This window comes from Klebsiella sp. 10-1 (assembly GCF_009758445.1).
Classification (GTDB): Bacteria; Pseudomonadota; Gammaproteobacteria; order Enterobacterales; family Enterobacteriaceae; genus Klebsiella; species Klebsiella scottii.
This window is the reverse complement of the sequence record NZ_WQRE01000013.1, coordinates 3,409-59,763: the sequence shown is the minus strand read 5'-3', so window position 1 is coordinate 59,763 and position 56,355 is coordinate 3,409. Positions and strand designations below refer to the sequence as shown.

The following is a 56,355-nucleotide window of genomic DNA, read 5'->3' as shown; positions in this document are numbered from 1 at the left end:
GACGGTGCTTCCGGTTGTGACGACATCATCCACAATGGCGATATGGTGACCCTGAACCGATAATTCAAGCTGAAACGCATTTTTCAGGTTCTGCTTGCGCAACCTCGCGGTGAGCTGGTGCTGGGTTGCAGTAGGGCGGTTGCGCCGCAGCGCGTCGCTGCGCCAGATAGCGCGCGTCCAGCGGGCCAGCGGACGGCACAGCAGGTCGCTCTGGTTAAAACCCCGCCGCCATTGCCGCCGCTGCCACAGCGGGACGCCGACAATCCGATCCGCACGAGGTAAGCCTTCGCTTTGGCGGATACGCAGCAGCAGCAGGCGAGCCAGCGCCGGGGCCAGCTCGGGGCGCCGGGTAAATTTCAGCTGATGGATCAGGCCGCTTAGCGGCGGAAGGTAGTCGCTGACGGCCACCAGCCGCTGCCACGGCGGAGGGTCCTGTATACAGCGCCCGCAGGGAACGGCGCTGACGCCGGCGGGTAGACCGCAGCGCGGACACCGCGGCAGCCGGGACGCCAGCGATGCGGCGCAGCGGGAGCAGAATCCCCAGCTGGCTATGGCCAGCGGCATTTGGCATAGCCAGCATAAGCCGTGTGCTGTTAGCATATTTCCCCCTCATATCTGGTGAAAAGAGAACAATAGCTGATGAACGACATCTGGTGGCAAACCTTGGGCAAAGGGAAGTGTCATCTTGTGCTGCTGCACGGATGGGGGCTGAATGCCGGGGTGTGGGATTGCATTACGCCGCAGCTGGCTTCGCACTTCACGCTGCATGTGGTTGACCTGCCGGGCTATGGTCGCAGCAGCGGCTTCGGCGCGCTGTCGCTGGAGGAGATGGCGCAGCAGGTGCTGGCAAAAGCCCCCGAGCAGGCCATCTGGCTGGGCTGGAGCCTGGGAGGCCTGGTAGCAAGCCAGATAGCCTTACAGCATCCGCAGCGCGTACTGGCGCTGGTTACCGTCGCTTCGTCCCCGAGCTTCAGCGCTCATGGCGATTGGCCGGGCATTAAACCGGAAGTGCTGAGCGGTTTTCAGCAGCAGCTCAGCGACGACTTTCAGCGTACCGTTGAGCGTTTTCTGGCCCTGCAAACGATGGGAACCGAAAGCGCGCGCCAGGATGCCCGAGCGCTGAAAAGCACCGTCCTGTCGCTACCGATGCCGTCGATAGCGGCGCTGAACGGCGGGCTGGAAATCCTGAAAACCGCCGATTTGCGCCAGCCGCTGGCCGCGCTGCCGATACCTTTTCTGCGGCTGTACGGTCGCCTGGACGGCCTGGTGCCGCGCAAAATCGTCCCTCTTCTCGATACGATGTGGGAAAAGAGTGAATCCATCGTCTTCGAAAAGGCGGCACATGCGCCGTTTATCTCGCATCCACACGACTTCTGCCAACCGCTGCTGGCGTTGAAAAACCGGTTGAGGAATTATTTTTAACCGCACGTGGTAAAAATCCGGGGCATAGCAATACTTAGGTTGTTGCGGCAGATGATTATTTCATTTCATCTCGGCGGCCTAAAAAAACAACCTAATGGAGAGTAGAGTCTATGAAATTTATTACGGCTATTTTGACATCTCTGGTGATTGGCAGTCTGTCGTTTGGCGCGTTCGCAGCGAAAGAAATTCAGAAAGATGAGGTCGCTACGCTGAAGCTGACCAAAGTCGGAAGCATCACCACCTCTAAAACGACCTCGCCGATGGATGCGAAGCGCGATCTGTCGAATAAGGCGGATGAGCTTGGTGGTAAATATTTCGTAGTCATTGCGGGTAACAAAAACGAAAGAACGGTTCACGCTAACGCAGACGTCTACAAATAATCCACTAAGCGGGTCCCTGGACCCGCTTCTCCCCGAAGGCGGCTTTACTCTTCACAACCCGTCAACGCAGCGACCACCACTCCTGTAAGCAGGCCTTTCCTTCCGGGCAGCTTTTGCAGCTGCCGGCCAGGCATTCTTCAGGGTCCTGGGCGATCCGCTGGACCTTGCCCATAGCCTCCAGGCGACTCAGCATCGCGTCAATCAGCGGCTGCGGCGCATGCAGGTGGGCGCTGAGCTGTGCGGCCGCCATACGCCCCTGCAGAGCCAGCATATCGCGTACTTCAATCAACGACGCCATCATCACTCCTTAGTGGCAATCACCGGCCGGGCTCTGGCAGCACGACGACGGCGTTTTGCGCGTGGCCAGCAGCGAGATGTCGACCCGACTGCGCGCGCGACGGAGCAGGCCAAAGAGCACGACGTTGAACAGCACGACGGCGAGGATGCACACCAGGCTGTAGCGCGGGTGCTGGCTAAAGCTCACGGTCTGATAGTAGAGGGTGGAGAGCGACCAGGCGATGTTCAGCCCCCACAGGATGGAGAACGACATCCAGCCGCGGCTCGATTCGCGGGCGACGGCACCCATCACCGAGATACACGGAATATAGAGCAGGACGAAAATCAGATAGCTGTACGCCGCGGCGGCACTGCCAAATTTGCTGCTCATCACGCCCATAGCGCCGGTGGCCATTTCGCCATCGCCCTTGCTGGCTTCAATCGGGTTCGCCAGCACGCTCAGGCTGAAGGTATCTTTCAGGCTCTGCCAGGTTTCATCCGCTGCCGCCAGCAGCTCGTCGCCGAGGCTAAAGGTCTGCGGATTAAACGCTTCGTTTTGAATGTCTTCCGCGGTATAGAGCGTATTTAGCGTGCCGACCACCACTTCTTTGGCCATTGCGCCGGTGAACAGCCCGACCGTCGCCTGCCAGTTGTCTTCATGAATGCCAATCGGCTTAAACAGCGGGGTGATGACCCGGCTGACCGACGCCAGCGCCGAGTCGTTAATGTTATCCACCAGCCTGCCGCTGAGCGAGAAGCTGTTCAGCGCGCTGAGGAAGATGCTGACGATCACAATGACTTTACCCGCCCGCAGCACGAAGCCTTTCAGGCGCTGCCAGGTCTGAATGACCAGGCTTTTGATATGCGGTACGTGATATACCGGCAGCTCCATCACGAACGGCGAGGCTTCGCCGCGCATAATGGTGTGTTTGAGCATCAGGCCGGTGAGGATCGCCATCACGATGCCCAGCAGGTACAGCGAGAAGACCGCCAGCGCGCCGTTTTGACCAAAGAAGGCCGCGGCGAAGACGGCGAAGATAGCCAGCCGCGCGCCGCAGGACATAAACGGCGCCATCATGATCGTCATCAGGCGCTCGCGCGGCGCATCCAGCGTACGCGCGCCCATCACCGACGGCACGTTGCAGCCGAAGCCGACAATCAGCGGCACGAAGGATTTCCCCGGCAGGCCCAGCGCCTGCATCAGGCGATCCATTACGAACGCCGCGCGTGCCATATAGCCGGAGTCTTCGAGGAAGGAGAGGAACAGGTACATCATGCCGATTTGCGGCACCAGCGGCAGCACGGTGTTGATACCGCCGCCGATCCCCTGGGCGAGGAACACGGTCAGCCAATCCGGGAGATGCAGGGTATAGCCCAGCCACTGAATGCCGTGGATAAAGATAGCCACCGATCCGGCGTCGAATATCGGCTGCAGCGCGCCGCCGATGTTGATGGCCAGTAAAAACATCAGATACATAACGAACAGAAAAATGGGCAGCCCAAGCACCCGGTTGAGGATGATTTTATCCATCGCGGTGGTGAAGCGGCTCGGCTCGGCGGTCAGCGTGTTGCTGACGGCGTCGCAGATGGCGGCAATGCTCTGGTAGCGGGCATCGGCAATATGCAGCGCCGGATCGTCAATCTCTTTGCTCAGGTTCGCAACGGCGGCGTCGAGCTTATCGGCGGCGTCGCCCGCGTAGGCACGGCTGTAGATATCGCCTTCCAGCATCTGCAGGCCGAGCCAGCAGCGCTGACGCTGCGAAATGTCGCGGGACATGGCCTGCGCCAGTTTTTCCGCCTCGCGCAGCAGCGGCTGCGGATAGTGCACCAGCTCAATCTCTTTATTTTTCTGGTGACGATCGATAGCCATCTTCAAGGCTTCGATACCGCGGCCGCGGGTCGACACCAGCGGGATAACCGGGCAGCCAAGGCGGGCGGAGAGGGCGTCGACGTCGATGCGAATTTTCTGCTTCTCGGCAATATCCAGCATGTTCAGGGCGACGACGCAGGGGATCCCCAGCTCCAGCAGCTGGAGCGTCAGGTAGAGGTTGCGCTCAAGGTTTGACGCATCCACGACGTTAATCAGCAGATCGGCGTCGCCGCTGAGAATATAGTGGCAGGCAATCTGCTCATCCAGCGAGGTTTGCGAGGAGATGGTGGTCAGCGAATAGGTGCCGGGCAGGTCAACCAGCGTGACCTGATTATCCGTCGTGGTAAAGGCTCCCTCTTTACGCTCGACGGTCACGCCAGCCCAATTCCCCACGCGCTGGCGCGCGCCGGTAAGCTGATTAAATAACGTGGTCTTGCCGGAGTTAGGATTACCAATTAAACCAATGGTTAATTTTTTCATATTTCAGACTCTTATTGCCGGGCCGGACGTTATTGTGCAACCGCTTCCAGTTCTATTAAATCGAGATCTTTTTTACGTAATACCAAGCTCACGCGCCGGGTTTCGATATGAACAGGATCGCCAAGCGGCGCCACGCGTACCACGTTAAAAGAAGAGCCAGGCAACATGCCAAGAGATAACAGTTTCTGCCGATAAGCCGGGCTTATTTCGCGAGAGAAACCGGTGATTTTCCACGCGCTATCAGGAGTGAATTGCATAGGGCCTACTTATATATCGCTAACTGAACGAGAGTTTACCGTGCGCAGCGGTCATGCGGCACCGGGGAGCATAGCCAATGAAGATAAATTCATACTGCAAATAATGATAATGAGAATAGTTTTTATCATCAATACATAACTGGCGTAATAATAGACTTTGTGCGGAAATTTACTGTTTTATTGATATGACTCAAGGTCTGTGCGATAGCAATAAATAAATTAAATATTACATTCTGAAATTAATGTTTAATTAAGGTTTCATTGGTTAATGAAATGAAACCTTAATAAATAGAATTCCCTTCGCGTTTATTAACAGGTTACTGGAATTTATTGTGAAGCGTTTGCGCAATATTGCTGAGTGATTAGCAGGAGTTTGCCCCCCGGAACGGGGGGCAAAGAGAGGCTAGCGTTTTTTACCCATTGCCGCCGCCAGCGCATCCATCATTGCGCTATTGCCGTTCGACTGCGTTTCACGGCCGCGCGGTTTTGCCGCTTTTGCCGGCGGACGATTGCCCTGCGGGCGCTCGCTGCCGCCGCGGCGCGCGTTGCTCTCGCCAGGCTGTTCATCCAGGCGCATCGTCAGGGCAATACGCTTACGCTGCAGGTCAACTTCCATCACCTTAACCTGGACGATATCACCCGCTTTGACCACGGTATGCGGGTCTTCAACGAACTTATTCGATAGCGATGATATGTGCACCAGGCCATCCTGGTGCACGCCGATATCGACAAACGCGCCAAAGTTGGTGACGTTGGTGACCGCCCCTTCCAGCACCATGCCCGGCAGCAGATCGTTCATGGTTTCTACGCCATCAGCGAACTTCGCGGTTTTGAATTCCGGACGCGGATCGCGGCCCGGTTTTTCCAGCTCTTTGATGATGTCGGTCACCGTCGGAACGCCAAATTTCTCATCGGTGAACTCGCTGGCCTTGAGGTTGCGCAGCTCGCTGCTGTTACCCATCAGCTCTTTGAGCGCCTGCTGAGTAGCGGCCAGAATCCGCTCTACGATCGGATAGGCTTCCGGGTGCACGGTGGAGGCATCCAGCGGGTTATCGCCGTGGTTGATGCGCAGGAACCCCGCGCACTGCTCAAAGGCTTTGGGACCGAGGCGGCTCACCTTCAGCAGCTGCTGGCGGTTCTGGAACTGACCGTTTTCATCGCGCCAGGCGACGATGTTTTGCGCCATCATGCGGGTCAGCCCGGCGACGCGGGTGAGCAGCGGCACGGAGGCGGTATTCAGGTCAACGCCGACGGCGTTTACGCAGTCCTCAACCACCGCATCCAGCCTGCGCGCCAGCTGGGACTGGCTGACATCGTGCTGATACTGGCCCACGCCGATAGACTTCGGATCGATCTTCACCAGCTCGGCCAGCGGATCCTGCAGGCGGCGCGCGATAGATACGGCGCCGCGCAGGGAAACGTCAAGGTCCGGGAACTCCAGCGCCGCCAGCTCGGAGGCCGAATAAACCGACGCCCCCGCTTCGCTGACGATCACCTTCTGCGCGGTGACCTTCGGGAACTGCTGCTGCACGTCGAGGAAGAAGCGTTCGGTTTCGCGCGATGCGGTGCCGTTACCGATAGCGACCAGCTCAACGTTGTGCTTTTGACAGAGCCCGGCGACCGCCACCGCGGCTTTAGCCGCCTGGCCGGTATGCGGATAGATGGTGTCGGTGGCGACCAGCTTGCCGGTGCCGTCAACGACCGCCACCTTCACGCCGGTACGCAGGCCCGGATCGAGACCCATCGTCGCGCGCAGCCCCGCGGGCGCCGCCATCAGCAGGTCGTGCAGGTTGCGCGCAAAGACGTTGATGGCTTCATCTTCCGCGCGTTCGCGTACGGTGCCCATCAGCTCGGTTTCGAGATGCATCAGGACCTTGATGCGCCATGTCCAGCTCACCACCCCTTTACGCCAGCTATCTGCCGGAGCGTTGTTCAGGCGCAGGCCGAGATGGCTGATAATGATCTGCTCGCAGTGGCTCTCTTTCGGCGGCTCGTCGAACTGCGGATCGGCGTTCAGGGCCAGCTGCAGGATGCCTTCGTTGCGGCCGCGGAACATCGCCAGCGCGCGGTGTGAAGGCACGGTTGAAATCGGTTCATGATGATCGAAGTAGTCGCGGAACTTCGCGCCTTCCTCTTCTTTCCCGCTGACCACGGTAGCGACCAGATGCGCGTTCTTCCACAGATAGTCGCGCACTTTTGCCAGCAGCCCGGCATCTTCAGCAAAGCGCTCCATCAGGATATAGCGCGCGCCGTCGAGGGCGGCCTTGGTATCCGCCACGCCGCTATCGGCATTGATAAATTTGGCGGCTTCGGCTTCCGGATCGTGGGACGGGTCGTTCCACAGCAGGTCCGCCAGCGGCTCCAGCCCGGCTTCGATAGCGATTTGCCCACGGGTGCGGCGCTTGGGTTTATACGGCAGGTAAAGGTCTTCGAGCTCGGTTTTGCTCAGGGTGGTGGTGATGGCTTTTTCCAGCGCATCGGTCAATTTACCCTGCTCCCCGATCGATTTGAGGATCGACTGACGGCGGTCTTCCAGCTCGCGAAGATAGCCGAGGCGGGTTTCCAGATTACGCAGCTGCGTGTCATCCAGACCGCCGGTGACTTCTTTACGATAACGTGCAATAAACGGCACGGTGTTCCCTTCATCAAGCAGGCGAACGGCAGCTTCTACCTGTTCAGACCTGGCCTGAAGTTCACCCGCAATAATGCGGCAGAGCGAATCATTCATCATGGCTTGGTTTCATCTACTGGATCAAAAAATCAGGGGATAGTTATACGGACTGACACCGCAAAATGCCAGTCGCGGCGGAGGTCTCTCGGAATCTTCCGGGCATAAACCCGGGAGCAAAGTGGCAAATAAAATAGCCCGAGGAGACGGGGGTCTATTTGACGTATTCAATTTCGTTAACGTACCAGCTGGCTTCGCCGGCGGGCGTCTGGACGGTAGCCAGGTCGCCGACCTCTTTTTTCAGCAGGGCGCGGGCCATGGGCGAGTCGATGGAGATATAGTCTTTGCGGCCGAAGATTTCGTCGTAACCGACGATGCGAAAGCGCTTGCTGTCGCCGCTATCGTTTTCAATCTCGACCCACGCGCCGAAGAACACTTTGCCCTCCTGCTGCGGGGAGTAATCAACGATCTTCAGATTCTCAAGACATTTGCTTAGATAACGCACCCGGCGGTCAATTTCGCGCAGGCGTTTTTTATTATACTGATAGTCGGCGTTTTCACTGCGGTCGCCAAGACTTGCCGCCCAGGTAACTTTTTTAGTGACTTCAGGGCGCTCTTCGCGCCATAGATAGTCCATCTCTTTTTTAAGTTTTTCATACCCTTCACGGGTAATCAGCGGCGTTTTCATTAATCGTTCTACCTTCTGATTGTCGGGTATTGCGCAGGGTTCTGTGCTGCTGCGCACGGTTCGTAGCGCGTAATAATACCGACAGGATAAATAATGTGTCGTATGATTAAATGTATACTTAAGCTGCTGTTAAATATGCTTTGTAACAATTTAGCCTGGAATATATACCAGATTTAGCTGGTGAGCGGCACGGGCTTTTTTGAGAATACGCACTGACAATTGCAGTGAACCTTTGGGAGTATAAACAATGCAAGAGAATTATAAGATTCTGGTTGTCGATGACGACATGCGCCTGCGCGCGCTGCTCGAGCGTTATCTGACCGAGCAGGGCTTCCAGGTTCGAAGCGTAGCCAACGCCGAACAGATGGATCGCCTGCTGACCCGCGAGTCCTTCCACCTGATGGTGCTGGATTTGATGCTGCCTGGCGAAGATGGCCTGTCCATCTGCCGTCGCCTGCGGAGCCAGAGCAACCCGATGCCGATCATTATGGTGACGGCGAAAGGGGAAGAAGTTGACCGTATCGTTGGCCTGGAGATCGGCGCTGACGACTACATTCCCAAACCCTTCAACCCGCGCGAGCTGCTGGCGCGTATCCGCGCCGTGCTGCGCCGTCAGGCGAATGAGCTGCCGGGCGCGCCATCGCAGGAAGAGGCGGTTATCGCTTTTGGTAAATTCAAGCTTAACCTCGGCACCCGCGAGATGTTCCGTGAAGATGAGCCTATGCCGCTGACCAGCGGTGAGTTTGCGGTGCTGAAGGCGCTGGTGAGCCACCCGCGCGAGCCGCTCTCCCGCGATAAGCTGATGAACCTTGCCCGCGGCCGCGAATACTCGGCAATGGAGCGCTCCATCGATGTGCAAATCTCCCGCCTGCGCCGCATGGTGGAAGAGGACCCGGCACATCCGCGCTATATCCAGACCGTGTGGGGCCTTGGCTACGTCTTCGTACCGGACGGCTCTAAGGCATGAAACGCGTGCGCTTTTCGCCGCGAAGTTCGTTTGCTCGCACCCTGTTGCTGATTGTCACCCTGCTGTTCGTCAGCCTGGTGACGACCTATCTGGTGGTGCTGAATTTCGCGATCCTGCCGAGTCTGCAGCAGTTTAATAAGGTTCTGGCCTACGAAGTCCGTATGCTGATGACCGATAAACTGCAGCTCGAGGATGGCACCCAGCTGGTGGTGCCTCCGGCTTTTCGTCGCGAGATTTATCGGGAGCTGGGCATTTCGCTCTATTCCAACGAAGCGGCGGAAGATGCGGGTTTGCGCTGGGCGCAGCATTACGAATTTTTAAGTCAGCAGATGGCGCACCAGCTCGGCGGGCCAACCGAAGTGCGGGTCGAGGTCAACAAAAGCTCGCCGGTGGTGTGGCTGAAAACCTGGCTCTCCCCCAATATCTGGGTGCGCGTCCCGCTGACGGAAATCCATCAGGGCGATTTCTCGCCGCTGTTCCGCTATACCCTGGCGATTATGCTGCTGGCGATTGGCGGAGCCTGGCTCTTTATCCGTATTCAGAACCGACCGCTGGTTGACCTTGAGCACGCGGCGCTGCAGGTTGGGCGGGGCATTATTCCGCCGCCGCTGCGGGAGTACGGGGCGTCAGAGGTCCGCTCGGTGACCCGCGCCTTCAACCATATGGCCGCGGGCGTTAAGCAGCTGGCTGACGATCGCACGCTGCTGATGGCCGGCGTTAGCCACGATCTGCGCACGCCGCTGACGCGTATTCGTCTGGCGACTGAGATGATGGCGGCAGAAGACGGTTACCTTGCCGAGTCGATTAATAAAGATATCGAAGAGTGCAACGCCATCATTGAGCAGTTTATTGACTATCTGCGTACCGGGCAGGAGATGCCGATGGAGCTGGCGGACCTTAACTCGGTGCTGGGTGAGGTTATCGCGGCGGAAAGCGGCTATGAACGCGAGATTGCCACCGACCTGCAGGCGGGAGAGATCCCGCTGCGCATCCATCCTCTGTCCATCAAGCGCGCGCTGGCCAATATGGTGGTGAACGCCGCGCGCTACGGCAACGGTTGGATTAAGGTCAGCAGCGGAAGTGAAGCAAGCAGCGCGTGGTTCCAGGTTGAGGACGATGGTCCTGGCATCAAGCCGGAGCAGCGCGAGCACCTGTTCCAGCCGTTTGTTCGCGGCGATAGCGCCCGCAGCACCAGCGGTACCGGTCTGGGGCTGGCCATCGTGCAGCGCATTATCGATAACCATAACGGTCGGCTGGAGATAGGTTCCAGCGAGCGGGGCGGGCTGTTGATTCGCGCATGGCTGCCGATCCCCGTCCATCGCGCTCTGGCGCCGGCGAGACCGGGCAAAGAGAGCTGATCGCGCTCTGCGCCGATCGTCATCGTCAGCCGGGGAAATGAGCAACGGGGCATAAAAAAGCCGGGCAGCGCCCGGCTTTTGCTTAACGCGGGTTCACGCTTAGCGTTTCGGCCCTGCGGCAACCAGCGCCGCGCCTGCCGGCGTATCGGTATACTTCTCGAAGTTTTCCACAAACAGCTTCGCCAGCTGCTCTGCCTTTTCCTGCCACTGTTCCGGAGAACCGTAGGTGTTGCGCGGATCGAGGATATGGGTATCCACGCCCGGCAGCTCGGTCGGGATCTGCAGGTCGAACATCGGCAGCGTGAAGGTTTCCGCATCATCCAGCGAACCGTTAAGGATCGCGTCGATGATCGCGCGGGTATCTTTAATCGAGATACGCTTGCCGGTGCCGTTCCAGCCGGTGTTCACCAGGTATGCCTGCGCCCCGGATGCCTGCATGCGCTTCACCAGCACCTCCGCGTACTGCGTCGGGTGTAGCGACAGGAAGGCGGCGCCGAAGCAGGCGGAGAAGGTCGGCGTCGGCTCAGTCACGCCGCGCTCGGTTCCCGCGAGCTTGGCGGTAAAGCCGGAGAGGAAGTGGTACTGCGTCTGATCGGCAGTCAGGCGCGATACCGGCGGCAGTACGCCAAACGCATCGGCCGTCAGGAAGATAACCTTGGTGGCATGACCCGCTTTAGATACCGGCTTAACAATATTCTCGATGTGATTGATCGGGTAGGAGACGCGGGTATTCTCTGTCTTTGAACCGTCATCAAAATCGACGGTACCGTCCGGGCGAACGACGACGTTTTCCAGCAGCGCGTCGCGGCGAATGGCGTGGTAGATATCAGGCTCAGCGGCTTCGGAAAGCTTAATGGTCTTCGCGTAGCAGCCGCCTTCGAAGTTAAACACGCCGTCGTCATCCCAGCCGTGTTCGTCATCGCCAATCAGGCGGCGCTTCGGATCGGTGGAAAGGGTGGTTTTACCGGTGCCGGAGAGGCCGAAGAAGACGGCGACATCGCCTTTTTCACCGACGTTGGCCGAGCAGTGCATTGACGCGATGCCCTGCAGCGGCAGCAGGTAGTTCATGATCGAGAACATCCCTTTTTTCATTTCGCCGCCGTACCAGGTCCCGCCAATCAGCTGGATACGCTCGGTCAGGTTAAAGGCGATGAAGTTCTCTGAGTTCAGCCCCTGCTCCTGCCACTGCGGGTTGGTGCATTTCGCGCCGTTCATGACGATGAAATCCGGCTCAAATACCGCCAGCTCTTCATCCGTAGGGCGGATAAACATGTTTTTGACGAAGTGCGCCTGCCAGGCCACTTCGGTAATAAAGCGTACGCTCAGGCGGGTGTCGGCATTAGCGCCGCAGAAGGCGTCAACGATGAACAGACGCTTGCCGGAGAGTTGATGGGTAACCAGCCCCTTCAGGTGCTGCCAGGTCTCCTGTGAGAGCGGCTTGTTGTCGTTCTTGCCCTTACCCTTATCGGACCACCAGACGGTGTCACGGGTCGTGTCGTCGCGAACGATATATTTATCTTTCGGCGAACGGCCGGTGAAAATACCGGTATCGACAGCGATAGCACCAAGATTGGTTAATACGCCACGCTCATACCCTTCCAGATTGGGGTCGAGCTCCTCCTGATACAATGTGTCGTAGTCGGGATTGTGGACGATATCCTGGACGTCGTTGATACCATAAGCCTTGAGATCCTGCGGGGTTAAACCATTATTAACGCGCATGTCACTGCTCCTTAGCCAATATATACTGCTTTAAATTGTAGGGGTTATTGAGGGGTATAGACCGCGACCAGGCTCATAGATTTACGTATCTCGACAAACGCCTTGCTGACGGAAAACACGGTGACTCCTGTCACGAAACGGGTGGATTATCTCAGGAAATTGGCTATTGGTGGGGATAGATGTTTATTAATGGTTAAAAAGTAATTAAAAAAACTGCTGAACTGTGAATGTAATCGCTTTCCTGAAAGAAAATTACGTAACCCTTTCAGTCAGAATCGATTCATCTCGCGCGAAAAAAACTTGACGCCAGGAACGGCGGGGGGAGCAAACCCCCGGCGAAGCTCCTGGCGGGTGGGGCTATTAGTGAAGCTGGGGATCGGCCGGAGAAGCGTTATTGCGGATTTCAGCAATATCCATAGCGTTGAAGAGATAGTGATTGCCGCAGTAATCGCAGTGCATATCAATTTCGCCCTCGTCGGCCAGAATGCTATCAATCTCTTCATCCGGCAGCGTCTTCAGCGCGCCCGCACAGCGTTCGCGGGAGCAGGTACATTTGAACTCCACGTTCTGCGGATCGTAAACCGTGACCTCTTCTTCATGGTACAGGCGCCACAGGACATCGTTGGCCGGCAGGGTGAACAGCTCCTCGGCCTTAATGGTCTCCGTCAGGGTAGCCAGGTGCTCGAAATCAGCGGCCTGGGCGTCCTGCGCCGGCATCACCTGCAGCAGCATGCCGCCGGCCATCGGTTTTCCGTCATGTTCGCCGGTACGAATGATCAGGCGGGTCGGCAGCTGCTCCGAGCGCTGGAAGTAATCTTCCAGGCACGCGGCCAGGGTTTCGCCTTCCAGACCGACGACGCCCTGATAGCGCTCGCCCTCATCCGGAGAGATGGTAATGACCAGATACCCGTTACCCACCAGCGTTTTCAGATCGGCATCTTCCGGGATCTCGCCCTGGATGCGCGCGACGCCGCGCAGCTGCTGCTGGTTAGTGCCGTTAATCACCGCCAGAGAGAGGGGGCCGTCACCCTGGAGCTGCACGGTAATATCGCCGGCAAACTTCAGCGTTGCGGTCAGCAGGCTGGTGGCCACCAGCAGCTCCGCCAGCACGGTTTTGACCGGCTGCGGGTAGCTATGGTTAGCCAGAATTTGTTCCAGAGTTTCTGAAACGGTAACCAGCTCGCCGCGCACGGCATAGTTTTCAAACAGGTAACGATGTAATTGATCGTGTTGAGTCATAATAGTCTCTCTTGCTGGCAACAGCGGTGCCTGGCGTTCAGGCCGTTATTCACTATCGCCGTGTTTAAATCTCATCAGGTCGCGGCGCTCTTTCTTGTCCGGACGTCTGTCGGGATGCGGCATGGTTAGCGCGTTCATCTTGCGCGCCAGCGCCATTTTTTCGCGTTTCTCGATGCTCTCTGCCGTCTCTTCGTACAACGCGACGGCTTCGCTGGCGGGCCGGCGCTGTTCAGTAATGCCTTTTACTATGACGGTGCGTTCGTCGTTGCCCTGGCGTAGCGTCAGGGTGGCGTCCAGCTCGACGATTTTCCCAGGCTTGCTGCGCTGTCCGTTATAGTGCACCTTGCCGCCTTCAATCATCTCGCGCGCCAGCGCACGGGTTTTATAAATGCGGGCTGCCCAAAGCCATTTGTCCAGCCGGATGGCTACGACGGGCTTCTCTTTCATGGCCTCTCCTTTGGCGTCAGCGAGGGGATCAGGCGCCGGTAATCATTCAGGCCAGGATGACGGACGTAGCTCTTTTCCGCCAGCCCGGAATCAGGATTGGTCACCCCGAGGCAATAGCGAATGCCGTACTGCGCTGCCGCATCGAGGATCGCCTCGTTGTCATCAACAAACAGCGTTTTGCGCGCATCGAAGCCGGTTTCCTCAGCCACCGCGCGCCACAGACGCTGATCTTCTTTCGGATAACCAAATGTGTGGGTGGAAAGCAATAAATCAAGGTGTGCATCAAGACCGGTGTGCTTGAGCTTGACCGCCAGATTGTGCGGATGGGCGTTGGTCAGCAGGATGCGCCGCTTGCCGCTGGCTTTGAGGGCAGCAAGGAACGGCACGGTATCTTCGCGCAGGGCGGCTTTCGGCCCCTGCTCGCTGGTCATCGCACGAATATCCAAATTCAGGCGCTCGCTCCAGTAGTCCAGACAGTACCAGTTTAGCGTATGCTGCACCGCGTGATACTCCTGATGCATCGCCTCTCTGGCCTCCTGCAGGTTAAGACCGCGGGCGGCTCCCCAGGTTTCCGGGACCAGCTTTTGCCAGAAATAGTTGTCGAAGGCGAGGTCGAGCAGGGTGCCATCCATATCCAGCAGAACGGTATCAACCTCCTGCCAGGCGATATCAAAGTGCATGGTGAGTCTCCAGCGAGGGGAAATGCGCGACAGGTTAACACACCCCGTCGCGCAAAGGATTACTCGTGATGTTCCGGCGAGGGGATAAGCACCGGGTTCAGGCAGCTTTCATAATACTTCTGAATTTCTTCCATCCGCTGGCGATGGCGCTGGTAGCGGCGAATCGCCAGGACGCCATGCCAGGACATGCAGCCGAGCATTACCAGCAGCAGGAGCGTCGTGCCGAGATAGCGCCACAGCCCTGAACGATCGGGAATGCTGTGCAGATTGATGTGCTGCGTGCCGTTGGCATCGGTATAGAGATTGGTGACAATGCCCTCGGCGTGGAAAGGCGTATGCATCAGCATTCCGGCCAGCCGCTGCAGCTCGCCCCACTGATCGTGGGCAGGGTAATCATACAGGCTGACGGTGGGCCACGGCTGGCTGACCAGATCGCTGCCTTCATCGCTGGCGATTAAGAAACCGCCGGGAGCCGGGCTGTTCAGCGCCTGCGCTGCCCGCGAGGTTTCGCGGATCACGAACGGCGCCGTGGAGGTCGTCACCAGGTTCTCCAGCGACTCCGCGCTGACCGGGCGTAAAAGCACGTTGATGCCGTCCAGCTTGCCGGCGCTGGCGCGTTTGGTCAGGGCATCCCAGCTGCGCGTATTGCCAAGGTTGACCAGCGCATTCTTCAGGCGCGTGCAGTCATCTTTTGCCGAGCACAGGCTATTGGTTTTGATAACGATATCGCCAAAATCATCCAGCAGCACCATTCCGGATTTCTGAATGGCCGAGCGCAGCGCCGGGCTAACGCGTGAATCGTCGTCCGGGTCCGGGTGCAGCTGGCGCTGGACGGACTGCATCAGCGCGGTGGCTTTGCCAACGATGTCAGACTCCGGCAGCGGCAGGGGAGGCGCATCGTTCCAGACGATTTGCGAGCAGTCAAACGGCATAAACGGCGAGTTCTCTTTTGCCGTCCAGGTATCCGGAGTGTGGATATTACACATCCCGATGCCCTTCAGCCGCAGGGTATCACCGATGCGGACCTGCGACTTTTCTAACTGCGCGACGGTCGTCGCTTCGATCGTTTGTGCGCCTTTGAGCCACGAAAGCGTGAATTTAAACGGCATGTTCAGCGGCACGCTGGCCCACAGCATCACCACCACCAGCAGGGCGCCGGCAGCGATAATGGCGCTGCGTAGCCAGTACTGGAGCGGGAAGTGCCTGACCTCATCGTGTAGCGACAGGAAGCGTCCCTGGCGCGCGACGTGGCGATTGAGATAGATATCTACATCCGTTTGCTGACCGAGATCCTGGGCAATCCACGGCTGCCAGTGGCGCGGGTAGATCAGGTCGATAATACCCAAGGAGATATTATTGATGTGCTCCTGATCGTTTTCGCCAAACAGACCCCAGCGTTTTGGCATTCCGCGCAGGCAGTGGATCTCCCGCAGGGCGTTTTTACGCGGCGGAGCGTACATCCCCCACAGGCCAGCGAGCAGCAGCAGGAGCCCGCCGCCGAGCAGCCAGGGAGTGAAAACGTAGGGGCTGATCAGGCTGAAGTAAAACAGCAGGAACGCGGCGACTATCAGCACCGCCTCGCGCAGACCGTCGGGGCGGCTAAGCGCATGCTCTTCAGCGGTCTCCTGGCGAATATTCAGCAGCTCGATCTGCTCACTCTCTTCACCGCGGATAGATGCCTGAGTTGCCGACGCCCTTTCAAGAGCGTAGCCGCGGGCCTCCTGCGGATAGTCGCTGAGCGCGTGGCCGTTGAGCGCAATGACCAGCGGCAGGCTGTCGGTTGGGATCAGGTCAACGCTATTTTCGTCGTTGATGTGCTGCTCCCAAAACGGCGGCAGGTGGACCTCCACCGAATCAAGGAAGTAGCGCCATTTGTTCGGATCGTCAGTGGTGATGCCGTAGCGGGTGATGGCCCGGGTCACCGTAATAACGGTATCGCTCTGCGCGTTCAGCGTCAGAGAGACGGGCGCAACGCTGGCACCGGTAGCCGGTATCTTCTGCGCCTGGCTGAGCCCCTCGAGATACTTTTCTACCGCCCGGCGCTCATCGGCGGAAAGCTTGCGCGTAGCGGCATCGCTAAAGGCATGCAGCAAAGGGAGGCGACGACGTCTGACATGCGCGCGATACCCCCACCCGATCAGCAGTGCGCAGAGCAGCAGCGCCGTGAAAAAAATCAGAAAGGTGCCCATGCCCATCCCATCATAGTTATTCTTTTCTTACCGGTATCGTTGGCTGCCATTAACACTCAAAAGCCATCCTTCAGGATTATTTTACCTGCGATTATGGGCCAGGAAAGAGCGAGAAATCCTCGGCTACGCTCGGTACGCTTCGGTTTCTGCGCGCTATCCGCTCAGACTGCCGGCGACACTAACGCCCGACGGGGGAGGCTCGTCGCGTGAGCCTGCAGTTTGCTACCGGCAGATATTGTGTAAGTAAGGGAAAATTTATTGCGCGTTACAGCAGCATACAAGCTTATCAAAAACGTTAAAATGCAGGAATCGGTAAATTCTCAAATACATTTCAACCTATTGACTTTTTTATCTTTATGATTCTCTCATTGCGACCGAATACGTTGCAACTATGTAAATTAGTGGCGAATTGAATTGCCGAAAGCGTGCTCCATATCGCACAATGACCTCTGTAATCACAGCATAGACCGATAACAATGAGCAAATCATTACAAAAACCCACCATTCTCAATGTTGAAACGGTAGCGCGTTCGCGTCTTTTTAACGTTGAAAGCGTGGATCTGGAATTCAGCAACGGCGTGCGGCGCGTTTATGAACGCATGCGGCCTTCTACGCGTGAAGCCGTGATGATTGTGCCGATTGTCGACGACCATATTATTCTGATTCGCGAATACGCGGTAGGAACGGAGTCCTATGAGTTAGGTTTCTCGAAAGGGCTGATCGATCCGGGCGAGAGCGTGCTGGAAGCGGCGAACCGCGAGCTGAAAGAAGAGGTCGGCTTCGGCGCGCAGAAGCTGACGTTTCTGAAAAAGCTGAGCATGGCACCGTCCTACTTTTCCAGCAAAATGAATATCCTGGTTGCCGAAGATCTCTACCCTGAATCGCTGCCGGGCGATGAGCCGGAACCCTTACCGCAGGTGCGCTGGCCGCTATCCGAGCTGATGACGCTGCTGGACGAAGAAGATTTTAACGAAGCACGCAACGTCAGCGCGCTGTTCCTGCTGCGTGAATGGCTGCAGGCGCAGGGCCGCCTGTAGTTCGAAGACGCTCCTTGCGGCGATGCGACGCATTGAGCGTACGGATGGATGAAAAAGAAAAAGCGCCCGCAGGCGCTTTTTTTGTTTTTGTCAGAACAGCTCGTGGGTCTCTCCACCGCCGTCGGTAAGGGTCGTACCGACTTCATGGACCGCCTGCTGCGTGGGCTGCGTGCCGTCAATAAAGTACTCCGCGCGGCTATTGCCACCGCTGGCCAGCTGGCCAGTGCTGCGATCGATATTGACCGTGACTATGCCGGAAGGCGGCGTCAGCGGCTCTTCCGGTACGCCTTCAAGCACTCTCTTCATAAAGTCATCCCACGCCGGTTGGGCGCTTTTCGCCCCCCCCTCGTAGCCGGAGATCTGCTCTTTAATGGCGCCGGAAGCGGTGGTGCGGCCCAGATCGCGTCGGTGATCGTCAAAGCCAATCCATACTGACGTCACCACGCCCGGGCCGTAGCCTGAGAACCACGCATCTTTCGAGCTATTGGTGGTCCCCGTTTTGCCGCCAATATCGTGGCGCTGTAGATCGCGGCCGGCGCGCCAGCCGGTTCCCATCCAGCCCGGCTCGCCGAAGATGTTGCTGTTCAGCGCGCTTTTAATCAGGAAGGCCAGCGGCGTGTTAATCACGTGCGGCGCGTACTCCGGCGTTCCGCTCTGGGCAACCAGCGCCTGGTTAGCCTGTTCAAGCTGCGGCTGCGGCGGAACTGCCGGGTTTTGCGGATCTTCAGAGGTCGCCACCTCTTCGACGTCTTTATTCTCCAGAACGTTGGACTTCGGCGTATCGCCGTAAATCACCGGGGAGTTGCACTGCGGGCAGGCAATTTTCGGCCGCTCTTCGAAGATTACGCCGCCCTGATCGTTTTCTATCTTACTGATAAAGAACGGTGTGATCAGGAAGCCGCCGTTGGCCATCACCGAGTAGCCGCGGGCAACCTGTAGCGGCGTAAAGGACGCTGAACCCAGCGCCAGGGATTCGGTATGCACGATGTTCTGCGCCGGGAAGCCGAACCGCTGCAGGTATTCCGCCGCGTAATCAACGCCCATCGCGCGCATCGCGCGAACCATCACCACGTTTTTCGACTGTCCCAGCCCCTGACGCAGACGAATTGGCCCCGCGTACTGCGGCGGTGAGTTTTTCGGCTGCCAGTCAGAACCCGCGCCGGCATCCCAGCGGGAAATCGGCACATCGTTGAGCATGCTCGCCAGGGTTAAGCCTTTATCCATCGCTGCGGTGTAGAGGAACGGTTTAATGTTCGACCCCACCTGACGCAAGGCCTGGGTGGCGCGGTTAAATTTGCTCTGATTAAAGTCGAAGCCGCCGACCAGCGCGATAATGGCGCCATTTTGCGGGTTAATGGAGACCAGCGCCGAGTTTACATCCGGTACCTGCGATAGCCACCAGCTGCTGCCCACCTGACGGACCCAGATCTGCTGCCCCGTCTGCACTGCGTCGGTCACTTTACGCGGCGTGGCACCCTGCTGGGTATCAGAGATAAAGCGACGAGCCCAGCGAACGCCGTCCATATTCAGCATCACCGACGTACCGTCAGCGAGCAGCGCAACGGCTTCCTGCGGATTCGCTGACGTCACGACCGCCGGAGAGAGCGGCCCGGCGCCGGGCTGATTTTTTAAGGTCGCGATGATTTTCTTGTTGTCCCACGGGGTTTCACCCACTTTCCACAGCACGCCTGCCGGTCCGCGATAGCCGTGGCGCATGTCGTAGTCCAGCACGTTATTACGCACCGCCTGCTGAGCCGCCTGCTGGTTTTTACGGGTAATCGTGGTGTAGACGCGATAGCCGTCTTCATAGGCCTTTTCGCCGTAGCGGTTAACCATCTCCTGACGCACCATTTCGCTGAGGTACGGTGAGGAGAAGGCGATTTCCGGCGCATGGTATCGGGCATCGATCGCTTCGCCACGCGCCTGGTCGTACTGAGGCTGCGTGATATAGCCTTCGCTCAGCATACGCGCCAGCACCACGTTGCGGCGTGCGGTCGCGCGGTCCATTGAGTACAGCGGGTTAAAGGTCGACGGCGCCTTCGGCAAGCCGGCAATGACGGCCATTTCGCTCAGGCTGAGCTGGTCGACGGATTTACCAAAGTAGACCTGCGCCGCGGCGCCGACGCCATAGGCGCGATAGCCGAGGTAGATTTTATTCAGGTACAGCTCAAGGATTTCATCTTTGTTCAGCAGCTGCTCGATGCGGATCGCGAGGAATGCCTCTTTGATCTTACGCATCAGCGTCTTCTCCGGACTAAGGAAGAAGTTACGCGCTAGCTGCTGGGTGATGGTGCTGGCGCCCTGCGACGCATGGCCAGAGAACATGGCGACGCTGGCTGCACGAAAAATACCGACCGGATCGACGCCATGATGCTCATAAAAGCGGCTGTCTTCGGTGGCAATAAACGCTTTGAGCAGCTCAGGCGGCATTTGTTGCAGGGTTACGGGAATACGGCGCTTCTCGCCATATTGCGCAATAAGCTCGCCATCCGCGCTGTAGACCTGCATCGGGATCTGCAGGCGCACATCCTTCAGGGTCGCGACATCGGGGAGCTGTGGCTCAATATATTTATAAAGGCCAAAAATCGAGCCTGCACCCAGCAGAACGCAACAGACTGCAAGGATGAATAGATACTTTACGAACTTCACCGGAGATTTCCCATTTAGTTTTATTTGGGCAGTTTATAAACAAACGCGCAGTAGTATAAAGGCAAGCCTGGTGCATTGATAGAGCTCAACCGTAACGGCGGATAAGGAGATATCACCATGGCTTTCAGGAACTGGCGAATAGGGATGCATATCCAGCAGGATAAGATAGCTATCGTGGCGCTGCGGCTTGAACGCTCCCGCTGGGCGCTGTGTCGCTGGTGGCATATTGCGCTGGCTCCCGGCATCGTCCGAAACGGGCAGGTGGCTGACGGCATTGCGCTGGCCGAGCGGCTGCGCGGCTGGCGACGGGAGCTGCCGCTACAGCATCAGGTGAGCATCGCCTTTCCCGCCAGCCGAACGCTGCAAAAGAGACTCCCTCATCCGCAGCTTTCTCTGCGTGAAAGCGAGCTGGCGATGTGGGCAGCCAGCGCTATGGCCCAGCAGCTGGAAATGCCCGCCTCCTCATTATGCGTCGATTATAGCGCATCCTCGGTCGCCAACGAGTGGCGGGTGACTGCCGCTCAGCGGCTGGATATCGACGCGCTACGCCAGCTTGCCGCCCGGCTAAAGCTCAGGGTTAGCGCCATTGTCCCGGATGCCAGCGCCCTCAACGCCTTTTTCCCCTGGCTGCCCCCGGAATGGTCAGGACTGGCGTGGCAGGATGAAATGCACTGGATATGGGCTTTGCAGGATAGCTGGGGCAGCTGCCCGTGCGCAGAGGTTGCCTCATTCGCTCAGCTTTCCGCGCGATTAAACGTCCGGCAGCTCGGGCTTTGCGCGGCCCGGCCTGCCGATGAATATCGCTTTGACCCGTGGAGCGTGATCCATCGCCTGCAGCCTCCGCTTCCTTCCAGCGGCGACAGCTTCGTCGTGGCGCTAGGGCTTGCGCTGGGAGTGCGCTGATCGTGGTGCAGGCAATCAACTTTCTTCCCTGGCGGGAAACGCGTCGGCGGCAGCGGCTGCGCCTTTGGCTGCTCTCTGCCGGCGGGCTGCTGCTGGGCCTGCTGATGGCGCTATCGCTTTCCCGGGCGTCGCGGGAAGCGGACGACAGGCTCGGCTCAGTGAGATTAGCAGCCGAAAATCAGCTGTATGCCGCGCTCCAGCAGCGTGAAAGCCTGATGCGCGAGCAGCTCCGGCAGCATGAAAAGCAGCACCTGCGCCAACGGCAGCGGGAGCTGACCCGATCCTGGCAGCCGCGGCTGCGCAAGATTGCGTCGCTGGTGCCGGAGCCGGCCTGGCTAACCCGGCTGGAATATCAGCAAAACACCCTGACGCTCAGCGGCCTGACCCTTCACCTGAACGCATTATCGGCGCTGGAAACCGCGCTGACGAAGATCGATGGATTTCGGCCGGCAAAAACCGGTGAAACCCGGCGCGATGGCGGTGGGCGCTGGCTGTTTAGTTTTTCCCTTGCAGGAGAAAGCGTTTATGCGGGCACTCATTGAGCGCTGGAAGGCATCACTTTTCCCTCTTCGCGGCGGTTGGCTGGCGCTGGCAATCGCGCTGCCGCTCACGATCGCCGCCGGTTTCTGGCTGATAGCTCCGCCACCGGCGCAGGAAAACGGCCGCTCGGATCGTCTGCGCCAGCAGTGGCGGAAGCTGCTGCCGCTGCGGGGAGCGCTGGCCCAGGAGGAGGCGGTCGGGCTGGCGAGACGGGCTTTTTCCCCGCTTCATCTGCCGGTCGATGAGGCGGCGCTGATTGCCTGGAAGCCCGGAGGAAGAGGCGGGGAGATGGTGCTTGAGCTGCGCTGGCCGTCGGTACCGGCTCTCTTTTCCTGGTTGGCAGACTGCGGGATGCGGGTTGTCGCGTTTTCGCTACATCCGCAGAAAAAGGTGCTGCGGCTGAGCCTGCAGCTGGAGGCCGAAGATGCGGAGTAAATGGTGGAGTCTGGTGCTGCTGCTACCTCTTCCTCTGCCCGGCGAGGAGCGAGATCCCTTCCAGCCGGCGGAAGATCGCTGTCAGGTGGCGCAACTGACGCAGTGGCGCTACGGCGGGGCGATAGGTTCCCCGGAGCAGTGGATTGGTATCCTGCAGGACAGCGCGGGAAAGTGGCGTCGGGTGAGGGTAAACGAAACCCTCGCGGCCGGCTGGAAGATTAGCCTGCTGACGGCGGAAAAAATCGAAATAACGACGGGGCCGGGATGCGACCCCCGGCACTGGCGCTGGCTGCGTGAGGAGAAAAAAGATGCGATGGATAAGCCTGTTATTTCTGTTGCCGCTGGCGGTCGCGGCGGCAAAAAAAGAGCAGCCGATATCTCTGGTGGTTGATGAGGCCCCGGTGGCTCAGGTGCTACAAACGCTGGCGGCGCTGCGACAACAGAATCTGGTTGTGGCTTCCGACGTTAGCGGAACGCTCTCGCTGCGCCTGAATAACGTTCCCTGGCAGCAGGCTCTACGGTCAGTTGTCGACAGCTCCGGGCTGACGTTCAGCCAGCAGGGAACGATACTGTATGTGCATACTTTGGCGTGGAAAAAAGCGCAGCAGGCGCAGCTTGAGTCGGATCGCGCAAAACGAGCACAGAATCTCCCCTTGCAGCGGCATAGCGTCGTGCTGCGCTATGCTGATGCGGGCGAGCTTGCGAAGGACGGCGACAGGCTGCTCAGCCCGCGCGGTAGCCTGACCGTCGATAAGCGCACCAACCGGCTGCTGATTCGTGATGACGCTGAACATCTGGCCGCGCTGAAGGCCTGGGCTCTGGAGATGGACCTGCCCGTCGGCCAGGTAGAGCTGGCGGCGCATATTGTCTCAATGAGTGAAACCAGCCTGCGCGAGCTGGGCGTGAAATGGAGCCTGGCTGAAGCCAGCAGCATGCCGGGTTCCGGCAAATTTACTGCGCTGGGCAGCCAGCTGGCGGCAAGCGATGCCAGTACGCGCACGGGCTTTAATATCGGGCGCATTAACGGGAGGCTGCTGGCGCTGGAGCTGTCGGCGCTGGAACAAAAGCAGCAGGTAGACATCATCGCCAGCCCGCGCCTGTTGGCTTCCCATATGCAGCCCGCCAGTATCAAGCAGGGGAGCGAGATACCCTATCAGGTTTCCCGGGGAGAGAACGGCGCAACGGCGGTCGAGTTCAAAGAGGCCGTGCTGGGAATGGAGGTGACGCCAACGGTACTGCAACAGAACCGCGTGCGTCTGAAGCTGCGAATCAGTGAAAATATGCCGGGTCAGGTGCTGAAGCAGGAAAATGGCGAAGTACTGGCGATCGATAAACAGGAAATTGAAACCCAGGTTGAGGTTAACAGCGGTGAAACCCTGGCGCTGGGAGGGATTTTTTCACAAAAGAACAAATCTGCCCGCGATAGTATTCCGCTACTAGGCGATATTCCACTGCTTGGTCAGCTGTTTCGCCGGGACGGAAAAGATAATGAGCGCCGCGAACTGGTTGTCTTCATTACCCCACGTATTCTGGCAGTGCATTAGGCGTTTTTCTTGCTAAACACGTTTCAGGTGTTTGACGTGAGGACGGATTTAGCATACAAGGGGTACCGATTTGAGAGTCGGGTTCGGCATCAATCCTCCCTTTTTGTCCGGTGATTTATTCTCATAATCGTTCAAGACGTATTGAGGCGGTAAGCGAGTTCACCCCCAGAAACATAGCTAACTATGCACCTGGAGGCGAATAAGTGCAGCCAACGGCGAGGTAGTTTGAATAATGAAGCGTATATTCAGTTGCCAAACCTGCCGGAGTATTGAGATAATTTTTAGTCTGACTCTCGCTCTATTGCATATGAGGTTTCAGTTCATGTCCTGCTGCGCTGGGTGTTCGCGAAGCGGGTTTACCATTAACGAATAGTCTTAGTAGTACCGAAAAAATGGCAGAGAAACGCAATATCTTTCTGGTTGGGCCTATGGGTGCCGGCAAAAGCACTATTGGGCGCCAGTTAGCCCAACAGCTCAACATGGAATTTTACGATTCCGATCAAGAGATTGAGAAACGCACCGGCGCTGATGTTGGCTGGGTCTTCGATGTAGAAGGCGAAGACGGCTTCCGTGACCGTGAAGAAAAAATCATCAATGAATTGACGGAAAAACAGGGAATTGTGCTGGCAACAGGCGGCGGCTCTGTAAAATCCCGTGAAACGCGTAACCGTCTCTCCGCCCGCGGCGTGGTGGTCTACCTGGAAACAACGATCGAAAAACAGCTTGCCCGTACGCAGCGCGATAAAAAGCGTCCTCTATTACAGGTTGAAGCGCCGCCTCGCGAAGTGCTTGAAGCGCTGGCAGACGAGCGCAACCCGCTGTATGAAGAGATTGCAGACGTCACTATTCGTACTGACGATCAGAGTGCGAAAGTGGTGGCAAACCAGATTATTCATATGCTGGAAAGCAATTGATTCTGGCTTAATAAAGTGCGTCAGAGTAAAAGCAACTGAGGTGGACGTCGCGTTATGGAGAGGCTTACTGTAACTCTCGGGGAACGTAGTTACCCGATTACCATCGCGGCTGGTTTGTTTAACGATCCAGCTTCCTTTCAGCCACTGCAATCAGGCGACCAGGTTATGCTGGTCACCAATGAAACGCTGGCGCCGCTTTATCTGGATAACGTTCGTTCCTTGCTGGAGCAGGCGGGTGTTAAGGTCGACAGCGTTATTTTGCCCGACGGCGAGCAGTATAAAAGCCTGACGGTGATGGATACGGTCTTCACCGCTTTGCTGCAGAAACCGCACGGCCGTGACACCACACTGGTAGCACTCGGCGGCGGCGTGGTCGGTGATTTAACCGGCTTTGCTGCGGCTAGCTATCAGCGCGGTGTGCGTTTTATTCAGGTTCCAACCACCCTGCTGTCGCAGGTGGATTCTTCGGTCGGTGGTAAAACTGCCGTCAATCATCCTCTCGGTAAAAATATGATTGGTGCCTTCTGGCAGCCAGTTTCTGTCGTTGTCGATCTCAACTGTCTTAAGACGTTGCCGGCGCGCGAACTGTCTTCCGGCCTGGCTGAAGTCATTAAATACGGCGTAATCCTTGACGGTGAATTCTTCGACTGGCTGGAAAATAACATCGATGCGCTGCTGGCGCTGGATGAAAAAGCAATGGCGTACTGTATTCGCCGCTGCTGTGAGCTGAAAGCCGAAGTTGTCGCCGCCGACGAGCGTGAAACCGGGTTACGTGCTTTACTGAATCTTGGACATACTTTTGGTCATGCTATCGAAGCCGAAATGGGCTACGGTAACTGGCTGCACGGCGAGGCTGTCGCTGCCGGGATGGTGATGGCTGCGCGTACGTCCGAACGGTTAGGGCAGTTCAGCGCACAGGATACGCAGCGTCTTATTACGCTGCTACAGCGCGCGGGTCTGCCGGTCAGTGGGCCGCAGGAGATGACCGCGCAAGCGTATCTGCCCCACATGATGCGTGATAAAAAGGTGCTGGCAGGCGAAATGCGGCTGGTGCTACCGCTCGCTATAGGGAAAAGCGAGGTTCGCGGCGGAGTGTCGCACGATGTAGTTCTTGGCGCGATTGCTGATACTGAGCAGGCGCAACAATAAGAAGGTCTAGCCGCGTCCGCGCGGCGTTATCATTTCAGGTGACGTGCAATAGTCGTGAGCATAAGCCTTTTAGTGGGGTGTTAAATGGATGAATTAAAACCAGAAGACGATTTGAGAGCCGATCGCAACGATCGTCGTGCTGGTCGTTCCCGTCAGTCTTCCGAGCGCGATAGCGATCCGCAGATCAATTTTGATGATGTCGATCTTGAGGCGGACGAGAGCCGTCCGACGCGCGCGAGTAAAGCACGTCGTGAGCGCGATGAAGAAGAGTATGAAGAAGACCTGGAGTCTGAAGAAGACGAGGTCGAAGAGCAGCAGGTTGAGCGCCGTCCGCGTAAGCGTAAGAAAGCGCCAGCGAAGCCTGCCTCTCGCCAGTATATTATGATGGGGGTGGGGATCCTCGTGCTTCTGCTGCTGATTGTCGGCATCGGTTCCGCACTGAAATCGCCGTCTTCCTCTAACGAACAAGCGGCGACAGGTGAGAAGAGTATCAATCTGTCAGACGCACAGGACAACAGCGGTCAGCCTGCCGTTCAGGACCAGACCGCGGGTAACGCCCAGCAGCAGGATGTTTCTCTGCCGCCAATTGCGTCTAATCCAACCCAGGGTCAGACTACCGCTGAGCCTCAGGGACAGCAGCGCGTCGAGGTTCAGGGCGATCTGAACAACGCCCTGACTCAGCAGCAGGGCCAGATTGACAGCGCCGTGGCAAACTCGACGTTACCGACCGAACCTGCAACCGTCGCCCCGATGCGCAACGGCGCGGCTCCGCGTCAGGCAACCACCGAGCGCCAGACTCAGGCAGCCGCCGCTCCGCGTCCGGCTGAGCGTAAGCACACCGTTATTGAGCCGAAGCCGATGGCTACCGCGAAAGCACCGGTTGAGTCGAAGCCGGCACAGCCGAAGCGTGTAGAAAGCACCGTCGCTGCGGCGCCGGTGAGAACGCCAGCCGTAGAGCCAGCTAAGCCTGCCGCGACTGCCCAGGCTAAGCCGACGCCGGCCGCCGCGCCTGCGGCAACCGCTACTGCTGCTCCGGCGGCGACAGCGGCCGCTTCTGGCGGCAAAACGTCCGGCGACGTGAGCTCGATGAAAGCGGCTCCGGCCGGCAACTACACCCTGCAGCTCAGCTCTTCCTCCAACTACAACAATCTGAGTAGCTGGGCGAAGAAAGAGAAGCTGGATAAGTACGTCGTCTATGAAACTACCCGTAACGGTCAGCCTTGGTATGTGCTGGTCAGCGGCATTTACGCTTCGAAAGATGAAGCTAAACGCGCTGTAGCGACTCTGCCAGCGGATGTGCAGGCGAAAAATCCGTGGGCAAAACCGCTGCATCAGGTTCAGGCTGACCTGAAATAAGCCGCGGCGTAGTCTTAAGCGCAGGGTGCTGTCGGAGCTTTCTCCACAGCTGGAGAATGTGTAATTAGTTAGGCAGCATGAAAAAGAATCGCGCTTTTCTGAAATGGGCGGGGGGGAAATACCCCCTGCTTGACGATATAAAAAAACATTTGCCGCAGGGCGACTGTCTGATTGAGCCCTTTGTGGGCGCCGGGTCGGTATTTCTTAATACCGACTTTTCTCGTTATATCCTCGCGGACATCAACAGCGATCTGATCAGCCTGTACAACATCGTCAAATCGCAGGCAGATGATTATGTTACCGCGGCGCAGGAGATGTTTACGCCTGAGAACAACGTGGCAGAGAGATACTACCAGTTCCGTGCTGAATTCAATCAAAGCCAGGACCCGCTTCGTCGTGCGGTGCTGTTCCTTTATCTGAATCGTCATGGCTACAACGGTCTGTGTCGTTACAATCTGCGCGGTGAGTTCAACGTGCCTTTTGGCCGCTATAAGAAGCCCTATTTCCCCGAAGCTGAACTGTATCATTTTGCACAGAAGGCGCAGAATGCGTACTTCTACTGCGAGTCGTATGCCGACAGCATGGCGCGAGCCGACGGGGCTTCTGTGGTCTACTGCGACCCGCCGTACGCGCCTTTGTCTTCTACCGCTAATTTTACGGCGTACCATACGAGCAGCTTTAATTCCGAACAGCAGGCCCACCTGGCGCAGCTGGCGGAGAACCTGTTCGAGCAGCGGGTTCCGGTTCTGATTTCTAACCACGATACCGCGCTGACGCGCGAATGGTATCGTCTGGCTAAACTGCACGTCGTCAAAGTTCGACGCAGTATCAGCAGCAACGGTGGAACCCGAAAGAAGGTGGACGAGCTTCTTGCTCTTTACCGTCCGCCGAAGACTAAATAATTTTCAAGGAGATGCGGATGAAGCAGTATTTGATTGCCCCTTCGATTCTGTCGGCTGATTTTGCCCGTCTGGGTGAAGATACCGCCAAAGCGTTGGCTGCAGGTGCAGACGTTGTGCACTTTGACGTGATGGACAACCACTACGTGCCGAATCTGACTATCGGCCCAATGGTGCTGAAAGCGCTGCGCGGCTATGGCGTCACCGCTCCCATCGACGTGCACCTGATGGTCAAGCCGGTCGACCGCATCATTCCTGATTTTGCCGCAGCGGGCGCCAGCATCATCACCTTCCATCCGGAGGCGTCGGAACACGTCGACCGCAGCCTGCAGCTCATCAAAGAGCACGGCTGCAAGGCAGGCCTGGTGTTCAACCCGGCAACCCCGCTGAGCTACCTTGATTACGTGATGGATAAGCTGGATGTGATCCTGCTGATGTCCGTCAACCCGGGATTCGGCGGCCAGTCTTTCATTCCGCAGACCCTCGACAAACTCCGTGAGGTTCGCCAGCGCATCGATGCATCCGGTTACGATATTCGCCTGGAAGTCGATGGCGGCGTAAAAGTCAGCAATATCGCGGAAATTGCGGCAGCAGGGGCGGATATGTTCGTGGCCGGCTCGGCGATTTTCGACCAGCCGGACTATAAAAAAGTCATTGATCAAATGCGCAGTGAATTAGCGAAGGTTAGTCATGGATAAATTACAGGCTATTCGCGGCATCGCGTTTGACCTCGACGGTACGCTGGTGGACAGCGCGCCGGGCCTGACGGCCGCCGTTGATAGCGCGCTTTACGCTTTAGAACTCCCGATGGCGGGAGAGGATCGCGTTGTCACCTGGATTGGCAACGGCGCGGACGTGCTGATGGAGCGCGCCCTTACCTGGGCACGCCAGGAGCGCGCGACGCTGCGTGCGGCCGGGGGGAAACCTTCCGTCGATCGCGATGACATCCCGCAGGCCGAGCAGCTCGCAGTGCTGCGCAAGCTGTTTGACCGCTACTATGCTGAAGCCGCGGAAGAGGGCAGCTTCCTGTTCCCGGCGGTTGCCGATACGCTGGGCGCTCTGCACGCCAAAGGGCTGCCTCTGGCGCTGGTAACCAACAAACCGACGCCGTTTGTCGCGCCGATGCTGGCAGCCCTGGATATCGCGAAATATTTTAGCGTGGTTATCGGCGGCGACGATGTACAGAACAAGAAGCCGCATCCCGAACCGCTGCTGCTGGTAGCGGAAAAGCTGGGGCTGGCTGCCGCTGAGATGCTGTTTGTCGGCGATTCGCGTAACGATATTCTGGCGGCGAAAGCGGCCGGCTTTGGCTCAGTCGGCCTGACTTACGGCTACAACTACGGTGAGCCGATTGCGCTCAGCGAGCCGGATTATATCTTTGACCAATTTAACGAACTCTTACCCGCTCTCGGGTTACCGTCCAGTGAAACTCAGGAATTAAAAAATGACTAAGCCCATCGTTTTTAGTGGCGCACAGCCCTCAGGTGAATTGACCATTGGCAACTACATGGGTGCGCTGCGTCAGTGGGTGGGCATGCAGGATGACTATCACTGCATCTACTGCATCGTGGATCTGCACGCCATCACCGCGCGTCAGGACCCTGAGAAACTGCGTAAAGCCACGCTGGATACGCTGGCGCTTTACCTGGCATGCGGTATCGATCCGGCGAAAAGCACCATCTTCGTTCAGTCGCACGTGCCGGAGCATGCGCAGCTGGGCTGGGCGCTGAACTGCTACACCTATTTCGGTGAGCTGAGCCGCATGACCCAGTTCAAAGACAAATCCGCCCGCTACTCGGAAAACATTAACGCCGGCCTGTTTGATTACCCGGTGCTGATGGCGGCAGATATTCTGCTTTACCAGACCAACCAGGTACCGGTGGGAGAAGACCAGAAGCAGCACCTGGAGCTGAGCCGCGATATCGCGCAGCGCTTCAACGCTATCTACGGCGAGGTGTTCAAAGTTCCTGAGCCGTTTATTCCTAAATCCGGCGCGCGCGTCATGTCGCTGCTTGAGCCGACGAAAAAGATGTCCAAGTCGGACGACAACCGCAACAACGTGATCGGCCTGCTGGAAGACCCGAAATCGGTCGTGAAAAAGATCAAGCGTGCGGTAACGGACTCCGACGAGCCGCCGGTGGTGCGCTACGACCAGCAGAACAAAGCCGGCGTTTCTAACCTGCTGGATATTCTCTCCGGCGTTACCGGCCAGAGCATTGCGGAGCTGGAGCAGCACTTCGACGGGAAAATGTATGGTCATCTGAAAGGCGAAGTTGCCGATGCGGTGTCCGGCATGCTGGTTGAGCTTCAGGAGCGCTATAACCGCTTCCGTAACGATGAAGCCTTCCTGAATCAGGTGATGAGAGACGGGGCGGAGAAAGCCAGCGCTCGCGCCTCACAAACGCTGAAAGCGGTATACGAAGCGATTGGTTTTGTTGCGAAGCCGTAAGCATCGGCGGTCAAGACAGAACGCATAAAGTCGGTAAAGAGGGCGGGTTAATCCCGCCCTTTTGCTTTTTTGCCCTTGTCCGCCGCCCGCCCGTTCATCATGCTGCGGGCAGAGAAGCCGAAGCGGCGAATCTTAATGGTTAGAGAACCAGTTGAGCCTGTCGCGAAGGCTCACCACGCGGCCGACGATAATCAGCGCCGGGCTCGCCATCTGCTGCGCCAGCACATCCAGCTGATCCAGGGTGCCGGTGACCACCTTCTGGCTGACCGCCGTGCCGTTTTCAACAATAGCCGCCGGCATATCAGCCGCCATGCCGTGGGCAATAAGCTTCTCTCTGATCGCTGGCGCCTGGTTTAACCCCATATAAAACACCAGCGTCTGCTTTTCGACTGCCAGGTTTTGCCAGTCCAGCTCTCCCCCGGTTTTCAGATGCCCGGTGACCAGGCGAACGCCCTGCGCGAAGTCGCGATGGGTCAGAGGAATACCGGAATAGGCGGAGCAGCCGGAGGCGGCGGTGATCCCTGGCACGACTGAGAAGGGAATACCGGCATTACACAGGGTTTCGAGCTCTTCGCCACCGCGGCCGAAAATGAACGGATCGCCGCCTTTCAGACGCACAACCCGGCGGCCGTTCTGCGCTTCCCGCAGCAGAATTTGGTTAATCTCATCCTGCGGCACGCAGTGGTAGCCCGCATGCTTGCCGACGAACACCCGGTCGGCGTCGCGGCGAACCAGATTCATAATATCGTCTGAGACCAGCCGGTCATAAACCACGACATCCGCCTGCTGAATCTGCTGCAGCCCTTTCAGGGTCAGCAGACCGGCATCACCCGGTCCGGCGCCCACCAGAACGACTTCACCGCGGTGATCCAGCGGTTCGTTCAGCAGCCGCTCGGTCGTATCGGCTACGGCCTGCCGGTCTTCGTTGGCTAACGACTGCGCCAGGCGGTCGTTCATAAACAGCTTTTCCCAGAAGCGGCGACGCTCGGCCACCGTGGCAAACTGTTTTTTAACCCGCGCCCGCAGCTGGCCGGCATAATGCGCCAGCTGGCCCAAATGGAGCGGCAGAACCGACTCCAGCTTTTCGCGCAGCAGCCGCGCCAGCACCGGTGAAGTTCCGCCGGAGGAGACGGCGACCATCAGCGGCGAGCGGTCGATAATCGAGGGCATAATGAAGCTGGCCTGCTGCGGCGAATCCACGACGTTGCAAAAGATACGTCGCGCTTCCGCCGCCTGGCTGACCTGCTGGTTAACGTCGTTGTCATCAGTCGCGGCGATCGCCAGCCAGCAGCAATCGAGCAGTTGGGGATTAAACCTGTCTTTTACCAGCGTCAGCATCTGTTCATCAGCCCACACCTGAAACTGCGGAGAGAAATCGAGGGCGTTAACCGTTAATTTGGCACCGGCATCCAGCAGCAGTCGCGCCTTACGTTCGGCAACATCACCGCCGCCGACCAGCAAACAGTCGCGATCGCGCAATTGGCAAAAAATGGGTAAGTGATCCACGGAATATCCTCGCAGCAGGGCAATGAGAGATGATGAGCCGTCGTAGCATAGCAGCGGAGTACCTACAAAATATACGACTTTTCCGGTGCTTACCGATTAGTGGGCATAAGCAGAACATATGGTTCCCCCTGAATACCAGAGGGAACCACGGAAAATCAGGCTTTAAGCTGAATTTTTCCGTCTTTTACCCGCGCGTCAAAATGGGCGATGGAGTGGCTCTCATCTTCCATGCAGAAGCCGTCGCGCAGACGAAAACGCTGCTTTTTCAACGGGCTGGCGACCCACAGATCGCCCTCATGTTCGGCAATGATGCCGCGAGAAAGAACGCTGGCGTTGAAGAAGGGATCGATATTGCTGATCGCAAAAACCCGCTCGTCCTGGTAAGGGCGGAATACGGCGACCTGCTGCTGGCCAAGCAGCGCGCAGACGCCGGTTGCCGGCAGGATTTCGTCAATCTTGCAGATGTTTATCCACTGGCTCATGCGTTTTCCTCCACCAGAGTCACCGGGATACGCTCATACGGCGTGGCCGGGCGATGCTGTTCGCGTTCCGGCACAACCTGAACGTTCGGGTCGCGCTGGCTGCTGTTGATAAAGTGCCTGAAGCGGATCTGCGCTGCCGGGCTGTTGACGGTTTCAGTCCACTCGCAGGCGAAGGCTGCACGCAGGCGGGCCAGCTCTTCTTCCAGGTGTTCGTTCAGACCAAGCTTGTCGTCGATAATGACGCGCTTCAGATAATCGATGCCGCCTTCCATGTTATCCAGCCAGGGCGCGGTACGCGTCAGCTTATCGGCGGTACGGATGTAGAACATCATAAAGCGGTCGAGATACTTGAGCAGCGTTTCGCGGTCAAGGTCGGCCGCCAGCAGATCCGCGTGACGAGGTTTCATCCCGCCGTTGCCGCAAACGTAGAGGTTCCAGCCTTTTTCGGTGGCGATGATGCCGACGTCTTTACCCTGCGCTTCAGCGCATTCACGCGTACAGCCGGACACGCCAAACTTCATTTTATGCGGCGTACGGATGCCTTTGTAACGGTTCTCCAGCTCGACGCCGAAGCCTACGCTGTCCCCAACGCCGTAGCGACACCAGGTGCTGCCGACGCAGGTTTTGGCCATACGCAGCGCTTTGGCGTAGGCGTGGCCGGTTTCAAAGCCCGCTTCAATCAGCTGACGCCAGATTTCCGGCAGATCGTCTTTTTGAGCGCCAAACATGCCGATACGCTGCGAGCCGGTAATTTTGGTGTAGAGGTTATATTCGCGCGCGATGCGACCGACGGCCACCAGCCCTTCCGGCGTGATTTCGCCGCCTGCGGAGCGTGGGATAATGGAGTAGGTCCCGTCTTTCTGGATGTTGGCGAGGAAGTTATCGTTGGTCTCCTGCAGCGGCGTATGCTGAGGCTTGAGGATGTACTCATTCCAGCAGGAGGCCAGCAAAGAACCCACGGTAGGTTTACACACTTCGCAGCCGTAGCCCTTGCCGTGTTTCTCCAGCAGCTCATCGAACGTTTTAATGCCTTCGACGCGGATCAGATGGAACAGCTCCTGGCGCGAGTAGGCGAAGTGTTCGCACAGATTATGGTTAACTTCGATACCCTGTTTTGCCAGCTCTGCGTTCAGCACCTGGGTCACCAGCGGGATACAGCCGCCGCAGCCGGTACCGGCTTTGGTTTCGGCTTTCAACGCGGCAACGGTGTGGCAGCCTTTATTGATAGCGGAAATCAGCATGCCTTTGGTCACGTCGAAGCAGGAGCAGATTTGCGCGCTGTCCGGCAGTTTATCGACGCCAATAGAAGGTTTACCGCTGCCGGCATGGGACGGCAGAATCAACGCGTCCGGGTTTTCTGGCAGTTCGATAGCGTTCAGCACCAGCTGCAGCAGATTGCCGTAATCGCTGGTATCGCCGACCAGCACCGCGCCGAGCAGGGTTTTGTTATCTGCGCTGACGATCAGGCGTTTGTAGACCTCTTTGCTCTCATCAAGATAGACGTAGCTGCGTGCGCCGGGCGTACGGCCATGCGCATCGCCGATACCGCCAACGTCAACGCCGAGCAGTTTCAGCTTAGCGCTAAGGTCGGCGCCGGTGAAGGCGTTGTCCGCGCCGAGGATATGGTCGACGGTAACCTGGGCCATTTTGTAGCCCGGCGCGACCAGACCATAGACGCGGTTGTTCCAGCTGGCGCACTCGCCGATGGCGTAAATATCCGGATCGGAGGTCTGGCAGGTATCATTCACTACGATACCGCCGCGCTGAGCTACCGCCAGACCGCACTGGGTGGCGAGCTTGTCGCGCGGGCGGATACCGGTGGAGAACACGATGAAATCGACCTGCAGCTCGCTACCGTCGGCGAATTGCATGGTTTTCCGCGCTTCGCTGCCCTGCTGGACGATTTCTTTCGTATTTTTGCTGGTATGAACCTTCACGCCCATACTTTCGATTTTGCGCTTCAGCTGCTCGCCGCCCATATTGTCAAGCTGCTCGGCCATCAGCATTGGCGCAAATTCGATAACGTGGGTTTCAACGCCGAGGTTTTTCAGCGCGCCTGCGGCTTCGAGGCCCAGCAGACCGCCGCCGACTACGGCGCCGCGTTTGCTGCGCCGTGCGCAGGATTCGATGGCGTTAAGATCTTCAATCGTACGGTAAACGAAGCAGTCCTGGGTTTCTGCGCCTTTAATCGGCGGGATCCACGGATAGGAGCCGGTTGCCATGACCAGTTTGTCGTAAAATACGGTGCGTCCCGCGCTGGAGTGAATGACCTTCTCCTGGCGGTTAATCGTAATTGCGCGCTCGCCGATCAGGACGTTAACGCCGTGCTTCTCGTAAAATCCTTCACGAACCAGCGAAAGTTCTTTCGCGGTATGATGGGAGAAGTAAGATGACAGGTGGACGCGGTCGTAAGCGATACGGGGTTCTTCGCAGAACACGGTAATATCAAACTGTCCGGCAGGCGCCTTATCAAGAAGCTCTTCGATAAAGCGATGGCCAACCATGCCGTTACCGATAATAGCGATTCTGACTTTGCTCATTTTTGCCTCGATTTCTTTTCTAATACCGCCTACCTTAACGATTCAGCCGGTACACTTATTGATGCAAATCAAATTCAATCCTGCCTACCACTTAATGGGTATTATCATGATTTATTTAGGTTTTTCTAAGTCATGGAAAAGTCAGGCTTTTCCTTTTTGTTGCTTTTGTGTACAAAAACAGCAGGGAATTGCGGGTTCGGGATGGATGAAAATTAAGCAATTTCAACGGGGGTCATCAAGATGACAGCAGCACCACTTTGGTTGATTCAGAACGTGCGCCTGCCGGGCCGCGACGGGCTATGGCAGATAGCAATAGATAAAGGCTGCTTTGGCGATATAACCCCGATGGATGAAGCGCGTGGCGATAGCCTTGAAGTGCTCAACGCCCGCGGTGGGCTGGCCATTCCACCGTTTATTGAACCGCATATCCATCTGGATACGACGCAAACTGCCGGCGAGCCGAGCTGGAATCAATCCGGGACGCTGTTCGAGGGTATTGAGCGTTGGGCAGAGCGCAAGGCTTTACTGAGCCATGAGGATGTAAAAGCCCGTGCGTGGAAAACCCTGAAGTGGCAAATTGCGAACGGTATACAGTTTGTGCGCACGCATGTCGATGTTTCAGACCCGACGCTGACCGCCTTAAAAGCGATGCTGGAAGTGAAGCAGGAGGTAGCCCCGTGGGTAGATTTGCAGATAGTCGCCTTCCCACAGGAGGGGATTTTATCCTACCCCAATGGGGAGGCCTTGCTTGAAGAGGCGCTGCGCCTCGGTGCCGATGTGGTTGGGGCTATTCCCCACTTCGAGTTTACCCGCGAGTACGGCGTTGAGTCCCTGCATATCGCCTTTCGCCTGGCGCAGAAATATCAGCGTCCGCTGGATATCCACTGCGATGAAATCGACGATGAGCAGTCGCGGTTTGTCGAAACGGTCGCGGCCCTGGCTTTAAAAGAGGGGATTGGCCCACGGGTTACGGCCAGCCATACCACCGCCATGCACTCCTATAACGGCGCCTATACCTCGCGGCTGTTTCGCCTGCTGAAGCTCTCGGGGATCAACTTTGTCGCCAACCCGTTGGTGAATATCCACCTGCAGGGACGCTTCGATGATTATCCAAAGCGGCGCGGTATTACCCGGGTAAAAGAGCTGATGGCCGCAGGGATCAACGTTTGCTTTGGTCACGACGACGTTTTCGACCCGTGGTATCCGCTGGGTACCGGCAATATGCTGCAGGTACTGCATATGGGGCTGCACGTTTGTCAGCTAATGGGCTATCAGCAGATTAACGACGGGCTGAAGCTGATTACCGACAACAGCGCCCGCACTTTTGGTCTGAGCGACTATGGCATCAGCTCGGGGAATACGGCCAACCTGATTATTCTACCTGCGGAAAACGGTTTCGAAGCCGTGCGCTGCCAGGTACCGGTACGCTGGTCCATTCGTCAGGGGCGGGTGATTGCCACAACGCAGCTGGCGCAGACCTGGATACAGACCGATAAAGGCGGGGAGGAGCTGTTCTTTACCCGTAATAGCCCCTCTGCTGACGCAAAGGGGCCAAAGGCCTAACGCGACTTAGTGTGACCCTGCCTGCGCGCCGTGCTGGCGGTGGCGGGAGACGAAGCCGAGGATAATGCACATCACAAATACCACGGCATAGAGGCCGTTAGCGGTTTGCAGCGCTGCCAGCGGCCCGCTGGCGGCGACGATAGGACCGGTGACCACGAAGGTCAGCATCGTCCCGATGGTGCCGCAGGTGAGCACAAAGTTAACCAGCTTCGGTGACGACACTTTGGTCTGCTGCGAGCCCAGGGTGATCAGCGAGGTGTAGATAGCGCTGGAGAAGAAGCCAAGGGTCAGGATAAACCACGGCATATGCTCCGGTGAACCGTTAATAAACAGGTACATCAGCACCGTAGCCAGGCCCGCCAGAGCGGTAAGAATGCGCTGCAGGTCGAAGAAACGCAGAATGAAGCTGAATGACCACATACCGATCATGTACGACATCCAGAAATCGCTCACCAGCTTACCCGCGTCGCCAAGGCTCATGCCCAGGCCCTTGGCATATTCCGGCACCCAGGAGATAAAGCCCAGCTGTCCAAGGATATAGCACAGCGCGGCGATGGAAAGAAACAGCACGCCGATACCCCACTTCTCTTTGACTACCGGCTGGCTGTCCTGCTGCGCTTTTTTACCCAGCACCGGGAATTCACAGCCGAAGGTCAGAACGAAGATAGCGACGTAAACCAGACCAATACAGACATACACCCAGTACCACTCGATGCTGCGCGCCAGCAGATAGGCGGCAACCATCGGGAAAATCATTCCCGCCATGCTGAAGAAGGAGTCGGTGAACAGCAGGCGAGCGCCGCGCTGGCGGCCTTCGTACATATGGGTTATCAGGAAGGTACCGATCGACATGGTGATCCCGCTGACCAGACCCAGCACGAACATCGCCGCGGAGAACAGCGTCAGGCTGTGGCCAAAGATCAGCCCGATTACCGCCAGTACCATCAGGATAAAGCCAAAACGCAGCTGCGTTTTCAGCGGCACGATTTCCATCAGCCAGGCGTTCAGGAAGATAGAGATCAGGATCCCGGCATTGAGGAAGGTGAAGGTGTTGCTCATACTGGAAACGGGCAGATGGAAGTAATCGGCGATATTGCCCATCACCATCCCGGTGACGATCACCAACGCTCCGGTCAGGGCGTAGGAGAAGAAGCTGATCCATGTGAGCTTGATACGATTGCTGTTAGTCATGACTGGCCTGTGAATAGAAATGTAAAGCGCGTTGACTCTGCGCCAGGGCGAACAGATTTTATTCATTCGAGTGATGTAAGCAACGTTTATTATGAAATGTAGATCTTTTTGCATGGATTAGTGTGATGTGGATCTCTTTTATATATTCAGCCGAGCGGCAAACGCCTCGTTACAACTGTTTCAGCTACGTAAAATTAGGTAAAAGGCTGGCCCAGGATGCAAAGGCTCTTTAGAATCAATGCACTTGCTTTTTTTCTGCTCCGTTAAGGAATCTCGATGCTCAAATCAACTCTGGCGGCGGTGGTTGCCGTTTTCGCTATTTCCGCTTTCTCCCCGGCTATGGCAGCGAAGGGCGATCCTCATGTCTTGCTGACGACTTCTGCGGGAAATATTGAGCTGGAGTTAAATAGCCAGAAAGCACCGATTTCCATAGATAACTTCCTCAAGTACGTGAACAGCGGCTTCTACAACAACACCACTTTTCACCGCGTGATCCCAGGGTTCATGGTGCAGGGCGGTGGCTTCAGCGAACAGATGCAGCAAAAGCAGCCGAACCCGCCGATCAAGAACGAAGCGGACAACGGCCTGCGTAACACCCGCGGCACCATCGCGATGGCGCGCACCGCCGATCAGGACAGCGCGACCAGCCAGTTCTTCATCAACATTGCGGACAATGCCTTCCTCGACCACGGACAGCGTGATTTTGGCTACGCGGTGTTCGGTAAAGTCGTCAAAGGAATGGACGTCGCCGACAAGATTTCTCAGGTCCAGACGCATAACGTTGGGCCGTATCAGAATGTGCCGTCAAAACCTGTCGTGATCCTCTCAGCGAAGGTCCTGCCTTAAGTTCTTCCGCGCGGGCGGCTCACGCTCGCGCCGTTGTTTCCGCCTTTCTGCGTGACCCGAAATTGCTGCTTATACTTGTGGCACAGGGGACGATAAGAGAGGCGAGCATGCGTTCACTCACCGATAAGCAAAAATCCCGGCTCTGGGAACAGACTCGTAGCGTGAATTTTCAGGCCAGCCGTCGCCTGGAAGGGGTCGCTGTACCTTTGGTGACGCTAAGCGCCGAGGAAGCGCTGGCGCGTCTTGCTGAGCTGAGGGGGCGTCATGAGCAGTAAATATGGCGACGATCGCGATCCCTATCTCTATCCCGTACTCGACGTATTGCGTAATCTTCCCGGCATTCGCCAGGCCCGGCGTCTGGAGCAGGTGATGCTGGAGGTCACCTCGCTACGCGCGGCGACGATTCCCCTGGGGCCGCGCGGGCGCGGGCTGCCCTATCTCTGCTCGATTCACCATCAGCTCTACCAGGATATTTTTTCCTGGGCCGGACAGTTCAGGGAAATTGATATCTATCAGGGAGATACTCCTTTTTGTCATTTCGCATGGATTGAAAAGGAGGGCAACGCGCTGATGCGGGCTCTGGAAGAGGAGAACTATCTGAGCGGCCTGGAGCGCAACGCTTTTATTGCGCGCCTGAGCTGGTACTACGGCGAAATCAATGTGCTGCACCCTTTTCGCCTCGGCAGCGGGCTGGCGCAGCGCATTTTCTTTGAGCAACTGGCGATTCATGCCGGCTTTATCCTCGACTGGCGCGATATCGATCCTGAGGAGTGGAGCCGGGCTAATCAGCTGGGGGCCATGGGCGATCCTCAGCCGCTCGAACGGATCTTTGCCAAAGTGGTAAGCGAAGCGCGAGAATCTGAGTAGAATAGCCCGGTTTTGTTCTTTCCGGAGCCACTATGATCCTGCTTATCGACAACTATGATTCTTTTACCTGGAATTTGTATCAGTACTTCTGCGAGCTGGGAGCCGAAGTGCTGGTTAAGCGTAACGATGAGCTGACGCTGGAGGAGATCGCGGCGCTGGCGCCGGAGAAAATCGTTATCTCACCAGGCCCCTGCACTCCGGATGAATCAGGGATTTCCCTGGCCGTCATCGGGCATTATGCCGGGAAGGTGCCGCTGCTGGGCGTCTGCCTGGGCCATCAGGCTATCGCCCAGGTCTTCGGTGCCACTATCGTCCGCGCCGCCAAAGTCATGCACGGAAAAACGTCGCCCGTCAGCCACGGCGGACGCGGCGTGTTTCAGGGGTTAAGCAATCCTCTCACCGTCACCCGCTACCACTCTCTGGTCATTGACCCGGATACTCTGCCTGACTGCTTCGAAGTGACGGCCCGCAGCGAGAGCGGAGAGATTATGGCTATTCGCCATCGCGAGTGGGATCTTGAAGGGGTGCAGTTTCACCCGGAAAGTATCCTCAGCGAGCAGGGGCATCAGCTGCTGGCAAACTTCCTCAATCGTTGATTTGTAGTTGCCATTGACTGATTTTTTATGCATATTTTGTGATTATAATATCACTATCATCATTGCATAACGAAGAAGGATGGCATCACATGGCAACTGAGCAACCGGCAATTACCCGCGCCACGTTCGATGAGGTTATTTTGCCGATTTATGCACCGGCAGAGTTTATTCCGGTAAAAGGTAAAGGTAGCCGCGTATGGGATCAGCAGGGCAAGGAGTACGTTGATTTTGCTGGTGGTATTGCCGTCACGGCGCTAGGCCATTGCCATCCGGCGCTGGTTGCGGCGCTGCATGAGCAGGGGGAAACGCTGTGGCATACCAGCAACGTATTCACCAACGAACCGGCGCTGCGCCTGGGCCGCAAGCTGGTCGATGCTACCTTCGCCGATCGCGTGGTGTTTATGAACTCCGGCACCGAAGCCAACGAAACCGCATTCAAGCTGGCGCGTAACTACACGATCATCCGCCATAGTCCGTATAAAACCAAAATTATCGCCTTCCATAACGCTTTCCACGGCCGTTCGCTGTTTACGGTATCCGTTGGCGGACAGCCAAAATACTCTGATGGCTTCGGCCCAAAACCGGCGGATATCGTTCACGTGCCGTTCAACGACCTGCACGCGGTGAAGGCGGTAATGGACGATCACACCTGCGCGGTGGTGGTTGAGCCGATTCAAGGCGAAGGCGGCGTGATGGCCGCGACTCCTGAGTTCCTCAAAGGTCTGCGTGAACTGTGCGACCAGCACCAGGCCCTGCTGGTATTTGATGAAGTGCAGTGTGGGATGGGGCGCACCGGCTCGCTGTTCGCCTATATGCATTACGGCGTGACGCCGGATATCCTGACCAGCGCGAAAGCGCTCGGCGGCGGTTTCCCGGTTAGCGCCATGCTGACCACCCATGACATTGCCAGCGCGTTCCACGCCGGCTCTCACGGTTCAACCTACGGGGGAAACCCGCTCGCCTGTGCCGTTGCCGGTGCGGCGTTTGATTTGATTAACACGCCTGAGGTACTGGACGGAGTCAACGCGAAGCGCGAACGCTTTGTGCAGCATCTGCAGCAGATTGATGCCCGCTTCGATCTGTTTAGCGATATTCGCGGTATGGGGCTGCTGATCGGCGCGGAGCTGAAACCGCAGCATCACGGCCGGGCGCGTGATTTCCTGTATGCCGCGGCGGATGCGGGCGTTATGGTGCTCAATGCCGGGCCTGACGTCATGCGTTTTGTGCCTTCGCTGGTCATTGACGAGAGCGATATTGATGAAGGAATGGCGCGCTTCGCGCAGGCCGTTCAGCGCGTACTTAGCGCTTAGTTGCGCGTAGCCAGATGCCGTGATGCGGGCGCTGACGCCATGCCACCGACGAGATGGTGTGCATGGTGTTCAGATGATCGAGGATCCGCTGCAGGTGCTGCTCCATAGTGCTCAGCGGGCCACGGGGCACGTCCGCATTCTGCGACTCCATGATATTCACCTCGCCGGCGCTACCCGGCCCGTCGGTATCCAGCCGCTGCTGGCAGCGCTGCAGCGCAATTTCACAGGATTCAAGATAGCGCCGGGCCAGATCCTGCGTCAGCATATTGTGCTCGCGGGCCAGCGTGGTCATGGCGTTGATATGTTCGACAATAAACTGGCTATGGGTGACCCACAGCTTCATATCGTCAAGATAGTGCGAGTTAAACCCGGGCTCCTGCATTGCCTGATTCAGCGAGTTATACAGCGAGTTATGCGCCTGGTTGACGCGCATCCGCCGGTAGGCCAGCGCCGGCGCCTGGTGATCGTCGCTGAGAATGAGCCGGATGGCTTCCTGGTCCGCTTCCAGCGCGTCGTGGGCGTTTTTACGCAGCAGCCCGCTCTGCCACTGCGGCCACAGCCACACCATCCCACCAAAGGCGATCAGGCACCCGATAAGCGTATCGATAAGCCTGGCGACAATAAACTGTTCGCCGTTAAGCGTCAGCAACTGCAGGGTATAAACCGCCGTGACGGTAAAGCCAACCATCGCCCAGCCGTAGCTCTTGCGAATAATCAGATAGCTCAACAGCGTGATAATCAGCATCGCGGTCAGCGTATAGCCCTCCGGGACGTGGAAGTGCAGCGTCAGCCCGGCAATCACCAGGCCGGCAAGGGTACCCGCCGCCCGATGCACGATGCGGACCCGCGTCGCGCCGTAGCCGTTCTGGGTAACGAAAAGCACCGTCATCAGGATCCAGTAGGGTTTGGGAAGATGTAGCGCGCTGCCCATCAGGCTCGCGGCGGTGAGCATCACGCTGATCCGGGCGGCGCTGCGCAAAGCCGGTGATTTGTAAGAGAGATAGTTCTTCAGCGCAGGAAGCAGCGGCAGGCGGCGTTCCTTATCGGCCATCAGGTTACGCGCGTACAGCGGCCGCTGGGTGCGTAGCACCCGGGCAAGGCGGCTGAAGTGCCATGCGCAGAACTGCCCGACCGGGTTGTCGGGGTGCTGCGAGGCAATCTTCTCCAGCGCGCCGATCTGTTTATCCATATTAAAGCGCTGCGGATAGCGGTGGTAAAGGATGTCATCCGCCAGAACCCTCAGCCGCGCCGCGACGGTTTGCGCATTCCAGCGGATTACCGCTTCAGCGTGGCTGCGTTCGACCAGTTTCTGCACCTCCTCCGGCTGATGCAGGCTGACGGAAATATGCTCCTGGAGATCGAGGGCAACCTGAAACGCCCGCAGCAGGCGCTTATGATCGTTACGCTGATTGGCCGCCAGCATATGCATCTGCTGGTAGCACTGGGTGATCATGTCGACGACCTTTTGCTGGCGGGTCAGCAGCGGAGGCAGCGAGGTTGCCGGGTCGATATGCTGGGTCAGCAGGCTGTATTTGGCTTCGCAATAGTTGGCCAGCTCCCGGTAGAGCAGGCTGAGGGATTCGCGCAGCGGCTGCTCGCGCCATAGCCAAAACCAGAACCAGTTGAATAGTCCGTACCACAGCGTGCCGAGCGCGTAGATCAGCAGCGGCTCCCAGACCGGCATATTGCCGGCGAGGCTCAGGGTAAAGATGGCGGCAATCAGCGAGGCGGGCAGCAGCCTCGCGTGCAGCGAGCTGATCTCTGCCGTGACGCCAAGGAGCAGGGTCAGGCCGCTGAGAATTAGTGGGAGCGGGATATCATGCTGGAGAAGGAGCTGAACGATCAGGCTACAGCCGGCAAAAAGCGAGCCGCCAATAATCAGGCGCTTAAAGAATCGCTTATGCGGCGTATCAAGGCCGGCGACGTTGCAGCATGCGGGAACCAGCGAGAACAGCAGGCCCTGCTGCAGATGGCCGAGGAGAAGGCCAATTGCGACCGGCAAACACAGCACCAGCGTTTGCCGCAGTGCGTAGTTGACTTCCGGGTGGTAAATCAGCCTGCGCCACATAGAGGGAAAACAAAAACGGCGTATTGCGGGAGCAACACGCCGTTTTATCAGCTTAACGCGTGCCGTAGACGACGATAGTTTTACCGTGTGCGGAGATCAGATTTTGATCTTCCAGCATCTTCAGAATACGGCCAACGGTTTCACGTGAACAGCCGACGATCTGACCGATTTCCTGACGGGTAATTTTGATTTGCATACCGTCCGGGTGGGTCATGGCGTCAGGCTGTTTTGCCAGGTTCAGCAGCGTCTGGGCGATACGGCCGGTGACGTCGAGGAAGGCAAGGTTACCGACTTTCTCAGAGGTCACCTGCAGACGGCGGGCCATCTGCGACGAGAGACGCATCAGGATGTCCGGGTTAACCTGAATCAGCTGACGGAATTTTTTATAGGAGATTTCGGCCACTTCACATGCGGTTTTCGCACGTACCCAGGCGCTACGCTCCTGGCCTTCTTCGAACAAGCCTAATTCACCGATGAAATCGCCCTGGTTGAGGTAAGAGAGAATCATCTCTTTACCCTCTTCATCCTTGATGAGCACAGCCACAGAGCCTTTGACGATGTAGTACAACGTTTCTGCTTTTTCACCCTGGTGGATCAGCGTGCTTTTAGATGGGTACTTATGAATGTGGCAATGAGACAAGAACCATTCGAGGGTAGGGTCTGTTTGCGGTTTGCCAAGCACCATGCGCGGTTATCCTCTGTTATAAGCTATCTCCGGGTGCCGACACTACACGGCATCCGGGCATGCAATCGTATTGTTTCCCTATGCCTGGGAAGCTGGCTGGTGATTTTTCTTCAGCCTGTAATGTGAATTCCTCTGCATACATGCAGTACATCAATGTAATACTGTAGCATCCCGACTGTTTTAGCATAGCTTTCGCCGCGTGTCTCCTGGTGTCTCGCTTCAGCATGATGCAGGTCGCCTTCCGTTGCGAGATTTGTTATGTGCGCGTAATCTGTCAGGAAAATTGCAACCTTGGAGTTAAATTTTATGCAAGCTCGTGTGAAATGGGTTGAAGGGTTAACCTTCATCGGTGAGTCGGCTTCTGGCCACCAGATTTTGATGGACGGCAACTCCGGGGATAAGGCGCCGAGTCCGATGGAAATGGTGCTGATGGCCGCCGGCGGCTGCAGCGCCATCGACGTGGTCTCAATTTTGCAAAAAGGGCGTCATGATGTGACCAACTGTGAGGTGAAGCTGACCTCAGAGCGTCGGGAAGAGGCGCCGCGCCTGTTTACCCACATCAACCTGCATTTTATCGTCACCGGCCGCGAGCTGAAGGATGCGGCCGTTTCGCGGGCGGTGGACCTGTCGGCGGAGAAATACTGCTCGGTGGCGCTGATGCTGCAAAAAGCGGTAAATATCACGCATTCGTACGAGGTTATCGAGGGCCAGGCCTGATGGCCAGCCCGTCGCCCCGGCATGCGTAGCGCTGCCGGGTTTTTAACGGCTTAACCGATCTTTTTCCCCGCCATCAGCCGTTCAACCAGCGGCGTCATGATCAGCTCCATCGCCAGCCCCATTTTCCCGCCCGGTACCACCAGCGTGTTGATATGCGAGATAAACGAGCCTTGCAGCATCGCCAGCAGCCACGGGAAGTCGATATCCTGCAGATTGCGGAAGTGGATCACCACAAAGCTTTCATCCAGCGAGGGAATGCCTTTAGCGGCGAAGGGGTTCGAAGTATCAACGGTGGGAACCCGCTGGAAGTTGATATGGGTTCGCGAGAACTGCGGGGTGATGAAGTTAATATAATCTTCCATCGAACGGACGACCGAATCCATCACCGCTTCGCGAGAATGCCCGCGTTCGCTGGTGTCGCGGATTAGCTTCTGAATCCACTCCAGGTTGACGATGGGCACTACCCCGACCAGCAGATCGACATTGTGCGCAACGTTGTGCTGTGGCGTGACAACGCCGCCGTGCAGCCCTTCGTAAAACAGGACGTCGGTTGGCTCCGGCAGCGGCTGCCAGGGCGTGAAGGTGCCCGGCACCTGATTCCACGGCACGGCCTCGTCATAGGTATGCAGATATTTTCTCGACTGGCCGGTTCCGCTGCGCCCGTATTCGAGAAAGGTATTTTCCAGCAGGCCGAAGTCGTTCGCTTCCGGACCAAAATAGCTGATGTGTTTCCCCTGATCCCGCGCTTTGCGGATCGCCATGTCCATTTCCGGGCGAGTGTAGCGATGGAAGCTATCGCCCTCGACTTCGGCGGCACGCAGGTTCAGCTGGGCGAAGATTTTGCGAAAGGCGAGGCTGGTGGTGGTGGTTCCCGCGCCGCTGGAGCCCGTGACTGCAATCACCGGATGTTTGGCAGACATATCAACTCCCAGATTAAACGATGGTGTGGCGCCGCCTTAGCCGTGGAACTGCTTGCGGGGCATGATGTTGACCGTCTCGTGCAGCTCTGACCACACCAGTACGGCTTCTCCGCTTTTCAGCTGCTGTTTTACATCGGCGACCTTATCGGCCAGCGAACGTTCATGTTCACCATAATCGGTGCCTTCGCGCAACACAAAGCTTTCAATCAGGCTATCCAGGGTTTCGGGATCCAGATCCTGCCAGGGAATAATCATTTTTTTCCTTCCAGCCAGCGCGTCAGCCAGTCCGGGATCCGTCTTTCCAGCCACATCTCAGGCTTGCGCAGCGTGCCGCCGACAAATCCGACGTGCCCGCCCTGTTCGGTCAGCTGGTACTCGACGTTGGCCGGCAGCTGCTCCTGCGGTGGAATGGAATGATGGTCCATGAACGGATCGTCTTTCGCGTGAATGATCAGCGTGGGTTTAGTGATATCGCTCAGACGCGGCATCGCGCTGCACTGGCGATAGTAGTCCAGCGCATCGGCAAAGCCGTGAATTTTGGCGGTGATGGTATCGTCAAACTCGCGAATGCGCCGCATGCCTTTTAGCTGGCGTAAATCAACCGGCAGAGAGCCCGGATAGGCTTTCAGCTTGCGCGCGGCGTTAGCTTTTAACAGGTTAAGCAGATAGCGCTGGTAGACGCGGGAGAAGCCTTTGTCCATATGGTAGCTGCAGGCTTCCAGCATGAACGGGGCCGACACGATGACCGCCGCGTCGAGCGGGATGCTATCGCCCTCGTTTGCCAGCAGGCAGCCCAGCATATTACCGCCGAGCGAATAGCCGACGGCGGCCGTAGGCGCGGTACCAAATTCGCGCTGCAGCCAGCGCAGGAACCAGGTGCCGTCTTCCGTCTCTCCGGAGTGGTAGATGCGGTTATTACGGTTAGGCTCGCCGCTACAGCCGCGGAAATGCATCACCACGCCCAGCCAGCCGCGCTGCATTGCGGCGTGGATCAGACCGTGGGCGTAAGGGCTGTGCAGGCTTCCTTCCAGACCGTGAAAAACGACCAGCCGCGGTTTATGTCGGGCTGATTCGGGATCTTCGCTCCAGGCCAAATCGATAAAATCGCCGTCAGGGAGTTCAAGGCGCTGCCAGTGTGGAGTAAAGCCCAGTTTGCGGCGGATCAGTCGCGGCAGCATGGTTTGCAGATGACGATTCCCCACGCCGCGCATTGGATGAAAATCGCGCGAATCGTCTACGGGGGGCGTCATTTCTGTGGGGGTGATTTCAACCATAGCACCAGAACAATTAAGAATCTTATAAATACTATACCGCGCATGAAGTGCGCAGGTTAGCCAATATGTGGTCTTGTGGCCAGCTGTCAGAGAGGCCCCGAAAGCTCATTGTCTGTGAACCGTCGAGGCCGCGCGCTCAACCAGCAGGGCTTAGCCTTCCTGCAGCATCTGCTCCAGCTGTTCTTGCGCATCCAGCCAGGCCATTTCGCACTCTTCCAGTCCTGATTTCGCATTGGCCTGCTGCTGCAGACACGCGGTCAGATCTGCCTTGCGGGATGCGTCATACAGGCTGCTGTCGCCTAATTTCTCTTCCGCCTGCGCGAGCTGGGCGTTGAGCTTATCCATCTCTTTTTCGAGGCGGGTAATCTCTTTACGCAGTGGCTGCGTCAGCGTGCGCAGCTCCGCTTCCCGGCGCTTCTGGTCCTTGCGGGACTGGGCGCTGTTGCCGTTATCTTTTATCGCGTCGGACGACTGGCTTTCCTGCCTCTGCGAGTCGCTCAGCCACTGCTGATAATCTTCCAGATCGCCATCGAACTGCTCAACTTTGCCGTCGTGGACCAGATAGAGATCGTCGGTGGTCGAACGTATCAGGTGGCGATCGTGCGAGACCACCACCAGCGCGCCTTCGAAATCAATCAGCGCTTCGGTTAAAGCCTGACGCATATCGAGGTCAAGGTGGTTAGTCGGTTCATCGAGCAGCAGGAGATTAGGCCGCTGCCAGACGATAAGCGCCAGCACCAGACGCGCCTTTTCGCCGCCGGAGAAACGCTGGGTTGCTTCGTTGACCTTATCGCTCTGGAAACCGAAGCCGCCAAGATAGTCGCGCAGCTTCTGCTCCAGCTCCTGCGGCGCCAGGCGAGCCAGGTGCTGCAGCGGCGATTCATCCGCCCGCAGGAACTCCAGCTGATGCTGGGCGAAGTAGCCAAGCTTAATTCCTTTGGCCAGCCCCACTTCGCCCTGCAGCGGCTGCAGCTCGCCGGCCAGCAGTTTGATTAGCGTCGATTTACCGGCTCCGTTGCGCCCCAGCAGGCCGATGCGCGAACCGGGAACCAAATTCAGCTTGATCGAGTCGAGGATAATGCGTTCGCCGTAGCCGGCGCTGACTTTTTCCATTTTCAGCAGCGGGTTGGGCAGGCTTTCCGGCGCGCGGAAGCTAAAGTGGAACGGATTATCGACGTGAGCCGGGGCGATAAGCTCCATGCGTTCCAGCATTTTAATGCGGCTCTGGGCCTGCTTCGCCTTGGTGGCCTTGGCGCGGAAGCGATCGATATAGCTTTGCAGATGGGCGACGCGCAGCTGCTGGCTCTCATACATCGACTGCTGCTGCGACAGGCGGGTTGCGCGCTGTATTTCGAACGAGCTGTAGTTGCCGGTGTACTCGAACATGCTTTGCTGTTCGATATGAATAATTTTATCGACGATTGGATCGAGAAAATCGCGATCGTGCGAGATCAGAATCAGCGTACCGGTATAGCTTTTAAGCCACTTTTCCAGCCAGATCACCGCATCGAGATCGAGGTGGTTAGTCGGTTCATCCAGCAGCAGCAGGTCAGAGCGACAAATCAGCGCCTGCGCCAGGTTCAGGCGCATGCGCCAGCCGCCGGAAAAGTCGCTCACCGGGCGCTCCAGCTGTTCGTTGCTGAAGCCCAGACCGTGCAGCAGGCTGGAGGCGCGTGAGCGGATCGTCCAGGCGTCAATGGCATCCAGCTTGCCGTGAACCGTCGCAATCGCGTGACCGTCATTGCGCTCGTTGGCCTGATTTAAATCGGCCTCGAGCTGGCGATATTCACGATCGCCGTCAATAACATAATCAATAGCCGGCTGCGCCAGCGCAGGGGTTTCCTGATTAACCCACGCCAGCTGCCAGTTGCCCGGAAAGGTCATACTGCCGCCGTCGGCGCTAATCTCGTTTTTCAAAAGCGATAGCAGCGTGGATTTACCGCAGCCGTTTTTGCCCACCAGACCGACCTTTTGGCCAGGGTTGATGGTAGCGGTGGCGTTGTCCAGCAGGACGCGTACGCCGCGACGAATTTGTAACGAGGAGAAAACAATCATAAGGCGCCGTATGTTCAGACTATGTTAATTTGTCATTATGATAATGTAATGTGGTAGCAAATAGCTCCACCGGGCCGCAATGGTAGCCCAAAATGAAGACGATACACAAAGTCATTCTGGTTGCGCTGAGGCGCAGCCGTTGTTCAGGCCGCCAGAAGACGTTGGGAGGGGAATGATGTCTCAGACAGCGAAGGTTTTGCTGCTGTATGCCCACCCAGAATCTCAGGATTCCGTGGCCAACCGGGTTTTGCTTGAACCGGCCTTACAGTTGCCGAACGTCACCGTGCACGATCTTTATGCGCACTATCCAGATTTTTTTATCGATATTGCCTGGGAGCAGGATCTCCTGCGTCAGCATGAGGTGATTGTTTTCCAGCATCCGCTGTATACGTGGAGCTGCCCGGCGCTGCTAAAAGAGTGGCTGGACAGAGTGTTGACCCGCGGCTTTGCCAGCGGCGCCGGGGGGAACCAGCTGGCGGGAAAGTACTGGCGTAGCGTGATCACCACCGGTGAGCCGGAAAGCGCCTACCGCCGCGACGCTAACCGCTATCCAATGAACGATATTCTCCGTCCTTTCGAACTGACCGCCGGCATGTGCCGGATGCACTGGATGAGCCCGATTATTGTCTACTGGGCCCGTCGGCAATCGCCAGCCGATCTGAAAAGCCACGCGCGCGCTTATCGCGACTGGCTGGCCAACCCCATCGCGGCAGGAGGAGTTATAAATGGAGGGAGCTGATCTGCTTTTGGCTGGCGTTCTGTTTCTGTTCGCCGCCGTCGTAGCGGTACCGCTGGCCGCCCGGCTGGGCATTGGCGCGGTACTCGGCTATCTGCTCGCGGGGATCGCGATTGGTCCGTGGGGGCTGGGGTTTATCAGCGACGTCGATGAAATTCTCCACTTCTCCGAGCTGGGCGTGGTGTTCCTGATGTTTATCATCGGGCTTGAGCTCAACCCGTCTAAGCTCTGGCGTCTGCGAAGCTCTATCTTTGGCGTTGGGGCGGCTCAGGTTTTGTGCAGCGCGGCGATCCTCGGTGGCCTGCTGATGGTTACCGGATTTACGTGGCAAGCGGCGGTGGTCGGCGGAATTGGTTTAGCGATGTCCTCCACGGCGATGGCGCTGCAGCTGATGCGCGAGAAGGGGATGAGCCGCAGTGAATCCGGTCAACTGGGGTTCTCCGTTCTGCTGTTTCAGGACCTGGCGGTGATCCCCGCGCTGGCGCTGGTGCCTCTGTTGGCGGGTTCCGGCGACGATCGCTTTGATTGGGTCACGATCGGGATGAAGGTTTTGGCCTTTGCCGGCATGCTGATCGGCGGCCGCTTTTTGCTACGACCGGTGTTCCGCTTCATCGCTGCCTCCGGCGTGCGTGAGGTCTTTACCGCCGCGACGCTGCTGTTGGTTTTGGGCTCGGCGCTGTTTATGGATGCGCTCGGCCTGTCGATGGCGCTAGGGACCTTTATCGCCGGGGTGCTGCTGGCTGAAAGCGAGTATCGCCACGAGCTGGAAATCGCCATTGAGCCGTTTAAAGGCCTCCTGCTTGGCCTGTTCTTTATCTCCGTTGGCATGGCGCTGAATCTCGGCGTTCTCTACACCCATCTGCTGTGGGTTGCCGCCAGCGTCGCGGCGCTGGTGATGGTGAAAGCCCTCGTGCTGTACGTTCTGGCGCGGGTGTACGGCCTTCGCAGCTCGGAGCGAATGCAGTTTGCCGGGGTCCTGAGCCAGGGCGGGGAGTTTGCCTTTGTGCTGTTCTCGTTACCGGCTTCGCTGCGGCTGTTCGAAAATGACCAGATGGCGCTGCTGCTGGTCACGGTTACGCTGTCGATGATGACCACGCCGCTGCTGATGACCTTGATTGATTACGTTCTCTCCCGACGCTTTAACCAGCCGGAGGAAGAGGATGAAGCGCCGTGGGTTGAGGATGATAAACCGCAGGTGATTATCGTCGGCTTCGGGCGCTTTGGTCAGGTTATTGGCCGTCTGCTGATGGCCAACAAAATGCGTATTACCGTGCTTGAGCGCGATATCAGCGCGGTTAACCTGATGCGCAAATATGGCTATAAGGTGTACTTCGGCGATGCAACGCAGCTGGAGCTGCTGCGCTCGGCGGGCGCGGAAGATGCGCAGTCAATCGTAATTACCTGCAACGAGCCGGAAGATACCATGAAGCTGGTTGAGATGTGCCAGCAGCATTTCCCGCATCTGCATATTCTGGCGCGAGCGCGGGGCCGCGTAGAGGCCCATGAGCTGCTGCAGGCCGGCGTGGCTCAGTTCTCGCGCGAAACCTTCTCCAGCGCGCTGGATCTGGGGCGCAAGGCGCTGGTCAGCGTCGGAATGCATCCGCATCAGGCGCAGCGCGCGCAGCTGCACTTTCGTCGTCTGGATATGCGAATGCTGCGAGAGTTGATGCCAGTGCATACTGATACTCTGCAGATATCGCGCGTGCGGGAAGCTCGACGGGAGCTGGAGGAGATTTTTCAGCGTGAAATGCAGAAAGAGAGCAGGCAGCTTGACGGCTGGGATGAGTTTGAATAAAGGGTAAATCATTATGGCAGTGCGTAAACGTTTTATTGCCGGAGCAAAATGCCCGGCGTGCCAGGCCCAGGATTCGCTGGCGATGTGGCGTGAAAATAATATCGATATTGTTGAGTGTGTTAAGTGCGGGCACCAGATGCGCGAGGCGGATAAAGAGGCCCGCGAGCATGTTCGTAAAGACGAACAAGTGATCGGCATTTTTCATCCCGACTAGCGTTATCTGTCGCCTTTTTTTAAGCTAGAGGGTACACGGCTGCAGAATTCCGCTACAATCTGCGCCACTATTCTTCCCATGCTCAGGAGATATCATGAAAGTAGCAAAAGACCTGGTGGTCAGCCTGGCCTATCAGGTACGTACAGAAGACGGTGTGTTGGTTGATGAGTCTCCGGTAAGCGCGCCGTTGGACTACCTGCATGGTCACGGCTCCCTGATTTCCGGCCTGGAAACTGCGCTGGATGGTCATGAAGTGGGCGACAAATTTGACGTTGCGGTCGGCGCGAACGATGCGTACGGCCAGTACGACGAAAACCTGGTTCAGCGCGTTCCTAAAGACGTCTTCATGGGCGTTGATGAACTGCAGGTTGGCATGCGTTTCCTGGCGGAAACCGATCAGGGTCCGGTTCCGGTTGAAATCACCGAAGTTGACGACGAGCACGTTGTTGTTGACGGTAACCACATGCTGGCTGGCCAGAACCTGAAGTTCAACGTTGAAGTTGTGGCGATTCGTGAAGCGACCGCTGAAGAGCTGGAGCACGGTCATGTACACGGCGCGAATGGTCACGATCACGACCATGACCACGATCATGACGGATGCTGCGGCGGCCACGGTCACAGCCACGACCACGGTCACGAACATGGCAAAGGCGGTTGTGGCGGGAACGGCGGCTGCGGCTGTCACTAAGACCCATCGTCTTTCAAGCCGCAGGCGCGTTGGCTAGCGCTGCCGGCTATAAAAAAGCGGGGAAACCCGCTTTTTTTACGCCTCAATAATGTGGGGGAGGCGTTTCTTCAGACTGCGATGCGATATACGATGACTGCGTCGCCTTCAGCTTTTCTACCATCAGACGCATATGTTCACGCATCTTTGCCATTTCGATCTCATGGGCGGTGACGGTCTTGTTGAGGTCTTCAATGGTGATTTCCTGATACGCCAGCCGGCTTTCCAGCTCCGCCAGGCGAGTCTCCAGTTTGCTATCGTGCATGAGTAACCTCTTCTGTCTTATCTCGCGGGCGGATTCTACTGAATTTTCAGCATCCGTGCAGCATCGTAACGGCGGACAGGAAACTAATTTATACAAAAATAGTCTGAAAAGAGTCGATATTCAGGAACGTCCGTATGTAGATTTGTCCTGCAACGTTCTATAGTACATTTTTTGCTTTTTACGCTAACCCTGGGGTGAGATGCCCCGGCCTTGGAGAAATGGATGAAATCACTGTTTAAAGTAACGCTGCTGGCGACCACGATGGCCGTCGCGCTGAATGCACCGCTGACCTTTGCCGCTGATACCGCTGCAAAGACGGCACCTGCAACGGAAAGCAAATCGGCATTTAAAAATGACGATCAGAAATCTGCTTATGCGCTGGGTGCATCGCTGGGACGTTACATGGAAAACTCCCTGAAAGAACAAGAAAAACTGGGCATTAAACTGGATAAAGATCAGCTGATCGCTGGCGTTCAGGACGCATTTGCCGATAAGAGCAAACTGTCCGATCAGGAAATCGAACAGACTCTGCAAGCGTTTGAGACTCGTGTGAAAACTGCTGCTCAGCAAAAAATGGAAAAAGATGCATCTGAGAACGATGCTAAAGGCAAAGCCTATCGCGACACCTTCGCTAAAGAGAAGGGCGTGAAAACCTCTAAATCTGGCCTGCTGTATAAAGTCGAGAAAGCCGGTACCGGTGACGCACCGAAAGACAGCGATACCGTCGTTGTGAACTACAAAGGGACGCTGATCGACGGTAAAGAGTTCGATAACTCCTATACCCGCGGCGAGCCGCTCTCTTTCCGCCTGGACGGCGTGATCCCGGGCTGGACTGAAGGCCTGAAGAATATTAAGAAAGGCGGTAAAATCCAGCTGGTCATCCCACCGGATCTGGCATACGGCAAAACCGGCGTTCCTGGCATCCCGGCTAACTCTACTCTGGTCTTCGACGTAGAGCTGCTGGATATCAAACCGGCGCCGAAAGCTGACGCGAAGCCTGAAGCTGCCGCTGATGCAAAAGCGGATGCACCGAGCGCAGACGCTAAGAAGTAATGGAATTGCCGCCGCCGCCCTCAAAGGCGGCGGCTTTTTTATTTGGGGCAGATATAATTAAAACTGGAAAGTGCCTCAAGCGCTGTATTACTTTAGATAGCTTAATCTTATTAATGACGATGAGCCTGCCCTGACAAGCTACACCTCATCCTTCAAGCTGCCTCTGAGCTGGCTGCATTTGCTGACTCCAGCCTCTTACTGGATTCGGTCCTGGGTATCGATAAGAGATAACCTTGTCTCTTACAAGAGCCAGCCTTCGGCTGGTCAAATTCGCTGCTGACGAATTTGTCTCAGATTTGCCGCCTTGGCGTACCTTGAACGGTTTTGTGTAAAAAATGACAGGCTCCTGAAAAGGAGTGCTTTTTTTCATGTCCAGGTCGCTTTTAACCAACGAAACCAGCGAGCTTGACCTGCTGGATCAACGTCCTTTCGACCAGACCGACTTCGATATCCTAAAATCCTATGAAGCGGTGGTGGACGGGTTAGCGATGCTCATTGGTTCCCACTGTGAAATCGTGCTGCATTCTTTACAGGATCTGAAATGTTCCGCCATTCGCATCGCCAACGGTGAACATACCGGTCGTCAAATCGGCTCGCCAATCACTGACCTGGCGCTGCGTATGCTGCACGATATGACTGGAGCTGATAGCAGCGTTTCCAAATGCTATTTTACTCGCGCTAAAAGCGGAGTGCTGATGAAGTCGGTGACGATTGCGATACGCAACCGTGAGCACCGGGTTATCGGCCTTTTGTGCATTAACATGAACCTCGATGTCCCGTTCTCCCAGATCATGAGCACCTTTATTCCGCCGGAAACGCCGGAAGTGAACTCGCAGGTCAACTTTGCCTCATCGGTTGACGATCTGGTCGCGCAAACCCTCGAGTTTACGATTGAAGAAGTAAATGCCGATCGCAACGTTTCCAATAACGCCAAAAATCGTCAGATCGTCCTGAATCTTTACGAGAAAGGCATTTTTGATATCAAAGATGCTATCAACCAGGTTGCCGATCGCCTGAATATCTCGAAGCACACGGTATATCTCTATATCCGTCAGTTCAAAAGCGGTGATTTCCAGGGGCTGGATAAGTAATGCGTTTTGCCATTACGGTGACGGGCCCGGCCTACGGTACGCAGCAGGCCAGCAGCGCCTGGCAGTTCGCGCAGGCCGTGCTGGAGGAGGGGCATGAGCTGATTTGCGTCTTTTTCTATCGCGAAGGCGTCTATAACGCGAATCAGCTGACCGCCCCCGCCAGCGATGAGTTTGACCTTGTGCGGGCATGGCAAAAATTATACGAAACGCATGCTGTTTCGCTGCATATCTGCGTTGCGGCGGCGCTGAGACGCGGGGTGACGGACGAGCATGAGGCGCAGCAGCTTGGTTTGTCCGCGCATAATCTGCAACCCGGATTCACGCTCAGCGGCCTTGGGGCGCTGGCGGAAGCTGCATTAACCTGCGATCGGATGGTGCAGTTCTGATGAAACGCGTTGCCTTTGTTTTTTCCTCCGCTCCTCATGGCTCCGCGTCAGGCAGAGAAGGCCTGGATGCGCTGCTGGCTACCTCAGCGCTGACCGATGAGCTCGGCGTTTTCTTTATCGGCGACGGCGTGTTTCAGCTGCTGCCGGAGCAGCGGCCTGGCGCAATTCTGGCCCGCGACTATATCGCCACGTTTAAGCTCCTCTCCCTGTATGATATTGAACAGTGCTGGATGTGCGCCGCTTCTGCCCGCGAGCGCGGCCTGTCGCCCTCCACGCAGTGGGTCATAGAAGGCGAGTGGCTGGAGCCAGAGGCGCTGCGTGCCCGACTCGATGATTTCAACGTGATACTGCGCTTCTGAGGCCACTATGCTCCACACTCTCAGCGTTTCTCCATGGCATACCGATCTGGCAGCGATGCTGCGTCTGGTAAAGGATGGCGACGATCTTCTGCTGCTTTCCGATGGTGTCATCGCGGCAGCCGCTGGCGGGCGTTTCCTTGAAATCTTGCTTTCCGCCCCCATAACCATCCATGCGCTGCAGGATGATATCGAAGCCCGCGGGCTGACGGGGCAAATTGCGGGCAGTGTCATCAGGGTTGGCTATACTGATTTCGTCAGACTGGCGCTCAAACACCCTGGACAGTTGGCCTGGTAATGGCGGGATTGTTGTATATTTCTTGACACCTTTTCGGCACCGCCCTAGAATTCTGCGTCCTCATATTATCTGAGGCGATTTATTACATGTTTACGAAGCAAAAGCTAAAACCAGGAGCTATTTAATGGCAACAATTAACCAGCTGGTACGCAAACCACGCGCACGCAAAGTTGCAAAGAGCAACGTGCCTGCACTGGAAGCCTGCCCGCAGAAACGTGGCGTATGTACTCGCGTATATACTACCACTCCTAAAAAACCAAACTCCGCACTGCGTAAAGTATGCCGTGTGCGTTTGACCA

Annotated in this window: 56 protein-coding genes and 1 pseudogene (1 of these 57 only partly in view); 34 read left to right on the top strand and 23 right to left on the bottom strand. The window is 57.1% G+C overall.

Annotation, left to right across the window (positions count from 1 at the left end; genetic code table 11):
- Positions 1-600 carry the 5' portion of a DNA utilization protein GntX gene (gene gntX, locus GO007_RS27080; protein ID WP_095105306.1) on the bottom strand. It extends 75 nt beyond the left edge of the window, so the window shows 600 of its 675 coding nt (coding positions 1-600); the start codon lies at positions 598-600; its stop codon lies beyond the left edge, outside the window.
- 39 nt (positions 601-639) lie between these two features.
- Here gntX and bioH point away from each other — a divergent pair, with 39 nt between their 5' ends.
- Together bioH and GO007_RS27070 are read left to right on the top strand one after the other, a co-directional pair.
- Entirely contained in the window at positions 640-1,422 is a 783-nt protein-coding gene (gene bioH, locus GO007_RS27075) for a pimeloyl-ACP methyl ester esterase BioH (RefSeq protein WP_095105305.1), read from the top strand.
- Between the two features lie 110 nt (positions 1,423-1,532).
- The gene (locus GO007_RS27070) at positions 1,533-1,802 is read left to right on the top strand and encodes a YdgH/BhsA/McbA-like domain containing protein (RefSeq protein WP_095105303.1); all 270 of its coding nucleotides are present in this window, start codon (positions 1,533-1,535) and stop codon (positions 1,800-1,802) included.
- 61 nt (positions 1,803-1,863) lie between these two features.
- On the opposite strand, the gene feoC is transcribed toward GO007_RS27070, so the two are convergent.
- The 5 genes from feoC to greB form a co-directional block, all read right to left on the bottom strand.
- Positions 1,864-2,100 carry a [Fe-S]-dependent transcriptional repressor FeoC gene (feoC, locus tag GO007_RS27065; protein WP_095105301.1) on the bottom strand — a complete coding sequence of 79 codons (237 nt, stop codon included), beginning with the start codon at positions 2,098-2,100 and terminating at the stop codon, positions 1,864-1,866.
- Positions 2,101-2,109: 9 nt separating this feature from the next.
- Positions 2,110-4,428 carry a Fe(2+) transporter permease subunit FeoB gene (feoB, locus tag GO007_RS27060; RefSeq protein WP_095105300.1) on the bottom strand — a complete coding sequence of 773 codons (2,319 nt, stop codon included), beginning with the start codon at positions 4,426-4,428 and terminating at the stop codon, positions 2,110-2,112.
- 29 nt (positions 4,429-4,457) lie between these two features.
- Positions 4,458-4,685, bottom strand: a complete 228-nt coding sequence (feoA, locus tag GO007_RS27055) for a ferrous iron transporter A (RefSeq protein ID WP_095105298.1) — start codon at positions 4,683-4,685, stop codon at positions 4,458-4,460.
- Positions 4,686-5,088: 403 nt separating this feature from the next.
- Positions 5,089-7,416: a Tex family protein gene (locus GO007_RS27050; protein ID WP_095105297.1), complete on the bottom strand. Its 2,328-nt coding sequence runs from the start codon at positions 7,414-7,416 to the stop codon at positions 5,089-5,091.
- 151 nt (positions 7,417-7,567) lie between these two features.
- Positions 7,568-8,041 carry a transcription elongation factor GreB gene (greB, locus tag GO007_RS27045; RefSeq protein ID WP_095105296.1) on the bottom strand — a complete coding sequence of 158 codons (474 nt, stop codon included), beginning with the start codon at positions 8,039-8,041 and terminating at the stop codon, positions 7,568-7,570.
- A gap of 247 nt (positions 8,042-8,288) precedes the next feature.
- On the opposite strand from greB, the gene ompR reads away from it, so the two are divergent.
- A complete protein-coding gene (gene ompR, locus GO007_RS27040; protein WP_001157751.1) occupies positions 8,289-9,008 on the top strand; it encodes an osmolarity response regulator transcription factor OmpR in 720 nt (239 codons plus the stop codon).
- The gene (gene envZ / locus GO007_RS27035) at positions 9,005-10,366 is read left to right on the top strand and encodes a two-component system sensor histidine kinase EnvZ (RefSeq protein ID WP_095105295.1); all 1,362 of its coding nucleotides are present in this window, start codon (positions 9,005-9,007) and stop codon (positions 10,364-10,366) included. Before ompR ends, envZ begins: the two co-directional genes overlap by 4 nt.
- Before the next feature lie 99 nt (positions 10,367-10,465).
- On the opposite strand, the gene pckA is transcribed toward envZ, so the two are convergent.
- From pckA to GO007_RS27010, 5 genes are all read right to left on the bottom strand, one after another.
- The gene (pckA, locus tag GO007_RS27030) at positions 10,466-12,088 is read right to left on the bottom strand and encodes a phosphoenolpyruvate carboxykinase (ATP) (RefSeq protein ID WP_095105293.1); all 1,623 of its coding nucleotides are present in this window, start codon (positions 12,086-12,088) and stop codon (positions 10,466-10,468) included.
- A gap of 360 nt (positions 12,089-12,448) precedes the next feature.
- On the bottom strand, positions 12,449-13,327 hold the full coding sequence (gene hslO / locus GO007_RS27025; protein ID WP_095105292.1) for an Hsp33 family molecular chaperone HslO: 879 nt from the start codon (positions 13,325-13,327) through the stop codon (positions 12,449-12,451).
- A 45-nt stretch (positions 13,328-13,372) separates the two neighbouring features.
- Positions 13,373-13,774 carry a ribosome-associated heat shock protein Hsp15 gene (hslR, locus tag GO007_RS27020; protein ID WP_095105290.1) on the bottom strand — a complete coding sequence of 134 codons (402 nt, stop codon included), beginning with the start codon at positions 13,772-13,774 and terminating at the stop codon, positions 13,373-13,375.
- Positions 13,771-14,454, bottom strand: coding sequence for a GMP/IMP nucleotidase (gene yrfG / locus GO007_RS27015; RefSeq protein WP_095105289.1), 684 nt, complete (start codon positions 14,452-14,454; stop codon positions 13,771-13,773). Before yrfG ends, hslR begins: the two co-directional genes overlap by 4 nt.
- Before the next feature lie 59 nt (positions 14,455-14,513).
- Positions 14,514-16,643: an intracellular growth attenuator family protein gene (locus GO007_RS27010; RefSeq protein ID WP_095105288.1), complete on the bottom strand. Its 2,130-nt coding sequence runs from the start codon at positions 16,641-16,643 to the stop codon at positions 14,514-14,516.
- A 476-nt stretch (positions 16,644-17,119) separates the two neighbouring features.
- Here GO007_RS27010 and nudE point away from each other — a divergent pair, with 476 nt between their 5' ends.
- Positions 17,120-17,680, top strand: coding sequence for an ADP compounds hydrolase NudE (gene nudE / locus GO007_RS27005; RefSeq protein ID WP_041147478.1), 561 nt, complete (start codon positions 17,120-17,122; stop codon positions 17,678-17,680).
- A gap of 90 nt (positions 17,681-17,770) precedes the next feature.
- Here the strand turns inward: nudE and mrcA are convergent, their stop codons facing one another.
- Complete coding sequence (mrcA, locus tag GO007_RS27000; RefSeq protein WP_189339929.1) at positions 17,771-20,329, bottom strand: peptidoglycan glycosyltransferase/peptidoglycan DD-transpeptidase MrcA; 2,559 nt, start codon at positions 20,327-20,329, stop codon at positions 17,771-17,773.
- A gap of 117 nt (positions 20,330-20,446) precedes the next feature.
- Here mrcA and GO007_RS26995 point away from each other — a divergent pair, with 117 nt between their 5' ends.
- The 12 genes from GO007_RS26995 (at position 20,447) to trpS (ending at position 30,518) form a co-directional block, all read left to right on the top strand.
- The gene (locus GO007_RS26995) at positions 20,447-21,232 is read left to right on the top strand and encodes a type IV pilus biogenesis protein PilM (protein WP_095105284.1); all 786 of its coding nucleotides are present in this window, start codon (positions 20,447-20,449) and stop codon (positions 21,230-21,232) included.
- A 2-nt stretch (positions 21,233-21,234) separates the two neighbouring features.
- Positions 21,235-21,774: a PilN domain-containing protein gene (locus GO007_RS26990; protein WP_095105283.1), complete on the top strand. Its 540-nt coding sequence runs from the start codon at positions 21,235-21,237 to the stop codon at positions 21,772-21,774.
- Entirely contained in the window at positions 21,758-22,207 is a 450-nt protein-coding gene (locus tag GO007_RS26985) for a HofO family protein (RefSeq protein WP_095105282.1), read from the top strand. Before GO007_RS26990 ends, GO007_RS26985 begins: the two co-directional genes overlap by 17 nt.
- The gene (locus tag GO007_RS26980; protein WP_095105281.1) at positions 22,197-22,598 is read left to right on the top strand and encodes a HofP DNA utilization family protein; all 402 of its coding nucleotides are present in this window, start codon (positions 22,197-22,199) and stop codon (positions 22,596-22,598) included. The genes GO007_RS26985 and GO007_RS26980 overlap by 11 nt, the downstream gene beginning before the upstream one ends.
- Entirely contained in the window at positions 22,516-23,751 is a 1,236-nt protein-coding gene (gene hofQ / locus GO007_RS26975) for a DNA uptake porin HofQ (protein ID WP_095105280.1), read from the top strand. Before GO007_RS26980 ends, hofQ begins: the two co-directional genes overlap by 83 nt.
- Before the next feature lie 392 nt (positions 23,752-24,143).
- On the top strand, positions 24,144-24,665 hold the full coding sequence (aroK, locus tag GO007_RS26970; RefSeq protein ID WP_004868452.1) for a shikimate kinase AroK: 522 nt from the start codon (positions 24,144-24,146) through the stop codon (positions 24,663-24,665).
- 54 nt (positions 24,666-24,719) lie between these two features.
- Positions 24,720-25,814, top strand: a complete 1,095-nt coding sequence (gene aroB / locus GO007_RS26965) for a 3-dehydroquinate synthase (RefSeq protein ID WP_095105279.1) — start codon at positions 24,720-24,722, stop codon at positions 25,812-25,814.
- A gap of 84 nt (positions 25,815-25,898) precedes the next feature.
- Positions 25,899-27,170, top strand: coding sequence for a cell division protein DamX (gene damX / locus GO007_RS26960; RefSeq protein ID WP_095105277.1), 1,272 nt, complete (start codon positions 25,899-25,901; stop codon positions 27,168-27,170).
- Positions 27,171-27,247: 77 nt separating this feature from the next.
- Positions 27,248-28,072 carry an adenine-specific DNA-methyltransferase gene (gene dam, locus GO007_RS26955; protein WP_095105276.1) on the top strand — a complete coding sequence of 275 codons (825 nt, stop codon included), beginning with the start codon at positions 27,248-27,250 and terminating at the stop codon, positions 28,070-28,072.
- Between the two features lie 17 nt (positions 28,073-28,089).
- Positions 28,090-28,767 (top strand): ribulose-phosphate 3-epimerase, encoded by a 678-nt coding sequence (gene rpe / locus GO007_RS26950; protein WP_095105275.1) that lies wholly within the window; start codon positions 28,090-28,092, stop codon positions 28,765-28,767.
- Positions 28,760-29,521, top strand: coding sequence for a phosphoglycolate phosphatase (gene gph, locus GO007_RS26945; protein ID WP_095105274.1), 762 nt, complete (start codon positions 28,760-28,762; stop codon positions 29,519-29,521). The genes rpe and gph overlap by 8 nt, the downstream gene beginning before the upstream one ends.
- Positions 29,514-30,518 carry a tryptophan--tRNA ligase gene (trpS, locus tag GO007_RS26940; RefSeq protein WP_095105272.1) on the top strand — a complete coding sequence of 335 codons (1,005 nt, stop codon included), beginning with the start codon at positions 29,514-29,516 and terminating at the stop codon, positions 30,516-30,518. Before gph ends, trpS begins: the two co-directional genes overlap by 8 nt.
- Positions 30,519-30,650: 132 nt before the next feature.
- On the opposite strand, the gene cysG is transcribed toward trpS, so the two are convergent.
- The 3 genes from cysG to nirB form a co-directional block, all read right to left on the bottom strand.
- On the bottom strand, positions 30,651-32,024 hold the full coding sequence (gene cysG, locus GO007_RS26935; RefSeq protein ID WP_095105271.1) for a siroheme synthase CysG: 1,374 nt from the start codon (positions 32,022-32,024) through the stop codon (positions 30,651-30,653).
- Between the two features lie 155 nt (positions 32,025-32,179).
- The gene (gene nirD / locus GO007_RS26930; protein WP_095105270.1) at positions 32,180-32,506 is read right to left on the bottom strand and encodes a nitrite reductase small subunit NirD; all 327 of its coding nucleotides are present in this window, start codon (positions 32,504-32,506) and stop codon (positions 32,180-32,182) included.
- Positions 32,503-35,046 (bottom strand): nitrite reductase large subunit NirB, encoded by a 2,544-nt coding sequence (gene nirB / locus GO007_RS26925; protein ID WP_095105268.1) that lies wholly within the window; start codon positions 35,044-35,046, stop codon positions 32,503-32,505. The genes nirD and nirB overlap by 4 nt, the downstream gene beginning before the upstream one ends.
- A 240-nt stretch (positions 35,047-35,286) precedes the next feature.
- On the opposite strand from nirB, the gene GO007_RS26920 reads away from it, so the two are divergent.
- On the top strand, positions 35,287-36,609 hold the full coding sequence (locus GO007_RS26920) for a cytosine deaminase (RefSeq protein ID WP_095105266.1): 1,323 nt from the start codon (positions 35,287-35,289) through the stop codon (positions 36,607-36,609).
- A gap of 6 nt (positions 36,610-36,615) precedes the next feature.
- Here GO007_RS26920 and tsgA read toward each other — a convergent pair whose 3' ends face one another.
- Positions 36,616-37,800 carry an MFS transporter TsgA gene (gene tsgA, locus GO007_RS26915; RefSeq protein WP_095105264.1) on the bottom strand — a complete coding sequence of 395 codons (1,185 nt, stop codon included), beginning with the start codon at positions 37,798-37,800 and terminating at the stop codon, positions 36,616-36,618.
- Positions 37,801-38,076: 276 nt separating this feature from the next.
- Here tsgA and ppiA point away from each other — a divergent pair, with 276 nt between their 5' ends.
- From ppiA to argD, 5 genes are all read left to right on the top strand, one after another.
- Positions 38,077-38,646 carry a peptidylprolyl isomerase A gene (gene ppiA, locus GO007_RS26910; protein WP_095105263.1) on the top strand — a complete coding sequence of 190 codons (570 nt, stop codon included), beginning with the start codon at positions 38,077-38,079 and terminating at the stop codon, positions 38,644-38,646.
- A gap of 107 nt (positions 38,647-38,753) precedes the next feature.
- The gene (locus GO007_RS26905) at positions 38,754-38,921 is read left to right on the top strand and encodes a YhfG family protein (protein ID WP_095105261.1); all 168 of its coding nucleotides are present in this window, start codon (positions 38,754-38,756) and stop codon (positions 38,919-38,921) included.
- A complete protein-coding gene (locus GO007_RS26900) occupies positions 38,911-39,513 on the top strand; it encodes a putative adenosine monophosphate-protein transferase Fic (protein WP_095105260.1) in 603 nt (200 codons plus the stop codon). Before GO007_RS26905 ends, GO007_RS26900 begins: the two co-directional genes overlap by 11 nt.
- A gap of 32 nt (positions 39,514-39,545) precedes the next feature.
- Complete coding sequence (gene pabA / locus GO007_RS26895) at positions 39,546-40,109, top strand: aminodeoxychorismate synthase component 2 (protein WP_095105258.1); 564 nt, start codon at positions 39,546-39,548, stop codon at positions 40,107-40,109.
- Between the two features lie 89 nt (positions 40,110-40,198).
- Positions 40,199-41,419 carry a bifunctional acetylornithine/succinyldiaminopimelate transaminase gene (gene argD, locus GO007_RS26890; protein WP_095105256.1) on the top strand — a complete coding sequence of 407 codons (1,221 nt, stop codon included), beginning with the start codon at positions 40,199-40,201 and terminating at the stop codon, positions 41,417-41,419.
- Here the strand turns inward: argD and GO007_RS26885 are convergent.
- Both GO007_RS26885 and crp read right to left on the bottom strand, forming a co-directional pair.
- Positions 41,409-43,487: a YccS/YhfK family putative transporter gene (locus GO007_RS26885; protein ID WP_095105254.1), complete on the bottom strand. Its 2,079-nt coding sequence runs from the start codon at positions 43,485-43,487 to the stop codon at positions 41,409-41,411. The genes argD and GO007_RS26885 overlap by 11 nt on opposite strands.
- Positions 43,488-43,539: 52 nt before the next feature.
- On the bottom strand, positions 43,540-44,172 hold the full coding sequence (crp, locus tag GO007_RS26880; RefSeq protein ID WP_000242758.1) for a cAMP-activated global transcriptional regulator CRP: 633 nt from the start codon (positions 44,170-44,172) through the stop codon (positions 43,540-43,542).
- 306 nt (positions 44,173-44,478) lie between these two features.
- Here crp and GO007_RS26875 point away from each other — a divergent pair, with 306 nt between their 5' ends.
- The gene (locus GO007_RS26875) at positions 44,479-44,889 is read left to right on the top strand and encodes an OsmC family protein (protein WP_095105252.1); all 411 of its coding nucleotides are present in this window, start codon (positions 44,479-44,481) and stop codon (positions 44,887-44,889) included.
- Between the two features lie 50 nt (positions 44,890-44,939).
- Here the strand turns inward: GO007_RS26875 and GO007_RS26870 are convergent, their stop codons facing one another.
- The 4 genes from GO007_RS26870 to GO007_RS26855 all read right to left on the bottom strand — a co-directional run bounded on the left by GO007_RS26870 (position 44,940) and on the right by GO007_RS26855 (position 49,138).
- On the bottom strand, positions 44,940-45,809 hold the full coding sequence (locus tag GO007_RS26870; protein ID WP_095105250.1) for a phosphoribulokinase: 870 nt from the start codon (positions 45,807-45,809) through the stop codon (positions 44,940-44,942).
- Positions 45,810-45,845: 36 nt separating this feature from the next.
- Positions 45,846-46,064 (bottom strand): YheU family protein, encoded by a 219-nt coding sequence (locus GO007_RS26865; protein ID WP_095105248.1) that lies wholly within the window; start codon positions 46,062-46,064, stop codon positions 45,846-45,848.
- Complete coding sequence (locus tag GO007_RS26860) at positions 46,061-47,083, bottom strand: hydrolase (protein ID WP_095105246.1); 1,023 nt, start codon at positions 47,081-47,083, stop codon at positions 46,061-46,063. Before GO007_RS26860 ends, GO007_RS26865 begins: the two co-directional genes overlap by 4 nt.
- 150 nt (positions 47,084-47,233) lie before the next feature.
- Positions 47,234-49,138, bottom strand: a complete 1,905-nt coding sequence (locus tag GO007_RS26855) for an ABC transporter ATP-binding protein (protein WP_095105244.1) — start codon at positions 49,136-49,138, stop codon at positions 47,234-47,236.
- 172 nt (positions 49,139-49,310) lie between these two features.
- Here GO007_RS26855 and kefG point away from each other — a divergent pair, with 172 nt between their 5' ends.
- The 4 genes from kefG (at position 49,311) to slyD (ending at position 52,571) form a co-directional block, all read left to right on the top strand.
- Entirely contained in the window at positions 49,311-49,877 is a 567-nt protein-coding gene (gene kefG, locus GO007_RS26850) for a glutathione-regulated potassium-efflux system ancillary protein KefG (protein ID WP_095105242.1), read from the top strand.
- Positions 49,864-51,669 carry a glutathione-regulated potassium-efflux system protein KefB gene (gene kefB / locus GO007_RS26845; RefSeq protein WP_095105240.1) on the top strand — a complete coding sequence of 602 codons (1,806 nt, stop codon included), beginning with the start codon at positions 49,864-49,866 and terminating at the stop codon, positions 51,667-51,669. The genes kefG and kefB overlap by 14 nt, the downstream gene beginning before the upstream one ends.
- 13 nt (positions 51,670-51,682) lie before the next feature.
- A complete protein-coding gene (locus tag GO007_RS26840; protein WP_095105238.1) occupies positions 51,683-51,883 on the top strand; it encodes a YheV family putative zinc ribbon protein in 201 nt (66 codons plus the stop codon).
- A gap of 94 nt (positions 51,884-51,977) precedes the next feature.
- Complete coding sequence (slyD, locus tag GO007_RS26835; protein WP_095105236.1) at positions 51,978-52,571, top strand: peptidylprolyl isomerase; 594 nt, start codon at positions 51,978-51,980, stop codon at positions 52,569-52,571.
- An 82-nt stretch (positions 52,572-52,653) separates the two neighbouring features.
- Here slyD and GO007_RS26830 read toward each other — a convergent pair whose 3' ends face one another.
- Entirely contained in the window at positions 52,654-52,872 is a 219-nt protein-coding gene (locus tag GO007_RS26830; protein ID WP_041142978.1) for a protein SlyX, read from the bottom strand.
- A gap of 222 nt (positions 52,873-53,094) precedes the next feature.
- Here GO007_RS26830 and fkpA point away from each other — a divergent pair, with 222 nt between their 5' ends.
- The 6 genes and pseudogenes from fkpA to rpsL form a co-directional block, all read left to right on the top strand.
- Entirely contained in the window at positions 53,095-53,925 is an 831-nt protein-coding gene (fkpA, locus tag GO007_RS26825; RefSeq protein WP_095105235.1) for an FKBP-type peptidyl-prolyl cis-trans isomerase, read from the top strand.
- 368 nt (positions 53,926-54,293) lie between these two features.
- The gene (locus GO007_RS26820; RefSeq protein ID WP_004868391.1) at positions 54,294-55,016 is read left to right on the top strand and encodes a helix-turn-helix transcriptional regulator; all 723 of its coding nucleotides are present in this window, start codon (positions 54,294-54,296) and stop codon (positions 55,014-55,016) included.
- Entirely contained in the window at positions 55,016-55,402 is a 387-nt protein-coding gene (gene tusD / locus GO007_RS26815) for a sulfurtransferase complex subunit TusD (RefSeq protein WP_095105233.1), read from the top strand. Before GO007_RS26820 ends, tusD begins: the two co-directional genes overlap by 1 nt.
- Positions 55,402-55,761 carry a sulfurtransferase complex subunit TusC gene (gene tusC / locus GO007_RS26810; RefSeq protein ID WP_095105232.1) on the top strand — a complete coding sequence of 120 codons (360 nt, stop codon included), beginning with the start codon at positions 55,402-55,404 and terminating at the stop codon, positions 55,759-55,761. The genes tusD and tusC overlap by 1 nt, the downstream gene beginning before the upstream one ends.
- Positions 55,762-55,768: 7 nt before the next feature.
- Positions 55,769-56,056, top strand: coding sequence for a sulfurtransferase complex subunit TusB (gene tusB, locus GO007_RS26805; protein ID WP_095105231.1), 288 nt, complete (start codon positions 55,769-55,771; stop codon positions 56,054-56,056).
- 124 nt (positions 56,057-56,180) lie between these two features.
- Positions 56,181-56,355, top strand: a pseudogene (rpsL, locus tag GO007_RS29350) (30S ribosomal protein S12); the annotation flags it as partial.

Coding starts and splice junctions, on each gene's coding strand:
- bioH (WP_095105305.1), top strand. CDS start 640: ATGAACGACATCTGGTGGCAAACCTTGGGCAAAGGGAAGTGTCATCTT.
- GO007_RS27070 (WP_095105303.1), top strand. CDS start 1,533: ATGAAATTTATTACGGCTATTTTGACATCTCTGGTGATTGGCAGTCTG.
- feoC (WP_095105301.1), bottom strand. CDS start 2,100: ATGGCGTCGTTGATTGAAGTACGCGATATGCTGGCTCTGCAGGGGCGT.
- feoB (WP_095105300.1), bottom strand. CDS start 4,428: ATGAAAAAATTAACCATTGGTTTAATTGGTAATCCTAACTCCGGCAAG.
- feoA (WP_095105298.1), bottom strand. CDS start 4,685: ATGCAATTCACTCCTGATAGCGCGTGGAAAATCACCGGTTTCTCTCGC.
- GO007_RS27050 (WP_095105297.1), bottom strand. CDS start 7,416: ATGATGAATGATTCGCTCTGCCGCATTATTGCGGGTGAACTTCAGGCC.
- greB (WP_095105296.1), bottom strand. CDS start 8,041: ATGAAAACGCCGCTGATTACCCGTGAAGGGTATGAAAAACTTAAAAAA.
- ompR (WP_001157751.1), top strand. CDS start 8,289: ATGCAAGAGAATTATAAGATTCTGGTTGTCGATGACGACATGCGCCTG.
- envZ (WP_095105295.1), top strand. CDS start 9,005: ATGAAACGCGTGCGCTTTTCGCCGCGAAGTTCGTTTGCTCGCACCCTG.
- pckA (WP_095105293.1), bottom strand. CDS start 12,088: ATGCGCGTTAATAATGGTTTAACCCCGCAGGATCTCAAGGCTTATGGT.
- hslO (WP_095105292.1), bottom strand. CDS start 13,327: ATGACTCAACACGATCAATTACATCGTTACCTGTTTGAAAACTATGCC.
- hslR (WP_095105290.1), bottom strand. CDS start 13,774: ATGAAAGAGAAGCCCGTCGTAGCCATCCGGCTGGACAAATGGCTTTGG.
- yrfG (WP_095105289.1), bottom strand. CDS start 14,454: ATGCACTTTGATATCGCCTGGCAGGAGGTTGATACCGTTCTGCTGGAT.
- GO007_RS27010 (WP_095105288.1), bottom strand. CDS start 16,643: ATGGGCACCTTTCTGATTTTTTTCACGGCGCTGCTGCTCTGCGCACTG.
- nudE (WP_041147478.1), top strand. CDS start 17,120: ATGAGCAAATCATTACAAAAACCCACCATTCTCAATGTTGAAACGGTA.
- GO007_RS26995 (WP_095105284.1), top strand. CDS start 20,447: ATGGCTTTCAGGAACTGGCGAATAGGGATGCATATCCAGCAGGATAAG.
- GO007_RS26985 (WP_095105282.1), top strand. CDS start 21,758: ATGCGGGCACTCATTGAGCGCTGGAAGGCATCACTTTTCCCTCTTCGC.
- GO007_RS26980 (WP_095105281.1), top strand. CDS start 22,197: ATGCGGAGTAAATGGTGGAGTCTGGTGCTGCTGCTACCTCTTCCTCTG.
- hofQ (WP_095105280.1), top strand. CDS start 22,516: ATGCGATGGATAAGCCTGTTATTTCTGTTGCCGCTGGCGGTCGCGGCG.
- aroK (WP_004868452.1), top strand. CDS start 24,144: ATGGCAGAGAAACGCAATATCTTTCTGGTTGGGCCTATGGGTGCCGGC.
- aroB (WP_095105279.1), top strand. CDS start 24,720: ATGGAGAGGCTTACTGTAACTCTCGGGGAACGTAGTTACCCGATTACC.
- damX (WP_095105277.1), top strand. CDS start 25,899: ATGGATGAATTAAAACCAGAAGACGATTTGAGAGCCGATCGCAACGAT.
- dam (WP_095105276.1), top strand. CDS start 27,248: ATGAAAAAGAATCGCGCTTTTCTGAAATGGGCGGGGGGGAAATACCCC.
- rpe (WP_095105275.1), top strand. CDS start 28,090: ATGAAGCAGTATTTGATTGCCCCTTCGATTCTGTCGGCTGATTTTGCC.
- gph (WP_095105274.1), top strand. CDS start 28,760: ATGGATAAATTACAGGCTATTCGCGGCATCGCGTTTGACCTCGACGGT.
- trpS (WP_095105272.1), top strand. CDS start 29,514: ATGACTAAGCCCATCGTTTTTAGTGGCGCACAGCCCTCAGGTGAATTG.
- nirD (WP_095105270.1), bottom strand. CDS start 32,506: ATGAGCCAGTGGATAAACATCTGCAAGATTGACGAAATCCTGCCGGCA.
- nirB (WP_095105268.1), bottom strand. CDS start 35,046: ATGAGCAAAGTCAGAATCGCTATTATCGGTAACGGCATGGTTGGCCAT.
- GO007_RS26920 (WP_095105266.1), top strand. CDS start 35,287: ATGACAGCAGCACCACTTTGGTTGATTCAGAACGTGCGCCTGCCGGGC.
- tsgA (WP_095105264.1), bottom strand. CDS start 37,800: ATGACTAACAGCAATCGTATCAAGCTCACATGGATCAGCTTCTTCTCC.
- ppiA (WP_095105263.1), top strand. CDS start 38,077: ATGCTCAAATCAACTCTGGCGGCGGTGGTTGCCGTTTTCGCTATTTCC.
- GO007_RS26905 (WP_095105261.1), top strand. CDS start 38,754: ATGCGTTCACTCACCGATAAGCAAAAATCCCGGCTCTGGGAACAGACT.
- GO007_RS26900 (WP_095105260.1), top strand. CDS start 38,911: ATGAGCAGTAAATATGGCGACGATCGCGATCCCTATCTCTATCCCGTA.
- pabA (WP_095105258.1), top strand. CDS start 39,546: ATGATCCTGCTTATCGACAACTATGATTCTTTTACCTGGAATTTGTAT.
- argD (WP_095105256.1), top strand. CDS start 40,199: ATGGCAACTGAGCAACCGGCAATTACCCGCGCCACGTTCGATGAGGTT.
- GO007_RS26885 (WP_095105254.1), bottom strand. CDS start 43,487: ATGTGGCGCAGGCTGATTTACCACCCGGAAGTCAACTACGCACTGCGG.
- crp (WP_000242758.1), bottom strand. CDS start 44,172: ATGGTGCTTGGCAAACCGCAAACAGACCCTACCCTCGAATGGTTCTTG.
- GO007_RS26875 (WP_095105252.1), top strand. CDS start 44,479: ATGCAAGCTCGTGTGAAATGGGTTGAAGGGTTAACCTTCATCGGTGAG.
- GO007_RS26870 (WP_095105250.1), bottom strand. CDS start 45,809: ATGTCTGCCAAACATCCGGTGATTGCAGTCACGGGCTCCAGCGGCGCG.
- GO007_RS26865 (WP_095105248.1), bottom strand. CDS start 46,064: ATGATTATTCCCTGGCAGGATCTGGATCCCGAAACCCTGGATAGCCTG.
- GO007_RS26860 (WP_095105246.1), bottom strand. CDS start 47,083: ATGGTTGAAATCACCCCCACAGAAATGACGCCCCCCGTAGACGATTCG.
- GO007_RS26855 (WP_095105244.1), bottom strand. CDS start 49,138: ATGATTGTTTTCTCCTCGTTACAAATTCGTCGCGGCGTACGCGTCCTG.
- kefG (WP_095105242.1), top strand. CDS start 49,311: ATGATGTCTCAGACAGCGAAGGTTTTGCTGCTGTATGCCCACCCAGAA.
- kefB (WP_095105240.1), top strand. CDS start 49,864: ATGGAGGGAGCTGATCTGCTTTTGGCTGGCGTTCTGTTTCTGTTCGCC.
- GO007_RS26840 (WP_095105238.1), top strand. CDS start 51,683: ATGGCAGTGCGTAAACGTTTTATTGCCGGAGCAAAATGCCCGGCGTGC.
- slyD (WP_095105236.1), top strand. CDS start 51,978: ATGAAAGTAGCAAAAGACCTGGTGGTCAGCCTGGCCTATCAGGTACGT.
- GO007_RS26830 (WP_041142978.1), bottom strand. CDS start 52,872: ATGCACGATAGCAAACTGGAGACTCGCCTGGCGGAGCTGGAAAGCCGG.
- fkpA (WP_095105235.1), top strand. CDS start 53,095: ATGAAATCACTGTTTAAAGTAACGCTGCTGGCGACCACGATGGCCGTC.
- GO007_RS26820 (WP_004868391.1), top strand. CDS start 54,294: ATGTCCAGGTCGCTTTTAACCAACGAAACCAGCGAGCTTGACCTGCTG.
- tusD (WP_095105233.1), top strand. CDS start 55,016: ATGCGTTTTGCCATTACGGTGACGGGCCCGGCCTACGGTACGCAGCAG.
- tusC (WP_095105232.1), top strand. CDS start 55,402: ATGAAACGCGTTGCCTTTGTTTTTTCCTCCGCTCCTCATGGCTCCGCG.
- tusB (WP_095105231.1), top strand. CDS start 55,769: ATGCTCCACACTCTCAGCGTTTCTCCATGGCATACCGATCTGGCAGCG.